The sequence below is a fragment of the Massilia pinisoli genome (genome assembly GCF_024753285.1).
GTDB classification, from domain to species: Bacteria; Pseudomonadota; Gammaproteobacteria; order Burkholderiales; family Burkholderiaceae_D; genus Telluria; species Telluria pinisoli.
The window spans coordinates 1-57,671 of sequence record NZ_JANUGW010000017.1 but is presented as its reverse complement, the minus strand read 5'-3'; the positions used below and the strand labels follow the sequence as shown (position 1 = coordinate 57,671).

At 68.0% G+C, this 57,671-nt stretch carries 50 protein-coding genes (1 of these 50 running past the window's edge); 29 read left to right on the top strand and 21 right to left on the bottom strand.

Annotated features, from left to right (window positions below):
* The 4 genes in view from NX784_RS20520 to NX784_RS20505 are tightly spaced (at most 50 nt apart) and all read left to right on the top strand, a layout consistent with a single transcriptional unit that may run on beyond the window.
* Positions 1 to 485 carry the 3' portion of a PHA/PHB synthase family protein gene (locus NX784_RS20520; RefSeq protein WP_370662955.1) on the top strand. Its footprint begins 1,309 nt before the window's first position, so only the last 485 of its 1,794 coding nucleotides appear in the window; its start codon lies off the left edge, out of view; it ends in the stop codon at positions 483 to 485.
* A gap of 50 nt (positions 486 to 535) precedes the next feature.
* Entirely contained in the window at positions 536 to 1,297 is a 762-nt protein-coding gene (fabI, locus tag NX784_RS20515; protein WP_258818606.1) for an enoyl-ACP reductase FabI, read from the top strand.
* 3 nt (positions 1,298 to 1,300) lie between these two features.
* Positions 1,301 to 2,707: a bifunctional enoyl-CoA hydratase/phosphate acetyltransferase gene (locus NX784_RS20510; RefSeq protein WP_258818549.1), complete on the top strand. Its 1,407-nt coding sequence runs from the start codon at positions 1,301 to 1,303 to the stop codon at positions 2,705 to 2,707.
* Positions 2,704 to 3,885, top strand: a complete 1,182-nt coding sequence (locus NX784_RS20505) for an acetate/propionate family kinase (protein WP_258818548.1) — start codon at positions 2,704 to 2,706, stop codon at positions 3,883 to 3,885. The genes NX784_RS20510 and NX784_RS20505 overlap by 4 nt, the downstream gene beginning before the upstream one ends.
* Here NX784_RS20505 and NX784_RS20500 read toward each other — a convergent pair.
* The gene (locus NX784_RS20500; protein WP_258818547.1) at positions 3,873 to 4,544 is read right to left on the bottom strand and encodes a Crp/Fnr family transcriptional regulator; all 672 of its coding nucleotides are present in this window, start codon (positions 4,542 to 4,544) and stop codon (positions 3,873 to 3,875) included. The two genes, NX784_RS20505 and NX784_RS20500, sit on opposite strands and share 13 nt — an antisense overlap.
* Before the next feature lie 160 nt (positions 4,545 to 4,704).
* Here NX784_RS20500 and NX784_RS20495 point away from each other — a divergent pair, with 160 nt between their 5' ends.
* From NX784_RS20495 to NX784_RS20445, 11 genes are all read left to right on the top strand, one after another.
* A complete protein-coding gene (locus NX784_RS20495) occupies positions 4,705 to 5,109 on the top strand; it encodes a ribonucleotide reductase subunit alpha (protein ID WP_258818546.1) in 405 nt (134 codons plus the stop codon).
* Between the two features lie 65 nt (positions 5,110 to 5,174).
* Positions 5,175 to 6,203 (top strand): ubiquinone anaerobic biosynthesis protein UbiU, encoded by a 1,029-nt coding sequence (gene ubiU, locus NX784_RS20490; RefSeq protein WP_258818545.1) that lies wholly within the window; start codon positions 5,175 to 5,177, stop codon positions 6,201 to 6,203.
* Positions 6,204 to 6,223: 20 nt separating this feature from the next.
* On the top strand, positions 6,224 to 7,114 hold the full coding sequence (gene ubiV, locus NX784_RS20485) for a ubiquinone anaerobic biosynthesis protein UbiV (protein ID WP_258818544.1): 891 nt from the start codon (positions 6,224 to 6,226) through the stop codon (positions 7,112 to 7,114).
* 13 nt (positions 7,115 to 7,127) lie between these two features.
* On the top strand, positions 7,128 to 7,571 hold the full coding sequence (gene ubiT, locus NX784_RS20480; RefSeq protein ID WP_258818543.1) for a ubiquinone anaerobic biosynthesis accessory factor UbiT: 444 nt from the start codon (positions 7,128 to 7,130) through the stop codon (positions 7,569 to 7,571).
* 13 nt (positions 7,572 to 7,584) lie between these two features.
* Positions 7,585 to 7,983: a putative zinc-binding protein gene (locus tag NX784_RS20475; protein ID WP_258818542.1), complete on the top strand. Its 399-nt coding sequence runs from the start codon at positions 7,585 to 7,587 to the stop codon at positions 7,981 to 7,983.
* A 27-nt stretch (positions 7,984 to 8,010) separates the two neighbouring features.
* Positions 8,011 to 10,476 (top strand): adenosylcobalamin-dependent ribonucleoside-diphosphate reductase, encoded by a 2,466-nt coding sequence (locus NX784_RS20470; protein ID WP_258818541.1) that lies wholly within the window; start codon positions 8,011 to 8,013, stop codon positions 10,474 to 10,476.
* 93 nt (positions 10,477 to 10,569) lie between these two features.
* Positions 10,570 to 10,824: a heavy-metal-associated domain-containing protein gene (locus tag NX784_RS20465; RefSeq protein ID WP_258818540.1), complete on the top strand. Its 255-nt coding sequence runs from the start codon at positions 10,570 to 10,572 to the stop codon at positions 10,822 to 10,824.
* Positions 10,817 to 11,035 (top strand): hypothetical protein, encoded by a 219-nt coding sequence (locus tag NX784_RS20460; RefSeq protein WP_258818539.1) that lies wholly within the window; start codon positions 10,817 to 10,819, stop codon positions 11,033 to 11,035. The genes NX784_RS20465 and NX784_RS20460 overlap by 8 nt, the downstream gene beginning before the upstream one ends.
* 94 nt (positions 11,036 to 11,129) lie before the next feature.
* Positions 11,130 to 12,104, top strand: coding sequence for a GTP 3',8-cyclase MoaA (gene moaA, locus NX784_RS20455; protein ID WP_258818538.1), 975 nt, complete (start codon positions 11,130 to 11,132; stop codon positions 12,102 to 12,104).
* Between the two features lie 150 nt (positions 12,105 to 12,254).
* Complete coding sequence (locus tag NX784_RS20450) at positions 12,255 to 14,216, top strand: type IV pili methyl-accepting chemotaxis transducer N-terminal domain-containing protein (protein WP_258818537.1); 1,962 nt, start codon at positions 12,255 to 12,257, stop codon at positions 14,214 to 14,216.
* 18 nt (positions 14,217 to 14,234) lie between these two features.
* Entirely contained in the window at positions 14,235 to 14,921 is a 687-nt protein-coding gene (locus NX784_RS20445; RefSeq protein WP_258818536.1) for a response regulator, read from the top strand.
* A gap of 158 nt (positions 14,922 to 15,079) precedes the next feature.
* On the opposite strand, the gene NX784_RS20440 is transcribed toward NX784_RS20445, so the two are convergent.
* Positions 15,080 to 17,404 carry a response regulator gene (locus tag NX784_RS20440; RefSeq protein WP_258818535.1) on the bottom strand — a complete coding sequence of 775 codons (2,325 nt, stop codon included), beginning with the start codon at positions 17,402 to 17,404 and terminating at the stop codon, positions 15,080 to 15,082.
* Between the two features lie 194 nt (positions 17,405 to 17,598).
* Between NX784_RS20440 and NX784_RS20435 the strand changes: the two genes are divergently transcribed.
* From NX784_RS20435 to NX784_RS20405, 7 genes are all read left to right on the top strand, one after another.
* Positions 17,599 to 18,858, top strand: a complete 1,260-nt coding sequence (locus tag NX784_RS20435) for an MFS transporter (RefSeq protein ID WP_258818534.1) — start codon at positions 17,599 to 17,601, stop codon at positions 18,856 to 18,858.
* A gap of 29 nt (positions 18,859 to 18,887) precedes the next feature.
* A complete protein-coding gene (locus NX784_RS20430) occupies positions 18,888 to 20,252 on the top strand; it encodes a NarK family nitrate/nitrite MFS transporter (protein WP_258818533.1) in 1,365 nt (454 codons plus the stop codon).
* Between the two features lie 147 nt (positions 20,253 to 20,399).
* Entirely contained in the window at positions 20,400 to 24,206 is a 3,807-nt protein-coding gene (locus tag NX784_RS20425; protein WP_307736064.1) for a nitrate reductase subunit alpha, read from the top strand.
* Between the two features lie 20 nt (positions 24,207 to 24,226).
* On the top strand, positions 24,227 to 25,783 hold the full coding sequence (gene narH, locus NX784_RS20420; protein ID WP_258818532.1) for a nitrate reductase subunit beta: 1,557 nt from the start codon (positions 24,227 to 24,229) through the stop codon (positions 25,781 to 25,783).
* Position 25,784: 1 nt separating this feature from the next.
* Positions 25,785 to 26,456: a nitrate reductase molybdenum cofactor assembly chaperone gene (gene narJ / locus NX784_RS20415; RefSeq protein ID WP_258818531.1), complete on the top strand. Its 672-nt coding sequence runs from the start codon at positions 25,785 to 25,787 to the stop codon at positions 26,454 to 26,456.
* Positions 26,453 to 27,136, top strand: a complete 684-nt coding sequence (narI, locus tag NX784_RS20410; protein WP_258818530.1) for a respiratory nitrate reductase subunit gamma — start codon at positions 26,453 to 26,455, stop codon at positions 27,134 to 27,136. The genes narJ and narI overlap by 4 nt, the downstream gene beginning before the upstream one ends.
* A gap of 9 nt (positions 27,137 to 27,145) precedes the next feature.
* On the top strand, positions 27,146 to 27,892 hold the full coding sequence (locus NX784_RS20405; RefSeq protein ID WP_258818529.1) for a peptidylprolyl isomerase: 747 nt from the start codon (positions 27,146 to 27,148) through the stop codon (positions 27,890 to 27,892).
* A gap of 5 nt (positions 27,893 to 27,897) precedes the next feature.
* On the opposite strand, the gene NX784_RS20400 is transcribed toward NX784_RS20405, so the two are convergent.
* From NX784_RS20400 to NX784_RS20385, 4 genes are all read right to left on the bottom strand, one after another.
* Positions 27,898 to 28,590: a cytochrome b/b6 domain-containing protein gene (locus tag NX784_RS20400; RefSeq protein ID WP_258818528.1), complete on the bottom strand. Its 693-nt coding sequence runs from the start codon at positions 28,588 to 28,590 to the stop codon at positions 27,898 to 27,900.
* Between the two features lie 12 nt (positions 28,591 to 28,602).
* On the bottom strand, positions 28,603 to 29,376 hold the full coding sequence (locus NX784_RS20395) for a helix-turn-helix domain-containing protein (protein WP_258818527.1): 774 nt from the start codon (positions 29,374 to 29,376) through the stop codon (positions 28,603 to 28,605).
* A gap of 122 nt (positions 29,377 to 29,498) precedes the next feature.
* Positions 29,499 to 30,143: a response regulator gene (locus NX784_RS20390; RefSeq protein ID WP_258818526.1), complete on the bottom strand. Its 645-nt coding sequence runs from the start codon at positions 30,141 to 30,143 to the stop codon at positions 29,499 to 29,501.
* The gene (locus NX784_RS20385; protein ID WP_258818525.1) at positions 30,133 to 31,647 is read right to left on the bottom strand and encodes a PAS domain-containing sensor histidine kinase; all 1,515 of its coding nucleotides are present in this window, start codon (positions 31,645 to 31,647) and stop codon (positions 30,133 to 30,135) included. Before NX784_RS20385 ends, NX784_RS20390 begins: the two co-directional genes overlap by 11 nt.
* Positions 31,648 to 31,856: 209 nt before the next feature.
* On the opposite strand from NX784_RS20385, the gene NX784_RS20380 reads away from it, so the two are divergent.
* Both NX784_RS20380 and NX784_RS20375 read left to right on the top strand, forming a co-directional pair.
* Entirely contained in the window at positions 31,857 to 32,693 is an 837-nt protein-coding gene (locus NX784_RS20380) for a universal stress protein (protein ID WP_258818524.1), read from the top strand.
* 28 nt (positions 32,694 to 32,721) lie between these two features.
* Positions 32,722 to 35,223 carry a cation-translocating P-type ATPase gene (locus tag NX784_RS20375; RefSeq protein WP_258818523.1) on the top strand — a complete coding sequence of 834 codons (2,502 nt, stop codon included), beginning with the start codon at positions 32,722 to 32,724 and terminating at the stop codon, positions 35,221 to 35,223.
* Here NX784_RS20375 and NX784_RS20370 read toward each other — a convergent pair.
* The gene (locus NX784_RS20370) at positions 35,218 to 35,805 is read right to left on the bottom strand and encodes an NAD(P)H-dependent oxidoreductase (RefSeq protein WP_258818522.1); all 588 of its coding nucleotides are present in this window, start codon (positions 35,803 to 35,805) and stop codon (positions 35,218 to 35,220) included. The genes NX784_RS20375 and NX784_RS20370 overlap by 6 nt on opposite strands.
* A 246-nt stretch (positions 35,806 to 36,051) precedes the next feature.
* On the opposite strand from NX784_RS20370, the gene NX784_RS20365 reads away from it, so the two are divergent.
* Positions 36,052 to 36,489, top strand: a complete 438-nt coding sequence (locus NX784_RS20365; RefSeq protein ID WP_258818521.1) for a hypothetical protein — start codon at positions 36,052 to 36,054, stop codon at positions 36,487 to 36,489.
* A 15-nt stretch (positions 36,490 to 36,504) separates the two neighbouring features.
* Here NX784_RS20365 and NX784_RS20360 read toward each other — a convergent pair whose 3' ends face one another.
* Both NX784_RS20360 and NX784_RS20355 read right to left on the bottom strand, forming a co-directional pair.
* A complete protein-coding gene (locus NX784_RS20360) occupies positions 36,505 to 37,269 on the bottom strand; it encodes an anti-sigma factor family protein (protein ID WP_258818520.1) in 765 nt (254 codons plus the stop codon).
* A complete protein-coding gene (locus NX784_RS20355; RefSeq protein ID WP_258818519.1) occupies positions 37,266 to 37,769 on the bottom strand; it encodes a sigma-70 family RNA polymerase sigma factor in 504 nt (167 codons plus the stop codon). Before NX784_RS20355 ends, NX784_RS20360 begins: the two co-directional genes overlap by 4 nt.
* Positions 37,770 to 37,957: 188 nt before the next feature.
* On the opposite strand from NX784_RS20355, the gene NX784_RS20350 reads away from it, so the two are divergent.
* Positions 37,958 to 38,851, top strand: coding sequence for a metallophosphoesterase family protein (locus NX784_RS20350; protein ID WP_258818518.1), 894 nt, complete (start codon positions 37,958 to 37,960; stop codon positions 38,849 to 38,851).
* Positions 38,848 to 39,207, top strand: coding sequence for a cupredoxin domain-containing protein (locus tag NX784_RS20345; RefSeq protein WP_370662954.1), 360 nt, complete (start codon positions 38,848 to 38,850; stop codon positions 39,205 to 39,207). The genes NX784_RS20350 and NX784_RS20345 overlap by 4 nt, the downstream gene beginning before the upstream one ends.
* Positions 39,208 to 39,361: 154 nt before the next feature.
* On the opposite strand, the gene NX784_RS20340 is transcribed toward NX784_RS20345, so the two are convergent.
* Positions 39,362 to 40,762 (bottom strand): aminotransferase-like domain-containing protein, encoded by a 1,401-nt coding sequence (locus NX784_RS20340; protein WP_258818517.1) that lies wholly within the window; start codon positions 40,760 to 40,762, stop codon positions 39,362 to 39,364.
* A gap of 134 nt (positions 40,763 to 40,896) precedes the next feature.
* Between NX784_RS20340 and NX784_RS20335 the strand changes: the two genes are divergently transcribed.
* A complete protein-coding gene (locus NX784_RS20335) occupies positions 40,897 to 41,133 on the top strand; it encodes a hypothetical protein (protein ID WP_258818516.1) in 237 nt (78 codons plus the stop codon).
* Positions 41,134 to 41,200: 67 nt separating this feature from the next.
* Here NX784_RS20335 and NX784_RS20330 read toward each other — a convergent pair whose 3' ends face one another.
* From NX784_RS20330 to NX784_RS20280, 11 genes are all read right to left on the bottom strand, one after another.
* Entirely contained in the window at positions 41,201 to 42,520 is a 1,320-nt protein-coding gene (locus NX784_RS20330) for a sugar porter family MFS transporter (protein ID WP_258818515.1), read from the bottom strand.
* A complete protein-coding gene (locus NX784_RS20325; protein WP_258818514.1) occupies positions 42,517 to 44,151 on the bottom strand; it encodes a glycoside hydrolase family 32 protein in 1,635 nt (544 codons plus the stop codon). Before NX784_RS20325 ends, NX784_RS20330 begins: the two co-directional genes overlap by 4 nt.
* A gap of 83 nt (positions 44,152 to 44,234) precedes the next feature.
* Positions 44,235 to 47,078, bottom strand: coding sequence for a TonB-dependent receptor (locus tag NX784_RS20320; protein WP_258818513.1), 2,844 nt, complete (start codon positions 47,076 to 47,078; stop codon positions 44,235 to 44,237).
* Positions 47,079 to 47,184: 106 nt separating this feature from the next.
* The gene (locus NX784_RS20315; RefSeq protein WP_258818512.1) at positions 47,185 to 48,144 is read right to left on the bottom strand and encodes a carbohydrate kinase family protein; all 960 of its coding nucleotides are present in this window, start codon (positions 48,142 to 48,144) and stop codon (positions 47,185 to 47,187) included.
* Complete coding sequence (locus NX784_RS20310) at positions 48,141 to 49,232, bottom strand: ABC transporter ATP-binding protein (RefSeq protein ID WP_258818511.1); 1,092 nt, start codon at positions 49,230 to 49,232, stop codon at positions 48,141 to 48,143. The genes NX784_RS20315 and NX784_RS20310 overlap by 4 nt, the downstream gene beginning before the upstream one ends.
* Positions 49,233 to 49,246: 14 nt before the next feature.
* Positions 49,247 to 51,598, bottom strand: a complete 2,352-nt coding sequence (locus NX784_RS20305; protein WP_258818510.1) for a GH32 C-terminal domain-containing protein — start codon at positions 51,596 to 51,598, stop codon at positions 49,247 to 49,249.
* A 62-nt stretch (positions 51,599 to 51,660) separates the two neighbouring features.
* On the bottom strand, positions 51,661 to 52,638 hold the full coding sequence (locus tag NX784_RS20300; protein ID WP_258818509.1) for a glycoside hydrolase family 68 protein: 978 nt from the start codon (positions 52,636 to 52,638) through the stop codon (positions 51,661 to 51,663).
* 14 nt (positions 52,639 to 52,652) lie between these two features.
* A complete protein-coding gene (locus NX784_RS20295) occupies positions 52,653 to 53,525 on the bottom strand; it encodes a carbohydrate ABC transporter permease (RefSeq protein WP_258818508.1) in 873 nt (290 codons plus the stop codon).
* Positions 53,522 to 54,592, bottom strand: a complete 1,071-nt coding sequence (locus tag NX784_RS20290) for a carbohydrate ABC transporter permease (RefSeq protein WP_258818507.1) — start codon at positions 54,590 to 54,592, stop codon at positions 53,522 to 53,524. The genes NX784_RS20295 and NX784_RS20290 overlap by 4 nt, the downstream gene beginning before the upstream one ends.
* Positions 54,589 to 55,857 (bottom strand): extracellular solute-binding protein, encoded by a 1,269-nt coding sequence (locus NX784_RS20285; RefSeq protein ID WP_258818506.1) that lies wholly within the window; start codon positions 55,855 to 55,857, stop codon positions 54,589 to 54,591. Before NX784_RS20285 ends, NX784_RS20290 begins: the two co-directional genes overlap by 4 nt.
* The gene (locus tag NX784_RS20280) at positions 55,857 to 56,873 is read right to left on the bottom strand and encodes a LacI family DNA-binding transcriptional regulator (protein WP_258818505.1); all 1,017 of its coding nucleotides are present in this window, start codon (positions 56,871 to 56,873) and stop codon (positions 55,857 to 55,859) included. Before NX784_RS20280 ends, NX784_RS20285 begins: the two co-directional genes overlap by 1 nt.
* A 418-nt stretch (positions 56,874 to 57,291) precedes the next feature.
* Between NX784_RS20280 and NX784_RS20275 the strand changes: the two genes are divergently transcribed.
* Positions 57,292 to 57,671, top strand: a 380-nt coding sequence (locus NX784_RS20275; protein WP_258818504.1) for a hypothetical protein, incomplete at its 3' end; no start/stop codon positions are given.

The following is a 57,671-nucleotide window of genomic DNA, read 5'->3' as shown; positions in this document are numbered from 1 at the left end:
TGCCCTACCGCATGCACAGCGAATACCTGCGCCGCCTGTTCCTGAAGAACGACCTGTTCGAAGGCCGCTACCGCGTCGACGACCGCCCCGTCGTGCTGGCCGACATCCGCGCGCCCATGTTCGTCGTCGCCACCGAGGCCGACCACGTGGCGCCGTGGAAGTCCGTCTACAAGATCAATCTCGTGGCCGGCGCCGACGTCACGTTCGTGCTCACGAGCGGCGGCCACAATGCCGGCATCGTCAGCGAACCGGGCCACCGCGGCCGCCGCTTCCGCATGGCGCGCCGCACGAACGGCGACCCCTACCTGGCGCCGGACGACTGGGTCGCCGCGACGCCCACGCGCGACGGCTCGTGGTGGCACGCATGGGCCGACTGGCTCGCGGCCGCGAGCAACGGCCGCACGGCGCCGCCAGCGCTGGGCGCACCGGACCAGGGTTACGCGCCGCTGGACGCGGCGCCCGGCCGCTACGTGCTCGAACGCTGACAACGCTGACCTTGCCGCATTCACCGGAGATTTTCATGCAGAACGCACTCATCGACCTGCGCGGCAAGCGCGGTCTCATCCTCGGCATCGCCAACGAACGGAGCATCGCCTACGGTTGCGCGCGCGTCATGGCCGCCTGCGGCGCCGAACTCGCCGTGACTTACCTGAACGCCGACGCCGGACCCCATGTGCGTCCCCTGGCGGAAGCCTTGCGCTGTCCGCTCGTCCTGCCCTGCGACGTGCGCGAGCCGGGCCAGCTGGAAGCCGTGTTCGACACGGTGGGCAGGACGTGGGGCGGCATCGACTTCGTCCTCCACGCGATCGCCTACGCGCCGACGGCCGACCTGCACGGCCGCGTCACCGATTGTTCCGCCGCGGGTTTCGCCCTCGCGATGGACGTGTCGTGCCACTCGTTCATCCGCTGCGCGAAGCTCGCCGAGCCCCTGATGCTGCACGGCGGCAGCCTGCTCACGTTCACGTTCTACGGCGGCGAGAAGGTCGTCCCGCACTACAACCTGATGGGCCCAGTGAAGGCCGCGCTGGAAGCGTCCGTGCGCGTGCTGGCCGCGGAACTGGGCAGCCGCCGCATCCGCGTGAACGCCGTGTCGCCGGGCCCCCTGGGCACGCGCGCCGCGTCGGGCCTCGACCACTTCGACGAGCTGCTGGGCGATGCGTGGACGCGCGCGCCGGAACACATGCTGGCCCGGATCGACGACGTGGGCAACATGGCGGCCTTCCTCGCCAGCGACGCGGCGCGTCTCGTGACGGGCAACATCGAATTCGTCGACGCCGGCTACCACGTGATGGGCTGACCGATGGATACGATCGAAAACCGCACGTTCGACGAACTGAAGGTCGGCGACAGCGCCAGCCTCGCGCGCACGCTCACACGCGCCGACATCGAGCTGTTCGCCGTCATGTCGGGCGACGTGAACCCCGCCCACCTGGACGACGAATACGCGCGCAGCGACATGTTCCACAAGGTGATCGCACATGGCATGTGGAGCGGTGCATTGATCTCCACGGTGCTCGGCACCCAGCTGCCCGGCCCCGGCACGATCTACCTCGGCCAGTCGTTGCGTTTCCTGAAACCGGTAGGGCTCGGCGACACCGTCACCGTCACGCTCACGGTCGCGCGCCTTGACCCGGAAAAACGCCGCGTCGCACTGGACTGCGTCGTCACGAACCAGGACGGCCAGCAGGTCGCGGCCGGCACGGCCGACGTCATCGCGCCGGCCGAGAAGGTCGCACGGCCGCGCGTCGCGCTGCCCGAAGTGCGCCTGCGCGAACGCGGTGGCCGCTACCGCGCGCTGCTGCAGGCCGCGACGGACGTCCCGCGCGTACGCACGGCCGTCGTGCACCCCGTCGACACGGTATCGCTGCTTGGCTTCGTCGAAGCGGCGCGCGAAGGCTTGATCGAGCCCGTGCTCGTCGGACCGGAAGCGAAGATCCGCCAGGCGGCCGCGCATGCGAACGTGGACCTGACGCCGTACCGCATCGTGCCGACGGAGCACAGCCACGCGGCGGCCGACGCGGCGGTGGCGCTGGCACGCTCGGGCGACGTGGGGGCGATCATGAAGGGCGCACTGCACACGGACGAATTGATGCACGCCGTCGTCGCGAAGGACACGGGCTTGCGCACGGGCCGCCGCATCAGCCACGTGTTCGCGATGGACGTCCCCACCTACCCCCGTCCGCTGTTCATCACGGACGCCGCGATCAACGTCTACCCGACACTGGAGGACAAGCGCGACATCGTGCAGAACGCGGTCGACCTCGCGCACGCCCTCGGCATGGCGGCACCCCGCGTGGCGATCCTGTCCGCACTCGAAACTGTGTCCACGAAAATCGCGTCGACGATCGAGGCGGCCGCGCTGTGCAAGATGGCGGAGCGCGGCCAGATCGAGGGCGCCATCGTCGACGGGCCGATGGCGTTCGACCTGGCAGTATCGGCGGAGGCGGCGCAGACGAAAGGGTTCGTGTCGCCCGTCGCCGGGCAGGCCGACATCCTCGTCGTGCCGGACCTCGAGGCGGGCAATATGCTGGCGAAACAGCTCGAATACCTGGCCGAAGCACAGGTCGCGGGCATCGTGCTCGGCGCGCGTGTGCCGATCATCCTCACGAGCCGTGCGGACGGACCGCTGGCCCGGCTCGCGTCGTGCGCGTTGGCGGCCCTGCTCGTACGCAAGAGCGGCGCACCGGCCGTGATCGGATCGCCATGAGCCGCGGCTTCGCCTGTTTCAATGCCGGCTCGTCCAGCATCAAGTTCGCCGTCTACGAAGAACGCGGCGCGGACCTCGTGGCGACGGGGCGCGGGGAGATCGACGGCGGCGACGCCTGCACGCGCCTGCTCGCGTGGGCGCCGGACGGCACGCCCGTCCAGGACACGGCGCTGCCCGCACACGCGGACCACGGCGCCCAGCTCGGCGCGGCCGTCGAGTGGATCGAGAGCCACCTCGCGCCGGCGCGCCTTGCGGCGATCGGCCACCGCGTCGTCCACGGCGGCAATGCCCACGCGGGCCCGGCCCTCGTCACCCCCGCGCTGCTCGAAGTACTCGCGGCGCTGGCCCCACTGGCGCCGCTGCACCAGCCGCACAACCTGGACGCGATCGCCGCGATGGCGCACCTGCATCCGGGCCTGCCGCAAGTCGCCTGCTTCGACACGGCGTTCCATCTCGCCAACCCGCGCGTCGCCCGGCTGTATGCGCTGCCACGCGCGCTCGCCGACGAAGGCCTGCTGCGCTACGGCTTCCACGGGCTGTCGTACCGCCACATCGCCGACGTGCTGCCCGCGCTGGAGCCGCGCGCGCGCGGCCGCGTCGTCGTCGCCCACCTCGGCAGCGGCGCCAGCATGTGTGCAATGATCGAGGGCCGCAGCGTCGCCACGTCGATGGGATTTTCCGCCCTCGACGGCCTGCCGATGGCCACGCGCTGCGGCAGCATCGACCCCGGCCTCGTGCTGCACCTGCTGCGATCGAAGCACCTCGACGCGAACGGGCTGGAACACATGCTGTACCGCGACAGCGGCCTGCTGGGCCTGTCCGGCGTCAGCGGCGACATGCGCGCGCTGCTGGCCAGCGACGATGCTGCCGCGCGCGAGGCGGTCGACGTGTTCGTGTACCGCATCGCGCGCGAACTGGGCTCGCTGGCCGCGGCGGCCGGGGGGCTGGACGTGCTCGTGTTCACGGGCGGCATCGGCGAGCATGCGGCCGAGATCCGCGCGTGCGTCTGCGCGCAGGCCGCGTGGCTCGGCGTGCGCATCGATCCGGACGAGAACCTGGCAGGCGGCCCGCGCCTGCATGCGGCCGACAGCGCCGTCGCCGTGTGGGCGCTACCCGCGGACGAGGAAAGCGTGATCGCCCGCGAGACCCGGGCCGTCGTGGACGGCTACCCTTCGTAGGCGCGCAGCCCGGCCGCGTCGACGATCTCGATCTCGCGCCCGGCCACGCGCACGAGCTCACGCCGCGCCAGGTCGTGCAGCACGCGCGAAAAATACTCGGGCGTGATGTTCAGGCGCGACGCGACGAGGCGCTTGCTGACGGACAGCCGCACCGTCGCGCCGGACGTGGGCGCATCCTTCAGCAGGTAGTCGACGACGCGCTGGCCGCCCGTGTGCAACGTGTACGACTCCACGTCCGCCACGAGGCCGTGCAGGCGCCGGCTCATCCCGGCCAGCATGCGGCGGGCAAACGCGGGGCTGCGTTCCAACTCGGCGAAGATGGCATCCTTGCCGACGTGGAGCAGCAGACAATCGTCCAGCGCCGTCGCCGTCACGAAATACGGCTTGTCCATGAACATGACGGCCTCGCCGAACGTCTTGCCCGGCCCCAGGATCTCGATGACTTTCTCCTGGCCCTGTGCCGAGACAAACGCCAGTTTCACCTGCCCGTACAGGATCGTGTGGAAACCGAGACACGGGTCGCCGCGCCGGACGATGTGGCGGCCGCGCTCCACGTGGCGCTCCACCGCGGCCGCGCCGACGGCGCGCAATTCGTCGTCGCCGAGGTCGGAAAACAGCGGCAGGCGGCGCAGGAAGGTGCAAGGGTCGATGGCGGGCACGGGGCGCTCCGGTGGCGGATGGGGGAATACCCTTATTGTCGCAAGGGTCGTCCGCGCAGGCGATACGCCGGAATGACTAGGCCGCGTACGCCGTCGTGCCGACTGCCGCGCGCGCGTGCCTTGCCTACAATCGGCACATTCCCCTCGTCACGGACCGACCATGCAACTCGCCGATTTTTCCGATTTCCTCGCCGCCGCACGCACCCAGCCCGAGGCGCAGCGTCTTCTTTTCGTGTTCGCCGTCGCGGAACTGCCGCAGGCGCACAGCCCGGGCCAGGCCCGGCGCTTCGAGGAAGGACGCGGCGGCGCGCTGGCGCCCGTCATGTGCGTCGACAAGGGGCTCGACGAACTCGATGGCTTCGCCGCGCTCGCCGAGGAGTCGCGCGCGACGGGCCAGCCATGGGACATGGTCTTCGTCGCCGCGCTGGCGGGAGAGCAAGGCGCCGCGCCGCAGCCGGCCGGCATCGAGCGTGGCCTGAAGATGATGATCGACGCCGTACACCGTGGCGCCATCGAACGCTTCCTCGCGTTCGATACGCAAGGCGACGCCGTGCGATTTGCTTGAACGGGTTTAAGGCGGCGCGGTCGCTCGCTCTCTAAGCTGGCTGGGTTACCGTTCGCATCCCAGCCATGACCTCCACCTCCGCTCCCGCCTCCCCTCTTCTCGAACTCGTCTGTCCCGCCGGCAGCCTGCCGGCCCTCAAGGCCGCCGTCGACAACGGCGCCGACTGCGTCTACCTCGGCTTTCGCGACGCCACCAATGCCCGCAACTTCGCGGGCCTCAATTTCGGCGAAGACGCCATCCTCGAAGGCATACGCTATGCCCATGCGCGCGGGCGCAAGGTCTTCCTTGCGTTGAACACCTATCCGCAACCCTGTGCGGACGACCTGTGGCGGCGTGCCCTCGACCGCGCGGCCACGCACGGCATCGACGCGGTCATCCTCGCCGACCCTGGCCTGATGGAGTACGCGGCACGTGTGCATCCCGCGCTGCGCCTGCACCTCTCCGTGCAGGGCTCCGCCACGAACGTGGACGCCATCGCGTTCTACCACCGCCACTTCGGCATCGCCCGCGCCGTGCTGCCGCGCGTGCTGTCGCTGGCGCAGGTCGAGCAGGTGATCGCGAACACGCCCGTGGAGATCGAAGTGTTCGGCTTCGGCAGCCTGTGCGTGATGGCGGAAGGACGCTGCCAGCTGTCGTCGTACGCCACGGGCGAGTCGCCGAACACGCACGGCGTGTGCTCGCCAGCGAAGGCCGTGCGCTGGCAGCGCACGCCGCGCGCGCTGGAGGCGCGCCTGTACGACGTGCTGATCGACCGCTACGAAGACGGCGAGCAGGCCGGCTATCCCACCTTGTGCAAGGGCCGCTTCGTCGTCGACGGCGAAACCTATTACGCCATCGAGGAACCGGCGAGCCTGAACACGCTCGAAATCCTGCCGAAGCTCCTCGCGGCGGGCGCCCGCGCCGTCAAGATCGAAGGCCGCCAACGCAGCCCCGCCTACGTGGCGCAAGTCACGGGCGTGTGGCGCGCCGCCATCGACAGTTGCCTCGCCGAGCGCCAGCGCTACGTCGTCAAGCGCGACTGGATGGCCCTGCTCGACAACGTGGCCGAGGGCAGCCAGCACACGCTCGGCGCCTACCACCGCCCCTGGAAATGACCCCGCACCGAAAGACCACCATGAAGATTGCCCTCGGGCCCCTGCAATACTACTGGCCGCGCGACACGGTGTTCGCGTTCTACGACGCGATGGCCGCCACACCCGTCGACATCGTCTATCTCGGCGAAACCGTCTGCTCGCGCCGCCACGAGCTGCGCCAGTCCGACTGGCTCGCGCTGGCGGACCGCCTGGCCGCCGCCGGCAAGGAGGTCGTGCTGTCGACCCAGGTGCTGATCGAGTCCGGTCCCGACCTGTCCGTGCTGCGCCGCATCGCCGGCAACGGCCGCTACCTCGTGGAGGCGAACGACATGGGGGCCGTGCACTGCGTCGACGGCCGCCCGTTCGTCGCGGGCCCGCACCTGAACGTGTACAACCCCGCGACGCTCGCCCTGCTCGCGCGCGCGGGCGCCACGCGCTGGGTGATGCCGCTGGAGATGTCCGCGACCGGCCTCGCGGCGATGCACGCGGCGCTGCCGACCGGCCTCGTGGAGACGGAAGTGTTCGCGTACGGCCGCCTGCCGCTCGCGTTTTCCGCGCGCTGCTTCACGGCACGCCAGCGCAACCTGCCGAAGGACGACTGCCGCTTCAGCTGTCTCGAGCATCCGGACGGCCTGCTGCTCGAGACCCAGGACAAGCGCCCGTTCCTCGTCCTGAACGGCATCCAGACGCAATCGGCGAAGGTCTACAACCTCGTCGACGAACTGCCTGCGATGCGCGACATGGGCGTGGCCGTCGCGCGCCTCAGCCCCCAGTCGGCCCACATGGCGGACATCGTCGGCATCGTGCGCGACGTGCTGGCGGGTACGCTGCCGGGACCTGCGGCGCGGCGCCGCCTGGAAGCGCTGCAGCCCGCGGAAGCCTGCAACGGCTTCTGGCACGGCCGCCCGGGACTCGACGATGCCGCCGCGTGAAGGGAGCGCCGCGATGAAAGACATTCCTCCGTTCCGCGTGCCGGCACCGCTGCGCCACGTCCTGTCCCTGCTGCCGGGCCGGCCCGGCGCCCGGCTGTTCGCCGCCGGCCTCAACACCGTGCTCGCGCCACACGTCGATGCGGACGCGCGCCAGGCGCTCGAAGGCCGGCGCCTGCGCCTGTCCGTGCTCGACGCGGGTCTCACGTTCGACGCCGTGTGGCGCGGCCGTGCGTTCGCCGCGGCCCACGGTCCGGGCGAACCGGAGCTCGTGATCGCGGCCACCTTGTACGACCTGGGGCGCCTCGCGACGCGCAAGGAAGATCCGGACACGCTGTTCTTCAGCCGCCGGCTCGTCATGGAGGGCGATACGGAGCTGGGCCTGCTCATCAAGAATACGCTTGACGCCATCGACGGCCCGCTGTTCGACCGGCTGCGTCCGCGCCGCCGCACCTGCTGAAAGGAGGCCCGCGATGGGCAAGGACCGATCCGTATTCCCCCTCGTGTATTCCTGCTCCGGCTGTTCCAGCGCGGCGCAGATGGCCAACCACATCGCGCTCGAACTGGACCGGCGCGGCGTCGCCGGGATGTCGTGCATCGCCGGCGTCGGCGGCGACGTGCCGTCGCTCGTCAAGCTGGCCAAGTCCGGCCGGCCCGTCGTCGCCGTGGACGGCTGCCCGCTCGCGTGCGCGCGCAACTGCCTCGCGCGACATGGCGTCGTACCCGACCGGCACTGGCAGCTCGGCGAGCACGGCGTGCGCAAGCGCTACCACATGCAGTTCGACCCTGACCAGGCCGAGGCGCTCACGCAGCAGGTGGCCGAGCAGGTGGCCGCACTCGCGCCGGAGCACACCGACCTTCAACCAGTTTAGTAAAGCCTGACCACCACCGAGACAACGATGAACGCAAACGACACCCTGTTTTCCACGCCGATGCCGCCGCAGGAGGTATCCGTCGACGTACTGTCCGAAAAATACGCGAAGGGCGACGAGACGACGGTCGCGCACGTGCGCGCCCGCGTGGCCCGCGCGCTGGCCGCCCACGAAACCGAGGCGCTGCGCCTCGAGATGGAGCAGCGCTTCCTGTGGGCGCAGGACCACGGCTTCGTGCCGGCCGGCCGCATCAACTCCGCGGCCGGCCGAGGAATGAAGGCGACGTTGATGAACTGTTTCGTGCAGCCCGTCGGCGATGCCATCAGCGGCCGCGTCGACGGTGTGCCCGGCATCTACGGTGCCGTCGCGGAAAGTGCCGAGACCATGCGCCGCGGCGGCGGCGTCGGCTACGACTTCAGTGCCATCCGTCCCGCCGGAAGCCTCGTGAAAGGCACGCAGTCGCGTGCGTCCGGCCCCGTGTCGTACATGGCCGTGTTCGACGCGTCGTGCCGCACCGTCGAATCGGCCGGCGCCCGCCGCGGCGCCCAGATGGGCGTACTGCGGATCGACCACCCCGACATCGAAGCCTTCGTCGCCGCCAAGGACAACGGCGCCTTCAGCAATTTCAACCTGTCCGTCGGCGTCACGGACGCGTTCATGCGCGCCGTGCTGGACGACGGACCGTTCGACCTCGTGCACGCGGCCGAGCCGGGGCCGGGCGCGCACACGGACAGCGCGTGGCCCCGCCCGGACGGCACCTGGGTCTACCGCACGGTGCGCGCACGCGACTTGTGGGACAAGGTGATCCGCTCCACCTACGACCACGCGGAACCGGGCGTGCTGTTCCTCGACCGTATCAACGGCGAGAACAACCTGCACTACGCCGAAACGCTGGCTGCCACGAACCCGTGCGGCGAACAGCCGCTGCCGCCGTACGGCTGCTGCGACCTCGGGTCGCTCGACCTGACGCGCTTCGTGCGCCGCCCGTTCACGGCGGAGGCCAGCTTCGACTTCGACACGATGCGCGAAGTGGCCGCGGTCGGCGTGCGCATGCTCGACCTGGCGCTCGACGCCACCGAGTGGCCGCTCCCGCAGCAGGCCGAGGAAGGCCGCAACAAGCGCCGCGTCGGCATGGGGTTCCTGGGCCTGGGCAGTGCCCTCGTCATGCTGGGCCTGCGCTACGACGCCGACGAAGGGCGCGCGTTCGCGGCCGACGTGGCGCGCGAGCTGCGTGATGCCGCGTACGGCGCGTCGGTCGAGCTGGCGCGCGAAAAAGGCGCATTCCCCCTGTTCGACGCGGAGCGCTACCTGGACGGCGCATTCGCGCGCCGCCTGCCGGACGCACTGCGCGAACGCATTGCGACGTACGGCATCCGCAATTCGCACCTGCTGTCGATCGCGCCCACAGGCACGATCGCGCTGGCGTTCGCGGACAATGCGTCGAACGGCATCGAGCCCGCGTTCTCGTGGACGTACCAGCGCAAGAAGCGCATGCCCGACGACAGCACCCGTACGTACGAAGTGGCGGACCACGCGTGGCGCCTGTACCGCCACCTGGGCCACGACGTGGGCGCGGATGCCCTGCCCCGGCACTTCGTCACGGCGCTGGAGATGGCCGCGCACGACCACCTGCGCATGATGGCGGCCGTCCAGCCTTACGTGGACGGGGCGATCTCGAAGACGGTGAACGTGCCCGCCGACTATCCGTACGAGGATTTCAAGGACCTGTACACGGACGCCTGGCTGGCGGGCCTCAAGGGCCTCGCGACGTACCGCCCGAACGACGTCACGGGCAGCGTGCTGAGCGTGGCCCCGGCGCCGACGGCCGAGGAAGCGGACGAGGATGACGACGACGACCCGCTGCGCAAGCGCTTCGAGAGCCGTCCGCCAGGCGAGCTGGAATCGGTCACGTCGAAAGTCGAGTACACGACGCAGGAAGGCAAGAAGACCGTGTACCTGACGATCAGCTTCATGCGCGTCGAGGGACGCCTGCGCGGCCGCACCGTCGCGATCGAGCGGCCGTTCGAGTTCTTCATGCCCGCGAACCAGCGCAGCGAAGGCCAGCAATGGATCACGTCGACGATGCGCCTGCTGTCGCTCGCGGCGCGCGCCGGCGGCTCCGTCGCGAAGGCGCTGGCGGACATGCGCGCCGTCGTGTGGGAGAAAGGCCCCGTGCGCTGCGGCCACCTGACGCGTGCCGATGGCGTACAGGTCCCGGTCTACCACGATTCCGAAGTCGCGGCGATCGCGTACATGCTGCAGCAGATGCTGATCAAGCGCGGCTTCCTGGAAGCGTACGGCAACCAGGTCCCCGTCGAGCGCCTGGACCGGCTGCTCGCCCTGCGCGGGACCGCGCAAGCGCTGCCGGACGCGCCCGCGCCGGCGCCGGCGGGAACGGCCGCCAAGTGCCCGGAATGCGGGGCGCGCGCGTTGCACAAGGTCGACGGCTGCACCCGCTGCACGGCGTGCCATTACCTGGGCGGCTGCGCGTGACGTCGTAAAACCTGAAACCGGTTCAAGGACAGGCCGCCCCGCGCGGCCTAATCTGGAGGTGTACCAACCAACGACAGATCGCAAAGGAGCATCATGCAACACGAATTCGAGTTTTCCGCCCCCCTGGCCTTCGCCGACGTCGAACGCCTCACCAGCGCCCTTTGCAGCGTGCCCGGCGTGCGGGGCGTCGACCTCACGCCCGGCGGCCGCCAGATGCACGTGGAGTTCGACGAGGGCGCCACGTCGACACAGGCCATCACCGCCGCCATGGCGGGTGCGGGTTACGCCGAGGCCCGCGCCGAGCGCGAGGAACGTTCCGGCTGCTGCGGCGGGTGCTGCGGTGGCTGACGTCATGGGCGCCGACCGCTGCGTGCGGCGCCACGCGCGGCTCGCCGCGGTCATGACGGCGCCAATGGCCCTGATGCCCGCCGTACTGGCCTGGCAGGAATGGGCGGCGGGCGACCGGCTCGCCACCTGGGCCGGTGCCGGCGTCGCCGCGCTCGCGATGGCCGGCGCCGTCGCCGGCATCGATGCGCTGATGCGCCGGCACGGCGCCTAGTCCGAAAGAACTACCCGGCGTCCTCCGTCATGCCGACTGTCAGGGCGCCTCCCGCCCCCTACAATCGGAACCAACCACTTCACGGAGAACCGTCATGTTGCGCGACCGCTACGGCCGAACGATCGAATACCTGCGCCTGTCCGTGACCGATCGCTGCGACCTGCGCTGCACGTATTGCATGCCGACGGGCTTCAAGGGCTTCGAGGAGCCGGCCGACTGGCTCACGTTCGACGAGATCGAGCGCCTGCTGCGCGCGTTCGCCCGCCTGGGCACGCGCCGCATCCGCCTCACGGGCGGCGAACCGCTGCTGCGGCGCCACGTCACCGACCTCGCCGGCCGCATCGCCGCCATCGACGGCGTCACGGACCTGTCGCTGTCGACCAATGCCACGCAGCTACGGCGCCATGCGGCCGCGCTGCGCGGGGCCGGTGTCTCCCGCATCAACGTCAGCCTCGACACGCTGGACCGCGCCTGCATGCAGGCCATCACGGGACGCGACAGCCACACACAAGTCATGGACGGCATCATGGCCGCCAGGGACGCGGGGTTCGATCCCATCAAGATCAATATGGTGGCGATGCGCGGCGTGAACGACGGCGAGATCGACCGCATGGCCGAGTTCTGCATCGAGCACGGCTTCGTGCTGCGCCTGATCGAGGTGATGCCCATGGGTGCCACGGGCCGCAACTCGGCCTACCTGGACCTGCAGCCCGTGCAGGCACGCCTGCGCGACCGGTTCGACCTCGTCCCGCAGGCGCTGGAACTGGGCGGCGGGCCCGCGCGCTATCTCGCCACGCGCGACGGCAAGAGCAGCATCGGCTTCATCACGCCGCTGTCGCAGCATTTCTGCGCCACCTGCAACCGCGTGCGCCTGTCCGTCGACGGCACCTTGTACCTGTGCCTGGGGCAGGAAGAGAAATTCGAATTCCGGCCGCTGCTGCGCGGCGGCGCCAGCGACGCGGAGCTGGAAGCGGCGATCCGCCAGGCCATCGAACTCAAGCCGCACAAGCACGATTTCATGGCGCAGCCGGAAAAGATCGTCCGCTTCATGTCGCAGACGGGAGGCTGACGTGCACGACATCGAGCAATTCATCCGCGGTTTCGCGCAGTTCCAGCAGCGGCTCATGGACGAGCCAATCGCGCGCGCGACCCAGCGTCCGCCCGCACCGCCGCGCAACCGCCCGGTCCCGCCTCCCGCCAAGCCAGCCGGCAGCCGCTCATGACCCACGACAGCGCCAGCCCCGACTACCCGCCGATCCCCGGCCACCTGCGCCTGTCGACCCGGATCGCGGGCGCGCTCGTCGGCTTCCTGCTGCTGGCGCTGACCGCCATCGGCACCACGTTGTGGCTGTCGTGGCAGCTGGAGGGGTCGGCCGCCGCCATCAACGAGACGGGCAGCGTGCGCAAGCAGGAATATCGGCTCGCGATGCTGCTCGGCCGCGACGTGGGCGCGCCCGGCGGCACGTATGCCCGCGACGCGCGTGCCCAGATCGCGTCGATCGACGCCACGCTGGCGCTGATCGCGCGCGGCGACCCGCAGCGCCCTCTCGGCCTGCCGCCGACGGCCGCCATCCGCACGGGCTTCGACCTGGCCACCCTGCGCTGGCAGCGCGAGCTGCGCCCGCTTGCGCTGCAGGTGCTGCAGGCCCGCGGCGACGACCGGCTGCCGCCGCTGCGCCGATTCCTCGCCAGTGTCGACGACTACGTGGGCCAGATCGACACGATCGTCGGCCTGATCGAGCGCGACAACGAGGTGCGCACGTTCTGGCTGCGCGCGTCGCAGCTCGCGCTGATGGCGCTCGCGATGGGCGGCACGGTGGCGCTCGTGTACCTGATGTTCAGCCTCATCGTCGACCCCGTCGAGCGGCTGCACGCGGGGATGCGCAGCATGGCCGACACGGATTTCGGCGTCCGGCTGGACGTGGCAAGCCGCGACGAGTTCGGCCAACTGGCGACCGGGTTCAATCACATGGCCGATCGGCTCGAGCAAGTCTACGGCAGCCTGGAAGACAAGGTGCGCGACAAGACGGCCGCGCTGGAAGACCAGAACCGCGAACTGGCGCTGCTGTACGACGGCGCCGCCTTCCTGCAGGTACGCCAGACGCTCGAACCGATGTGCGAGGGTTTCATCGAGCGCATCATGCGCTACTTCGGCGCCGACGGCGCCTCGGTGCGCCTGATCGAGCCCACGAACGACAAGGTGCACCTCGTCGTCCACGTGGGGCTGTCCGAGGAGATGGTCCGCGCGGAGCGCTGCATGCCCGTCGGCGACTGCCTGTGCGGCGAGGCTGCGCAAGGCCGCCACCCCGTCGTCCGCCTGCTGCGCGCGGTGCCTGACGCGGCGGCGTCGCGCTGCGCGCAGGAGGGCTTCGCCACCGTGTCCGTATTCCAGATCTTCGCGCAAGACCAGCACCTCGGCGTGTTCAGCCTGCATTTCCGGACCGAAAAAAGTTTTAACGAACGGGAAACGGCACTGCTTGAAACGCTGGGCCGGCTGCTGGGCACCGGGATCGAGAACATGCGGCTGGCGGCACGCGAGCGCGAGATGGCCATCTCGGAAGAGCGGAACATGGTGGCGCGCGGGCTGCACGACAGCATCGCGCAAGGCCTGAACTTCCTGAACCTGCAGGTGCAGATGCTGGAAAAATCGCTGCACGACGGCGACAGGCAGGAGGCGGCCGAGATCGTGCCGATGCTGCGCGCGGGCGTGCAGGAAAGCTACGAGGACGTGCGCGAACTGCTGCAGAATTTCCGCAGCCGGCTCGAAGAGGATGATCTCAACAGCGCGCTGCGCAAGGCCGTGCGCAAGTTCCGCGCCCAGACGGGTGTCGACGCGACCTTTGCCGCGGACGGCAGCGGCGGCCCGCCGTTCGCGCGCGAAGACCAGTTGCAGATCCTGTTCATCGTGCAGGAAGCGCTGTCGAACATCCGTAAGCATGCGCAGGCCGGCAAGGTGCTCGTCCGCGTCCGCGACGGCCAAGACTTTTCCCTATCGATCAGCGATAATGGCGTCGGGTTCGATTCCGATGCCGTGCCCGCCGCGGGCGACAGCCACGTGGGGCTGCACATCATGCGCGAACGTGCCCGGCACATCAACGCCGACCTGGCCATCGATTCCGGGCGCGGCACCGGCACCACCGTCCGCCTGCACGTCCCGAGCGCGCAGCGGCGGGCTGCCTGACATCGATTGGAGCATGGCATGGAAGACACCCGCGAGCCGATCAGCGTGCTGCTGGTCGACGATCACACGTTGTTCCGCAGCGGCGTACGCTCGCTGCTGCAGCGCAATCCGCGTTTCGCCGTCGTCGGCGAGGCGTCGGACGGCATCGACGGCGTGAAACGGGCGATGCAACTGAAGCCGGACGTGATCCTGCTCGACCTGCACATGCCGGGCATGACGGGCGTGGAAACGCTCGAACTGATCCTGCAGGGCTGGCCCGAAGCGGCCGTCATCATGCTCACCGTGTCCGAGGAAGGCGACGACCTGGCGAACGCGCTGCATGCGGGCGCGCGCGGCTACCTGATCAAGAACATCGACGCCGACTACCTGCAGCGCGCCATCGAGCGGGCGGCCGCCGGCGAATCCGTGCTGGCCGAGTCGATGGCCGCCAAGCTCGTGGCGCAATTGCAGAAGCAGCGCGAGCCGAAGGCGCCGGCGCCGCCGTCCGACCTCGACAAGCTGACGCCGCGCGAGCGCGAGATTCTCGCCTGCCTCGCGCGCGGCGAAAGCAACAAGCTGATCGCGCGCGTGCTCGACCTCGCGGAGAGCACGGTCAAGATCCACGTGCAGAACATCCTCAAGAAGCTCGGGTTGTCCAGCCGCGTGCAGGCGGCCGTGTTCGCGGTCGAGCAGGGGTTGGGCAGCAACCCCGATCGGCAAACCTGAACGGCCGCCTCGCGTAGGGTGGACGGCTGCGCCGTCCACGCGGCGATTGTTGACGGTTGCGGTATCGCGAACGAAAGCGAAGCCCGTGCGTTCCTTCGTTCAGGGGTTCGACGGATCCAGCGACACGTATCACCGCGTGGACGGCCGAGCCGTCCACCCTACCGCAATGCGTCTAACGCATCCTTGGCTTCATCGTAGGCAGCCGTCAGCGCGGCCAACTCCTGCTGCGCATCCTCGAAGTTCTCCGCCTTCCCCATCAACTCGAGATTCGTGCACGGCACCCGCATCCGGTTCGCCCCGACGAAGTCGATGCTCGACAACAGGTAGTGCGCGGTGGCCGCCAGCAGCTGGCCGTCCCGCTCGCGCACGGCGTGCGCGAGCTTGTGCAGCAGCTGCGGCACCTCGCCCACGAACGCGTCGACCACGTCCTCCAGCAGTGCCGCGCCGTCGTCGATCGCCCGCAACTGGCCGATGCGGCCCTCGTCCAGCACGGCATCGCCGCGCCGGCGCGCCGCCACGTGCGCGTGCGCTTGCGCGAGGGCCCGTTCCAGCACGTCCATCTCGATCGGCTTCGGCACGTAGTCGTTCATGCCGGCATCCAGGCAGCGTTCGCGGTCGCCCGGCATCGCGTTGGCCGTCATCGCGATGATGTACGGGGCGTTCGCGCCGCGGAAGCGCGCGCGCAGGCGGCGCGTCGCTTCCAGGCCGTCCATGTCCGGCATCTGCATGTCCATCAGGATCACCGGATAGTCCTGGCGTTCGAGCGCCGCGACGGCTTCCAGACCGTTGCCGACGACGTCCGCGCGGTACCCCAGATGGCGCAGCAACTGGCGAATGACCTTCTGGTTGATCGTATTGTCCTCGGCGACGAGGATCGCGGCGTCCGCATCGGCCGGCGCGGCGCGGGGTGCCGGACGCGCGGGCCGGGCCGCGGCCTGGCGCTCGCCCAATACCTGCTGCAGCGCTTCCAGCAGCGCCGCCGGCTTGATCGGCTTGCTCAGCCAAGCGGAGAATTCGCGCACCGCCTCGCCGTCCGCCCCGTGCGGGCGCTGGCCGACGGACGTCAGCAGCACAAGCGGCAACGTGGCCCGGTCGCGGTGCTTGCGCACCTCGGCAGCCAGGCGGGCGCCGTCCATGTCGGGCATCTGCATGTCGAGCACGGCGACGTCGAACGGATGCCCGTCGCGCACGAGGTCCAGCGCCTCGATGGCGGACGCCGCGGCCAGCGGCTGCATGCCCCACGACAGCGCCTGCTTCATCAGGATGCGGCGGTTGGTGGCGTTGTCGTCGACGATCAGGATGCGCCGTCCGCGCACGGTGGCCGCGCGGTCGCGCAGCACATGCTCGGCCAGCTGGTCGTCGAACGCGTCGGCGACGATGGCCGCGCTGAACGTGGAGCCCCGTCCCGGCTCGCTGTCGACCGTCAGGCCGCCGCCCATCATCTCCGCGAGCCGCCGGCTGATCGTCAGGCCCAGGCCCGTGCCGCCGTATTTACGCGTCGTCGACGGGTCGACCTGCGTGAACGACTGGAAGATGTCGCCGAGGCGGTGCGGCGGGATGCCGATGCCCGTGTCGCGCACGGCGAACACGAGCCGGTGGCCGCCTTCCGCGCGCGGCGTGCCCGACACCGTGACGACCACTTCGCCGTGGGGCGTGAACTTGATGGCGTTCGACAGCAGGTTCACGAGGATCTGGCGCAGCCGCGTCGCGTCGGCGAGGATCGTCGCGGGCACGCCCGGTTCGATCATGTACGCGAGGTCGAGCTTCTTCTCGCTCGCGCTGGGCGCCAGCAGGTCCAGGGCTTCCTCGACGCAGCGGCGCACCTCGAACGCGTGGCGCTCCAGGTCGAGCCGCCCCACTTCCAGCTTCGAATAGTCGAGCAGGTCGTTGATGATCGATAGCAGCGCCTCGCTGCTGGAGCGGATCGTCTCCGTGTAGTCGCGCTGTTCGTCGTCGATGTCCGTGTGCAGCAGGAGGCTCGTCATGCCGATGACGGCGTTCAGCGGCGTGCGGATCTCGTGGCTCATATTCGCAAGGAACATGCTCTTGGCCTGCATGGCCGCCTCCGCGCGGTCGCGCGCCAGTTCCAGCTCGCGTTCATAGGCCTTGCGCTCGGAGATGTCCTGCAGGATCGCCGTGAGGATCACGCGGCCGCCGGCCGCGGATTTCGAGATCGTCGCCTCGGCGGGAAATTCGCTGCCGTCCTTGCGCACCGCGTGGATCGTACCCCGTTCGCCCATCCGCCGCGCCGTGCGCGCCCCATGCTGGAATCCGGCGACGCGTTCCGCGTGGCCGGGGCGGAAGCGTTCCGGCATCAGCATCGCGAGGTCGTGCCCGATCACTTCCGCCGCCGTCCAGCCGAACACACGCTCCGCCCCCTTGTTGAACAGGATGATGCGCTGCGCCTCGTCCGTGCAGATGACGGCGTTTTCCGCGATGTCGACGATGTTGCTGAGTTGTTCCGGGCTGAGGGTGTGCGTCATGGGTCGGGTCCGAACTGCTGATCGATAGCCGCCATCGTACACGGTTGTGCCAGTGCGGTGGGGCGTTCCTACGCCTTTGTGACTAGCCGGGCTACGCCGCTTGCCCATCCGTCCATACCCCTCCGGCCAATGGTCGGGCGCGCCCGCGGCACGTACGCTTCAGGCATCGATAGTGCGATTTCAAGGAGAACAATATGAGCACCGATAGACGCCCCATCGCGGTCCTCGCCAGCAGCACGTTCGCATTCACGATCTGCTTCGCGATCTGGATGATGTTCGCCGTGCTGGGCATCCCCATCAAGGCGAAGCTGGGCCTGAACGAAACGGAATTCGGCCTGCTCGTCGCCACCCCGGTGCTGAGCGGCGCCCTCGTGCGCGTCCCGCTGGGCATCTGGACCGACCGCTACGGCGGCCGCATCGTGTTCTTCACGCTGATGCTGGCCTGCGCACTGCCCATCTGGCTGATCAGCTATGCCACGCGGTACTGGCACTTCCTCGTGCTCGGGCTGTTCGTCGGCCTCGCCGGAGGCTCCTTTTCCGTCGGGACGCCGTACGTCGCGCGCTGGTTCGGCAAGGACCGCCGCGGCCTCGCGATGGGCATCTTCGGCGCCGGCAATTCCGGCTCCGCGCTGACCAAATTCGCGGCGCCCGCCATCATCGCGGCCCTCGGCTGGCAGGGGCTGCCGAAAGTGTATGCCGTCGCCATGGTCGCCACCGCCCTGCTGTTCTGGTTCGGCACCTATTCCGACCCGGCGCACAAATCGGCATCGGGCGAAAGCTTCGCGGCGCAGATGCGCGTGCTGAAGGATCCGCGCGTGTGGCGCTACTGCCAGTACTACTCCGTCGTGTTCGGCGGCTACGTGGCGCTGGCGCTGTGGATGACCAAGTACTACGTGGGCGAATACGGTTTCGGCCTGAAGGAAGCCGCGCTGCTGGCCGCGTGCTTCTCGCTGCCCGGCGGCGTGCTGCGCGCGCTGGGCGGCTGGATCTCGGACAAATTCGGCGCCCACAAGGTCACGTGGTCCGTGATGTGGGTGTGCTGGGTGTGCTTCTTCATCCTGTCGTATCCCCAGACGACGATGTCCATCGCGACCGTCAAGGGCCCCATGGACCTGCACATCGGCCTCGGCCCCGTCGTCTTCACGTTACTGCTGTTCGTCGTCGGCGTCGCCATGGCGATCGGCAAGGCATCCGTATTCCGCTTCATCGCCGACGACTACAGCGACAACATCGGCGCCGTCTCAGGTGTCGTCGGGCTGGCCGGCGGCCTCGGGGGCTTCATCCTGCCGATCATGTTCGGTGCCATCGTCGACCTGACCGGAATCCGTTCCAGCTCCTTCATGCTGCTGTACGGGACCGTGTGCGTCTCGCTCGTCTGGATGCACTTCTCGTTCAAGCCGCAAACCACATCGCCTGTCGCCGCACCGGTCACGCCATTGCGCAAGGCTGCCTGATCCAACTTTAATAATCACAGGAGAATATCGTGAGCCGTTATCTCATCTCGACCTGGGAACCCGAGGTTCCCGCTTTCTGGCACAGTCGCGGCAAGCCCACCGCCAGCCGCAACCTCTGGATATCGATCCCCGCGCTGATGCTGGCGTTCTCGATCTGGATGGTGTGGAGCGTCGTCGTCGTCAACCTGCCGTCGATCGGCTTCAAGTACAGCACGAACCAGCTGTTCTGGCTCGCCGCCGTGCCGGGCCTGTCCGGCGCGACCCTGCGCATCTTCTATTCGTTCATGGTGCCGATCTTCGGCGGCCGCAAATGGACGGCCATCTCCACCGCATCGCTGCTGATCCCCGCAGTGGGCATCGGGCTCGCCGTGCAGGACCCGAACACGAGCTATCCCACGATGCTCGTGCTGTCGCTGCTGTGCGGCTTCGGCGGCGGCAACTTCGCCTCGTCGATGGCCAACATCAGCTTCTTCTATCCAAAGGCGATGAAAGGCTACGCGCTCGGCATGAACGCGGGCCTGGGCAATCTCGGCGTCTCCGCCGTGCAGTTCGTCGTCCCGCTCGTGATCACGTTCGCCCTGTTCGGCGGCGAGCCGCAAGCGTGGGCCAAGGCCGGCCATACCAAGCAGATGTGGCTGCAGAACGCGGGCTTCGTGTGGGTCCCGTTCATCGTCGTGAGCACCCTGGCCGCCTGGTTCGGCATGAACGACCTGGCATCGGCGAAGGCGTCGTTCGCCGAGCAGGCCGTGATCTTCAAGCGCAAGCACAACTGGCTCATGTGCTGGCTGTACGTGGGCACGTTCGGCTCGTTCATCGGCTACTCGGCCGCATTCCCCCTGCTGACCAGCACCCTGTTCCCGCAAGTGAACCCGCTGCAGTACGCGTTCGTCGGTCCCCTCGTCAGCGCCCTCGCGCGCGTGGGCGGCGGTTATGTATCCGACAAGCTGGGCGGCGCCCGCGTCACCGTGTGGACGTTCGTCGCGATGATCGCGGCCGTGCTGGGCGTGCTGCACTTCCTCCATGCAGGCAGCTTTGCCGGCTTCTTCGGCATGTTCCTGATCCTGTTCGCCTGCACCGGCGTGGGCAACGCGTCGACGTTCCGCATGATCCCCGTGATCTTCCTGACCTTGCACCAGCGCGCCGCGAAAGGCCAGTCGGAAGGCGCGCAAGCGCAGGCGGTCGCCAGCGCGAACAAGGAAGCGGCCGCCGTGCTGGGCTTCACGTCGGCGATCGCGGCCTATGGCGCCTTCTTCATCCCGAAGAGCTACGGTACCTCGATCGCCCTGACCGGGAGCGCCGACGCCGCCCTGTGGTGCTTCATCGGCTTCTACGTCACCTGCATCGCCGTCACGTGGTGGTTCTATGCCCGCAAGGGCGCTGAGATCACCTGCTGACTAGTCACAAAGGAGTAGCCCGGCTACTCCGTAATCGGGGCCGGCACCGCCTTCCAGCGAATGTTCAATACCCGGGCCGGCCCCTAGACTGAACACAGCTGCACACCGAACATCAAGAGCGCGCTGCGGCGCGCCGTTGGAGAAACCATGAGTCACTTTTTGGACCGCCTGAAATTTTTCGGCAAAACGGGCGAGACGTTTTCGAACGGCCACGGTGCCGTCGTCAACGAAGACCGCACCTGGGAAAAGGCCTACCGCCAGCGCTGGCAGCACGACAAGATCGTGCGCTCGACGCACGGCGTGAACTGCACGGGGTCGTGCAGCTGGAAGGTCTACGTCAAGAACGGCCTGATCACCTGGGAAACCCAGCAGACCGACTACCCGCGCACCCGTCCCGACCTGCCGAACCATGAACCCCGCGGCTGCCCGCGCGGTGCCAGCTACTCGTGGTACGTCTACTCGGCGCAGCGCGTCAAGCATCCGATGGTACGCGGCCGCCTGATGCAGCTGTGGCGCGAAGCGCGCGCCACGCGCGACCCCGTCGCCGCGTGGGACTACATCACGAACGATCCGCAGAAAGCGGCCAGCTACAAGTCCGTGCGCGGCCAGGGCGGCTTCGTGCGCGCCAAGTGGGACGAGGTCAACGAGATCATCGCGGCCGCCAACGCCTACACGATCGGCAAATACGGCCCGGACCGCATCATCGGTTTCTCGCCGATCCCCGCCATGTCGATGGTCAGCTATGCGGCCGGCACGCGCTACCTGAGCCTCATCGGCGGCGTCGCCATGAGCTTCTACGACTGGTACTGTGACCTGCCGCCTTCGAGCCCGCAGGTTTGGGGGGAGCAGACGGACGTGCCGGAATCGGCCGACTGGTACAACTCGACCTACCTGATGGTCTGGGGCTCGAACGTGCCGATGACCCGCACCCCGGACGCCCACTTCTACACGGAAGTCCGCTACAAGGGCACGAAGACCGTGGCCGTGTCGTCCGACTTCGGCGAAATGGCCAAGTTCGGTGACATCTGGCTCGCCCCGAAGCAGGGCACGGACGCGGCGTTGGCCATGGCCATGGGCCACGTGATCCTGAAGGAATTCCACGCCACCGGCAAATCGGCGTACTTCCGCGACTACGCCAAGCAGTACACCGACTTCCCGATGCTGGTCATGCTGAAGGAACGCGACGGCACGCTGGTCCCCGACTACTTCCTGCGCGCCTCGCACCTCGCGAACAACCTCGACGAGACGAACAACCCGGAATGGAAGACGCTCGTCATCGACGAAGCGACCGGCAAGATCGTCGCACCGAGCGGTTCGATCGGCTTCCGCTGGGGCGAGTCCGGCAAATGGAACCTGGAACAGAAGGAAGGTGCCACCCGCAATCCGATCGATCCGCAACTGTCGCTGCTGGATCACCACGACCGCATCGTCCCCGTCGGCTTCCCCTACTTCGGCGGCAAGGATGCGGACGATCTCCTGCTGCGCAACGTCCCGGTGAAATCCATCACGCTGGCCGACGGCACCACCGCGCTCGTCACCACCGTGTACGACCTGTCGATGGCGAACTACGGCGTCGACCGCGGCATCTGCCCGAACGCGGCGAAGAGCTATGACGACGACGTCCCGTACACGCCCGCCTGGCAAGTGAAGCACACGGGTGTGAAGGCGGCCGACGTCGTCACCGTCGCGCGCGAATTCGCCGACAACGCGGACCGCACGCGCGGCAAGTCGATGGTGATCGTCGGCGCGGCACTGAACCACTGGTACCACATGGACATGACGTACCGCGGCATCATCAACATCCTCATGATGTGCGGTTGCGTGGGCCAGAGCGGCGGCGGGTGGGCGCATTACGTGGGCCAGGAAAAGCTGCGCCCGCAGACCGGCTGGACCCCGCTCGCGTTCGCGCTGGACTGGAACCGCCCGATGCGCCAGATGAACGGCACGTCGTTCTTCTATGCCCACACGAGCCAGTGGCGCCACGAAAAACTGCACACGTCCGAGATCCTGTGCCCGACCGCCGACGGCAAGCTGGAAGAGATGGCACTGATCGACTTCAACGCCAAGGCCGAGCGCATGGGCTGGCTGCCGTCCGCGCCGCAACTGGAAACGAACCCGCTGGACGTCGTGCGTGCGGCCGAAGCGGCCGACCAGGATCCGGCGCAGTACGCGGTCGAGCAGATCAAGGCCGGCAAGCTGAATTTCTCGTGCGACGATCCGGACAATCCCGCGAACTTCCCGCGCAATATGTTCGTGTGGCGTTCCAACATCCTGGGCAGTTCCGGCAAGGGCCACGAATACTTCCTGAAATACCTGCTGGGCACCCAGAACGCGCTGATGAGCGACGAAGACGCCTGCGTCAAGCCCCGCGACGTCAAGGTGCGCCCTGCCGCCGAGGGCAAGCTGGACCTGCTCGTCGTGCTGGACTTCCGCATGTCGACGACCTGCCTGTACGGCGACATCGTGCTCCCGACGGCGACCTGGTACGAGAAGGACGACCTGAACACGTCCGACATGCACCCGTTCATCCACCCGCTGTCGGAAGCCGTGCAGCCGCTGTGGGAAGCCAAGTCGGACTGGGAAATCTACAAGGGCATCGCGGCCAAGCTGTCCGAGATCGGCGGCGCCCACCTGGGCACCCGCAAGGACCTGATCCTCACGCCGCTGCTGCACGACACCCCGGGCGAACTCGGTCAGCCGTTCGATCCGAAGGACTGGCGCCTCGGCGAATGCGAGCCGATCCCGGGCAAGACGATGCCCTCGATGATGGTTGTGGAACGCAACTACCGCGACATCCACAAGAAGTTCACGTCCATCGGCCCGCTGCTGGAAAAAGTGGGCAACGGCGGCAAGGGCATCGACTGGAAGACGGCGCATGAAGTGGACGTGCTGCGCGGCCTGAACCGCACCGTGCTGGAAGAAGGCGTGTCGCAGGGCCAGCCCCGGCTGGACACGGCGATCGATGCGGCCGAAATGATCCTCACCCTGGCGCCGGAAACGAACGGCCACGTGGCGGTGAAGGCATGGGAAGCCCTGTCGAAGATCACGGGCCGCGACCACACGCACCTCGCGATCCCGCGCGAGCACGACAGCATCCGCTTCCGCGACGTGCAGGCGCAGCCGAGAAAAATCATCTCGTCGCCCACGTGGTCGGGCCTGGAAAGCGAGGAAGTCAGCTACAACGCGGGCTACACCAACGTGCATGAAATGATCCCCTGGCGCACGCTGACGGGCCGCCAACAGTTTTACCAGGACCACGTCTGGATGCGCGACTTCGGCGAGGGACTGTGCGTGTACAAAGCCGCGATCAACACCAAGACGACGGAAGCGATCATGAATCGCCGGCCGAACGGGAACAAGGAACTGGCGCTGAACTGGATCACCCCGCACCAGAAATGGGGCATCCACTCCACGTACTCCGACAACCTGCGCATGCTGACCTTGTCGCGCGGCGGCCCGCACGTGTGGCTGTCCGAGACCGACGCGAAGGCCGCGGGTATCGAGGACAACGACTGGATCGAGGTGTTCAACGTGAACGGCACCCTGACGGCCCGCGCCGTCGTGAGCCAGCGCGTCCCGGAAGGCATGACGCTCATGTACCACGCCCAGGAAAAGATCGTCAACGTGCCGGGTGCGGAAATGTCGAAGAAGCGCGGCGGCATCCACAACTCGGTGACGCGCACGGTGACCAAGCCGACCCACATGATCGGCGGCTACGCCCAGCTGTCGTACGGCTTCAACTACTACGGCACGGTGGGCTCGAACCGCGACGAATTCGTCGTCGTGCGCAAGATGCGCGACGTGAACTGGATGGAAGGCGCCCGCGACGAATCGCGTCCGAACGGCGACCAGCTGCCGGCGCGCCCTGCCCCGGCGAAGCCCGCAGGTGCGCCGAAACGCGAAACGGAAGAACGCGAACCCGCGCTGGCACGCGTCACCCCGAAGGGTGCTTGAGAGAATAACGAGGTCACAAAATGAAAATCAGAGCACAGATCGGCATGGTGCTGAACCTGGACAAATGCATCGGCTGCCATACCTGCTCGGTGACGTGCAAGAACGTGTGGACGAGCCGCGATGGCGTGGAATACGCGTGGTTCAACAACGTCGAGACGAAGCCCGGCATCGGCTATCCGAAGGAATGGGAAAACCAGGACAAGTGGAACGGCGGCTGGAAACGCAAGGCGGACGGCAAGATCGAACCGCGCCAGGGCAGCCGTTTGAAGATCCTGGCGAACATCTTCGCCAACCCGAACCTGCCGCAGATCGACGAGTACTACGAGCCGTTCACGTACGACTACGAGCGCCTGCAGAACGCGCCGCTGTCCGAGACGCCGCCGACGGCCCGCCCGATCTCCGTCCTGACCGGCAAGAAGATGGACAAGATCGAATGGGGCCCGAACTGGGAAGACGACCTGGGTGGCGAATTCGCCAAGCGCAGCAAGGACAAACTGTTCGACAACGTGCAGAAGGAGATGTACTCGACGTTCGAGAACACCTTCATGATGTACCTGCCGCGCCTGTGCGAGCACTGCCTGAACCCGACGTGCGTCGCATCGTGCCCGTCCGGTTCCGTGTACAAGCGCGAGGACGACGGCATCGTGCTGATCGACCAGGACAAGTGCCGTGGCTGGCGCATGTGCATCTCCGGCTGCCCGTACAAGAAGATCTACTACAACTGGTCGTCCGGCAAAGCCGAGAAGTGCACGTTCTGCTATCCGCGCATCGAGGCGGGCCAGCCGACCGTGTGCTCGGAAACCTGCGTGGGCCGCATCCGCTACCTGGGCGTGCTGCTGTACGACGCCGACAAGATCGAAGCCGCCGCATCCGTCGCCGACGAACAGGATCTGTACGAGGCGCAGCTCGGCCTGTTCCTCGATCCGCACGACCCGGCGGTGATCGCGGAAGCCCGCCGCCAGGGCATCCCGGACGCCTGGCTGGAATCCGCGAAGCGCTCGCCCGTCTACAAGATGGCCGTCGAATGGAAGATCGCGTTCCCGCTGCACCCGGAATACCGGACCTTGCCGATGGTGTGGTACATCCCGCCGCTGTCGCCGATCCAGGCCGCGGCGGAATCCGGCAAGATGGGGATGAACGGCATCCTGCCGGACACGCAGAGCCTGCGCATCCCCGTGCGCTACCTGGCGAACCTGCTCACGGCCGGCAAGGAAGCGCCCGTCTTGCACGCGCTGGACCGCATGCTCGCGATGCGCGCGTACATGCGGGCCAAGTCGGTCGACAAGACCGAGAACCTGGACGTGCTGAAGCAGGTGGGCCTCACGAAGGCCGTCGTGGAAGACATGTACCACATCATGGCCATCGCGAATTACGAAGACCGCTTCGTGATCCCCAGCAGCCATAAGGAGATGGCCGAGGACAGCTTCAACGAGAAGGGTTCGTGCGGCTTCTCGTTCGGGAACGGCTGCTCGGACGGCACGAGCGACGCTTCGCTGTTCGGCAAGAAGAAGCAGGGTTCGACGATCTTCGTCTCGATGCCGAAATCGCGCAAGAAGCAAGAAACGGAAGGAGCTTGAGATGATCCATTACCGCATCCTGTCCACGCTGCTGCTGTATCCGGAGGGCGACCTCATCGCCGCCCTGCCGGAACTGGAAGCGGGCCTGATTCCGCAGATGCGCGTCCGCGTGGCGCCATTGCTGATCCACCTGGCCGAGAACGACCTGATCACCTTGCAGCAGGAATACGTGCAGACGTTCGACCGCACGCCGTCGCACTCGCTGCACCTGTTCGAGCACATCCACGGCGAATCGCGCGACCGCGGCCAGGCCATGGTCGACCTGATGGAAGAGTACAAGAAGCACGGCTTGCAGATGCAGGGCGACGAGCTGCCGGACTTCGTGCCGCTGTTCCTCGAATTCCTGTCGCAGCTGGACGATGAAACGGAAGCGGGCCGCCTGCTGGGCGACGCCGTCCACGTGCTCGCCCACATCGGCCACAAGCTGGCGGCGAACGGCAGCCCGTATGCCTGCGTGTTCGCCGTGCTGGAAGCGTTGTCGCCGGTGGCGGCCGAGGAACTGTCCGAGCCGCCGATCAAGGACATGGACGAGGCGCTGGAAACGTTCGGCCCCGGTGCGGATGGCGTCGAACCGCTGCTGAAGTCGCAGGCAGGTGGACCGCAACCGGTCAATTTTTACCCGCGCGGCACGCGTCCTGCCGTCGCTGCGGCACACTTGGAGGAGGCATCGTGAACTATATAAATCAATTCCTGTTCGGGATTTACCCGTACATCGCGCTCGCGATCTTCCTGCTCGGGAGCCTGATCCGCTTCGACCGCGAGCAATACACGTGGCGTTCGGAGTCGACGCAAGTGCTGCACACGGGCCAGCTGCGCCTGGGCAGCATCCTGTTCCACGTCGGGATCATCGGCCTGCTCGGCGGCCACGCCGTCGGCCTGCTGACGCCCGTGTGGGTGTGGGACACGCTCGGTGTCACGCACGGCGCCAAGCAGATGTTCGCGATGGCCGCCGGCGGCGTGATGGGCGCCTTGTGCCTCGTCGGCATCCTGCTGCTGCTCGCGCGCCGCCTCGGCAACACCCGCCTGCGCACGGCGACGACGTTCAAGGACAAGATCGTGCTGCTGTGGATCCTGGGCACCCTGCTGCTCGGCCTCTCGTCCATCTTCGTGTCGGCGGGCCACCTGGACGGCCATGTGATGGTCCTGCTGATGACGTGGGCCCAGCACATCGTGACGTTCCGCGGCGACGCCGCCAGCTTCATCCTCGACGCGCCGCTCGTGTTCAAGCTGCATCTGTTCATGGGGATGTCGCTGTTCGTCATCTTCCCGTTCACCCGCCTCGTCCACATCTGGAGCGGTTTCGGGGCCGTCACCTACCTGGGCCGCGCTTTCCAGCTGGTCCGCCCGCGCTAAGGAGCCACCATGGGACTCGCCGTCAACGGCGTCGACATCGACGACCGCCAGATCGAACAGGAACTGCAGCACCACCAGGGTGCCGCCAACCCGCTGAAGCAGGCCGTGCACGAAGTCGTGCTCCGCACGGTGCTGCTGCAGGAGGCGGACCGCCTCGGCATCGCGGGTAGCGACGATGACGCGCGCATCGAGGCGCTGCTGACGCAGGAAGTCAGCGTGCCGCAGGCCGACGAGGCGGCCTGCCTCACGTACTACCGCAACCATCCGGACAAGTTCACGCGCGGCGCGATGGTCGAGGCGCGCCACATCCTGTTCCAGGTGACGCCGACCGTGCCGCTGGACCTCGTGCGCGAGACAGCCGAAGGCATCCTCGCGGCGCTGCGGGCGGCGCCGGAACGCTTCGGCGACCTGGCCGCGCAGTATTCGAACTGCCCGTCAAGCGCCGTGGGCGGGAGCCTCGGGCAGCTGAACCGGGGCGACTGCGTGCCGGAATTCGACGACGTGCTGTTCCGCCTCGGCGCGAACGAGTTCGCGCCGCGCCCCATCGAGACGCGCTTCGGCCTGCACATCGTGCAGGTGCTGCGCCGCCTCGACGGGTCGCTGCTGCCGTTCGAGGTGGTGAAATCGCAGATCGCGGCATGGCTCGCCACGGCCGCGCTGCAGCGGGGCGTCCATCAATACCTGCAGATCCTCGTTGGCCGCGCCCGCATCGAGGGCGTCGTGCTCGACGGGGCCGCGTCACCCCTCGTGCAGTAAGCCCGTCAGGGCCGGCGCGCAGAATCCGTGTGCGACATCGACACGGTGTGCGCGCCGGGCAGATCGGCGCCGGGCGCCGTCCACAACTGGAAGCACCAGAACGCCGCGACGGCGAGCAGCAAGGCCGCCGCGACGTCCCGGCGCGACCCGGGCACGGCGTCCGCGGGTTGCCCGTCCTTGTAGCCGTTGATCATGGCACCGACGAGATTCTCGCGATGCAGCCGGCTGGAGACGACGACGGCGACGACGTGCAGTCCCACCAACGCCAGCATCACGTTGGCAATCCCTTCATGCAGTTCTTCCAGCGCGTCGCCGCCCAACTCGCGATACGTCGCCCAACCCGTGATGACCGTCAGCACGGTCAGCACCAGCAGCGCAACGACGGCCAGCGCGCCGGCCGGGTTGTGGCCCGTGTGGTGCTCCGGCTGGCCGCGCACGACGCTGCGCAGATAACGCAGCGCGGCGCCGGGACCGCGCACGAAGTCCGTGAAGCGGGCGTGCCGCGTGCCGATGAAACCCCACACGATGCGGAACGCGACGAGCCCCGCCATCGTGTAGCCGAGCGTGACGTGGACGAGCCGCCAATGATCTTCCTCGGCGGTGAGATAGGCGCCCGCGAAACTCAGCACCATCAGCCAGTGGAACACCCGGGTCGGCGCATCCCACACGAGGACGCGCTGGTTCGATGAAGTCGTCATGGCGTGGACGCCTTACCTGCCCGCGGCGCCTTGCACGCCAGTGGCCAAAGTCTCGAGCCGGGCCATGTCGAGGATTTCCAGTTCGCGGCGATCGAGCCGGATCAGCCGCTGTTCGCGAAAGCGGGCCAGCAGGCGGCTCACCGTCTCGAGCGTGAGGCCCAGGTAGCGCGCCATGTCGTCGCGCGACATGCGCAGCTGGAAGCGGCGCGGCGAAAAGCCCCGCATCGCGTAGCGCCCCGACAAATTCAACAACAGGCTCGCGAGGCGTTCGTCGGCGCGCAGGATACCAAGCACGCGGATCGCCGACTGGTCGCGCAGAATCTCCTGGCTCATCGTGCGGTGGAAATGCTCCATCACTTGCGGCAGCTCGACCATCAGGGCCTGCAGGCGCGCGTAGGGGATCTCGCACACTTCGCTGTCTTCCAGCGCAGTCGCCGTGCTCGCGTGCTCGCCGTTGCCGATCGCATCGATACCGAGCATGTCGCCGGCCATCTGGAACCCGGTGACATAACGCTCGCCCCGGTAGTCGCTGCGACTCGTCATGAAATGGCCGAAGCGCACGGCGAACAGGTTGCCGAACGGCTGGCCCGCGCGGAACAGCACGTCGCCGCGCACCAGGCGCCGCCGGCACCCGATCGCACTTTCGACCCGCGCAAGATCGCGTTCACTCAACCCCAACGGCAGGCACAAGGTCCGGTAGGCACAGCGGCCGCATTTGCCGCCCTCGTCGGCCTGGCCGCCGCCCGATTTGCCCGCCGGAGCGATCCGGAATACCTGTGCGTCCATCTTTTTTCCTCGCATGTCGTTATCAAGCACGCAAGGAGTATCGGACGGGATCGGGCACCCGGCCAGCGCGTATTCCGTCAAGCGGGGGTCGGTGCGCCTTGACGGCGCATGTAGGGGTTCCCCTACTGGATGATACGGTGCTCGAGCGCGTAGCGCGTCAGCTCCGCATTGCTCGACATGCCCATCTTGTCGAGGATGCGGGCGCGGTACGTCGTCACCGTGTTCGGACTCAGATGCAGCTTCTCGCCGATCTGCACCAGGGGCTCGCCCAGCGCGATCAGCTTGAACACTTCGAGTTCGCGGTTGGACAAGGCCTCGTGCCCCGCCGCCGCCGCGTCGCCGCTCACGAGCGACGCCAGCTTTTCGACCAGCGACGGGCTCACGTACTTGCGGCCGCCGGCCGCGCGGCGCACGGCGTCGACCAGCACCGCGGTCGGCGCGTCCTTGGTGAGGTAGCCCGCGGCGCCCTGCTTCAGCGCGCGCACGGCATAGATCTCTTCCGCATAAGTACTCAGGATCAGCACGGCCATGCCGGGATAATCGTTGTGGAGGTGGCGCAGCAGGTCCAGGCCGTTCATGCCCGGCATCGTGATGTCGAGCAGCGCGACGTCGAACGCTTCCTGGCGCAGCAGCACGAGTGCCTGCTGGGCGTCGGCGGCCTCGCCCGCCACGTCGATGTCGGCGGCCGTGCCCAGCATCAGGCGCACGCCGTTGCGCGCGATCGCGTGGTCGTCGACGAGGAGCACGCGGATGCGGTCAGACGACATCGTGCTCTCCCACCGGGACGCTGAGCGTGACGACGGTGCCGCCGCCGGGGCGTGGGGCCAAGGTCAGGTCGCCGCCGAGGCTGCGTGACCGTTCCTGCATGCCGAGGATGCCCCAGGACGGGCCGTCCGCATTGCCGCCGTCCGCGCCGTAGCCGCAACCGTCGTCCTCGATCGTGATGCGCAGGCGCCCCGCGTCGATCCCGGCGCGCAGCGCGACCGTCTTGGCGCGCGCATGGCGCTGGACGTTCGTCATCGCCTCCTGCACGATCCGGAACAGCATGATGCTGCGGTCCGCGTCGATGACGAGGGCCGCCGCCGCGGGCGCGATCTCGCACGTGCACGCGAGGCCGGAGCGCTGCGCGACCTGGCCCGCATACCATTCGAGGCTCGCCCAGATGCCCAGCTGATCCAGCACGCTGGGACGCAGGTCGACGATCACGCGCCGCACCGTGTCGATGGCTTCCTGCGCGAGCACGGCGGTCTCCCCGAGCAACGGATCGGGCGCCTGGCCCGCCTGCGCGCAGCGCTCCGCGACGACGGAGATATACGCCTTGATGCCCGTGAGGAGGCCGCCCAATTCGTCGTGGATCTCGCGCGCGATCCGCTGGCGCTCGCCCTCGCGGATCCGTTCCTGGTGCGCGGCCAGCTCGCGCAGCGGCGCCTTCAGGTCGTGCGACACGACGTAGGCAAAATTGCCCAGTTCCTCGTTGGCGGCGCGCAGTTCCTGCAACAGCAGCGCGGCCTGGCGCTCCGCTTCCTTGCGCGCCGTGATGTCGCGCACGAGTCCCGTGAACATGCGCGACTGCCCGATGTGCATCTCGGTGACGGCCAGTTCGAGCGGGAAGACGGTGCCGTCGCGGCGCAGGCCGAACACTTCGCGTCCCTTGCCGATGATGCGCCGCTCGCCCGTGCGCAGATAGTTGCGCAGGTAGCCGTCGTGGCGCTCGCGGTCCGGCGACGGCATCAAGGTGGCGACGTTGCGTCCGACCAGTTCCGCTTCAGTCCAGCCGAACATGCGCTCGGCGGCCGGGTTCACGCGCTCGATGAGGCCCCGTTCGTCGATCGTGAGGATGCCGTCCGCCGCCGTCTCGAACACGGCGCGCATGCGCGCTTCGCTGTCGCGCAGCGCCTGTTCGGCGCCGAGCCGCGCGCGCAGGTCGTGCACCGTCGCCAAGGTCAGCCGCACGCCGTCCGCCTCCAGCTGCGCCAGGCTGACCTCGACGGGCACGTCGTTGCCGTCCCGGTCGATCGCCGTGAAACGGCCCTCGCCCATCGCGCGCGCGGCGCCGCTCATGGCGCGCCGCACGGCATGGCGCGCACGCGCGGCCGGCGGCACGAGGATCTCGACCGGCTCCCCGACGAGCTCGTCCAGCGGCCAGCCGAACAACGCGGCCAGCGGGGCGTTCGCACGCACGATGACGCCGGCGGCATCGCACACGAGCATCGGATCGCGCGCGGCCGCCAGCAGCCAGTCGAGCCGCATATGAATCGGTTCGGCATCCATGGGCACCGGTGTCAATACTTGAACTTGGTCATCATAGCGGCCAATCTGCGCGATATCAAAGCCAACGGGCCGCTATTCGCGAGAAACGCCAATAACTCAGGTATTTTTGATCTGCATCAACTGCACTGCGGACGCCGGCGCCGGACAGGCATACATTGGCGTCGAAGGCATTATCCGCCAACGATCAACGTTCCTGAAAGGACCTCACCATGTACAAGACCATCGTCGTCCACGTCGACGGCAGCCCCCTCCAGCACGCCCGGCTGCGCGCTGCGGCCCGGCTCGCCGAGGACCATGGCGCGCACGTCGTCGGCAGCGCCACGACGGGCATGTCGTGGCGTGCATTCGCCGTGCTGGCCGGTAATATGGGGGCACCGGCGATGCCCACCAGCGACTTTCAGGCCTTCCGGGACGCCGCCAGCGCCTGCCTCGACGCGTTCGCCGTCGAGGCGGGTCGCCTGGGGCTGCCTTCCGTCGAGCTGCGCCTCGTCGAAGACGACCCGCGCTACGCGCTGCTGCTACAGTCGCGCTATGCCGACCTGACGGTGCTCAGCCAGGACACGGCGGCCGGCACCGACGTGCGCGTGCGCGGGCTGCCGGAACAGGTCGCGCTGCACGGCGCGCGGCCCGTGCTCGTCGTGCCGGAAGCCTATTCCGGTGCGCCCATCCCCGGCACCGCCGTGATCGGCTGGGACGGCAGCATGCAGGCCATCCGCGCGATCCAAGGCGCGATGCCCCTGCTGCAGCGCGCGGAGAGCGTCAAGCTGGTGCTGGTCAATCCGGACACGCTGTCCGAACTGCACGGCGAGGAGCCGGGCGCGGACATGGCGCTGTACCTGGCCCGCCACGACGTGCAGGTCGACGTCGTCGTGGAGCACACGCGCGCGACCCAGGGCGACGCGCTGCTGTCGGTCGCGCGCTCGACGGGTGCCGGCCTGCTGGTGACCGGCGCCTACGGCCACAGCCGCTACCGCGAGTGGGTGCTGGGCGGCGTGACCCGCGAACTGCTGGAGCGCGCGCCGATCCCGTTGCTGCTCGCGCACTGACGGCCTCGCGCACGGCCGCGCCCGCCCCATGAGCGAACCGGACGCCGTCGCCGCCCACGCCGGCCTGGCGTCCAGCGAGGCCGCGCGCCGGCTCGCGGCGGACGGCCCGAACACGCTGCCGGATGCCCGGCCGCACGGCTGGCGCACGATCCTCGCTGGCGTCGCGCGCGAGCCGATGTTCGTGCTGCTGCTGGGCGCCGCGCTGCTGTACCTGGCGCTGGGCGAGGCGCGCGAAAGCATCTTCCTGGCGGCGATGGTCGTGCTCACGCTGGGCCTGACGCTGTACCAGGAAGGCCGCACGGAGCGCGCGCTGCAGGCGCTGCGCGACCTCGGCGCGCCCGCCGCCACCGTCATCCGCGATGGCGCGCGCATGCGCGTGCCCGCCACCGACCTCGTCGCCGGCGAGCTGCTCGTGCTGGCCGAAGGCGACCGCGTGCCCGCCGACGCGTTCCTCGTCGAGGCCGGCGCCATGCTCGTCGACGAATCGCTGCTCACCGGGGAGTCCGTCCCGGTCGGGAAGCGCTACGGCGAGGATGCCGGCGACCGCCCCGCGCCGGGCGGCAACGACGTGTCCTGGGTGTTCGCCGGTACGCTCGTCGTCCAGGGCGACGGCATGGCCCGCATCCACGCCACCGGCGCGCGGACGGAGCTGGGCCGGATCGGCACCGCGCTCGCGCGCATCCGCCCGCCCGAAGGCGCGTTGCAGCGCCAGACCCGCGTGCTCGCGCGCCGGATGGCCGTCCTCGGCTTTGCCGTGAGCGGTGCACTCGTCGCGCTGCTGGTCCTGCGCGGCGGCGGCTGGCTGCAGGCGTTGCTGGCCGGGCTCGCGCTGTCGATGTCGGTGCTGCCGGAAGAATTCCCCGTCATCCTCACCGTGTTCCCCGCCATCGGCGCGTGGCGCCTCGCGCGCAGCCGCGTGCTGACGCGGCGCCTGGCCGCGATCGAGATCCTCGGCTCGACGTCCGTGCTGTGCGTCGACAAGACGGGCACCCTGACGGAAAACCGGATGGCGCTGCAGGCGTTGTGGCGCGACGGCGTCCGCCACGACCTGGCCCGGCAGCCCCTGCTCCCCGATGACTTGCGCGAGCTGCTCGACGTCGCTGTCCTGGCGAGCAAGCCGCATTCGCCCGATCCGATGGAGCAGGCGCAGCGCCACGCCGCGTCTGCCCAACCGGCGCGTCCCGTGCGCGCGGGCGCTCCGCTGCACGAGTACGGATTGATCCCGGGCCGGCCCGCCCTGATCCGCATCTGGAGCCGCGCCGACGGCCCGATGGCGGCGGCAAAAGGCGCGCCCGAAACCATCATCGGCCTGTGCCGCGATGCGGCGGACGGGCGCGCACTGCGGGCCGCCGCGGCGATGGCGCAGGAAGGCTTGCGCGTGCTCGGCGTGGCCGTCGCGGACCACGTTGCGCCGCCGTGGCCGGACGATCCGGCGCAGCTGTCGTTCCGCCTGCTGGGCCTCGTCGGCCTGGCCGACCCTCTGCGCGCGGACATTCCCGACGCCGTCGCCGCCTGCCGCGCCGCCGGCGTGCGTGTGCTGATGATCACGGGCGACCATCCGGAGACGGCGCGCGCCATCGCCCGCCAGGCCGGCCTCGCCGACGGTGCCGTGCTGACCGGCGTCGACATCGCCGGCCTGGATCCGGCCGCGCTGACGGACCGCCTCGCGCGCACGAGCGTATGCGCGCGTACGGTGCCCACGCAGAAGCTCGACATCGTGCGCGCCCTGCAGTGCAGCGGGCAGGTCGTCGCGATGACGGGCGACGGGGTCAACGACGCGCCCGCGCTGCGCGCTGCGGACGTCGGGGTCGCGATGGGCGCGCGCGGCACGGATGTCGCGCGCGAGGCGGCCGAGCTGACCTTGCTGGACGACCGGTTCGGCGCGCTCGTGCCCGCGCTGGCCGCAGGACGGCGCATCTTCAGCAATATGCGCAAGGCGATGGCCTACGTGACGTCGATCCACGTGCCGATCGCCGTGCTCGCGCTGTTGCCGCCGCTGCTGGGCTGGCCCATCCTGCTGGATCCGGTGCATATCGTCTTCCTGCAACTACTGATCGACCCTGCCTGCTCGATCGCATTCGAGAGCGAACAGGCCGACCCGGACCTGATGCGCAAGCCGCCGCGCCCCCGCGACGCCCCGCTGTTCGGCCGGCGCGCCATCGCGGCGGCGCTGCTGCGCGGGCTGTGGGCCGCGCTGCTGCTGGCCGGATGCTACGGCTGGGCGCTGGCCTCGCTGCCGGAAGACGAGGCACGCGCGACCGCATTTTGCGCCCTCATCCTGTGCAACCTCGGCCTGCTGCTGGCCAGCCGCGAACGGGGCGGGCCGCTCGCCGCGCTGCGCGTGCCCAATCCGCTGCTCGCGGCGGTCGGCATCGGCGGCGTGCTGCTGCTGGCGCTGTCGTTGACCGTACCGGGCCTGGCTGCGCTGCTGCGCATGGCGGCGCCGCCGCCCGCGTGGCTGGCCGTGGCAGGGCTGACCGCGGTCGTGATGCTGGCCGGTGTGCAGGCGGTGCAGCGCCGCGTCTCATGAGCCCTTCGCGCCGAGCCGCCGCATGTCCGTGCACCAGCGCTCCACCTGCGCCGGCGTCAGCGTCGCCGCGCCGCCCACGAGTGTCGTGCGCACGGGTGCGATGCCGGAGAAGCCGAGGATGTTGCGGCGCATGAGGCGCACGCTGTGTGCGCCGTAGAACCAGCGGTAGAACGGCGCCGGCATCCCCATCGTGACGACGAGGCGCGCGCTCCGGCCGCGCAGCAGGCCCGCACGCAACGGGTCGCGGGCGGCCGGATCGATCGCGAAACCGGGACGGGCCACCTGCTCGAGAAAGCCCTTGAGCATCGCGGGCATGTCGCCCAGCCACAGCGGGTAGAAGAACACGAGGTGCTGCGCCTGCCGGATCCGGTCCTGGGCCGCAGCCACCTCGGGGCTGGCGGGCGCGTGTTGCCACTCGTCGGGGCTGGTCAACAGGGGCAGGTGCAGGCGCGCCGGCTCGAGCGTCGCGACCGTGTGCCCGGCCGCGCGCGCCCCGTCCGCGTAAGCTTGGGCCAGCGCGTGGCACAGGTGCGGGCGCCCGCAGTCGGGGTGGCCCTGGATGACGAGGATGGGGACGTGCATGATGTGGCTCCCGGTGCGGTTCGCGATACCTCATGCTAGTCGTCGCGCAGGCCTGCCTGAGCCGACAATCCAGGAAAATTTTGACCGAGATCAGAATTGCCGATAATCGTCGTGCTAACGGTCGCTGGCTCCGCCATGCGAAGCCGCGCCATGTCGGCTTGCTTTTGGCGTTTTTGATCGCCATCAAGGATTTATGCGCCGCGTACGCCGACACTGGTTTGCAACGACCACGTCCCCGAGGCCACCATGACGTCATCCGCAAGCCAACGCCACGTCCAGCCGGCCGCGGCGATGCCGGGCCGCATACGCCGGACACTCGCCAGCCGGATCAGGCACCTCGCGGACAGCGCGGACGCCGATTTCGCCCGCGCGTTCCCCGCGCTCGTGACCGCCGTCGACGCCGCCTTCCGGCGCGAAGAATCCGTCCTCGCGCGCTTCGGCTACCGGCGCCTGCCGGAATGCCGCGCCGAGAACGCCGTCATCCTGTGGGCGTTGCGTCAGGTCGCGCCGATGGTCGAGCAAGGCTGCGTCGAGGCGGGCCGGCAAGCGGTGGCGGCACTGGACGGCATCCTCCTGATGCAGCGCCTGGGGAATGCGCTGGCCGCCGTGCGCGTGCGCTGGCGGCAGATACGGTCCGGCCGGCGCCGTCCCCTGCCGCGGCAAGGTGTTTCCAACGGCGCGTGATGCATCAAGGCGGGCTTACCGTCGCGCGGCCTGCGCACGCAGGGCCTCGACGAACTGCGCCAGATCGCCCTCGGCAACGTCCGATACCGCCGCATAATTCATCGTGCCGTCGCTCCACCGCACCAGGTGATAGCCCTGCGCTTGCGTCGCCGCGGCTGCCGCCACCCTGTCGGCGCCGGGCCAGACGTACAAATTGATCGGGTGGCGATTGCGGCGGTAGACGAGGACCGCGACATTGCGCCCGTCGAGGTAATCGAGCCTGCCGCCGATCAGCGGAAAGCCCTGCTGCGCCAGATCGATCACGGGCGGCGCGTAATCCAGCTTGCCGAGGAACCACGGTTTCACGGTGTGCTGGTCGGTCGACGCGACGTCCGCCAGATGGTCCACCTGCAGCGAGCGCACGTGGCTCGCCACCAGCTCCCCGGTCAGGGCCGGGCCGGCCGACGGAGCGCGATACAGGCTGACACCCCAGCCCAGCGCCAGCGACGCGGCCAGCGCCGTCATCGCGCGCGGCCACCAGACTTGCCACGCGGCCCGGCGGGCATGGGGCGGCGCGTTCTTCGGCAAGGATGCCAGGATGCGCGTGCGCAGCGCGGCGGGCGTATCGACGTACGCGTCCCCCGCGCGCACCCGGGCGCCGACGGCGCGCTGCGCGGCGATCTCGCGGCGGCACGCGTCGCACGTGCGCAGGTGGCGCTCCACCGCGAGCGCGTCGACGATGCCGAGCTCCCGGTCGACATAAGCGGGCAACAGTTGCTGAATCTCGTCGTGGTCCATCATTCCCCCTCCGCACCCAGGCGCTGCGCCAGCAGCTTGCGGCCGCGTCCCAGTCGCGACATCACGGTGCCGATCGGAATATCGACGATCGCCGCGATCTCCTTGTACGACAATTCCTCCAGCTCGCGCAGCACGACGACCTCGCGGAATTCCAGCGGCAGCGCCGCGAGCGCCTCGTGCACGATGCGGTCGCAATCCTTGTGCATCAACAGCGCTTCCGGACTCTCGTGCACGCGGTCCGGCTGCGCGTCGCCGACGCCGTCGACGCTGTGCAGCGCCTCGTCGAACGCCGTCTTCGGCCGCGCGGCGTCCGCGCGGCAGCCCGTGTAAAACGTGTTGCGGACGATGCACAGCAGCCATACCCGCCCGTCGCCGCCGCGAAAGCCTGCAAAAAACCGGAAGGCCCGCAGCATGGCCTCCTGCACGAGGTCCTGCGCATCCGGACGGTTGCGCGTCAACCAGCATGCAAGGTTGAACGCCGAGTTCAGGTGGGGCAGAATCACGTCTCGAAATTGCTCTTCTGGTGTTGGTACGGCCATACCCATCCTTCCGGTTTCCATTCCGTAGAGACTGCGGCAGCTCCGATTTTATTCCCGACCGGGGAAGTTTAGTCGCAACCAGGGAATAAACGGCGGGTCGCCGCGGTATACACGCCAACGATCGCGTGATCGTGACATAGGGAGGCGGGATCATGAACCAGACTATCGACAGACGCACTTTCCTCGGCCTTGCCGGACTGGCGGGCGTGGCCTACGCATCGGGCCTCGCGGGCTGCGCGAGCGTACCGGGAACGAACCCGGACTTTTATTTCGTCCAACTGTCCGACGCCCACTGGGGCTTCGAGGGGCCGCCCAACCCGGACGCGCGGGGCACCCTGCCCAAAGCGGTAGCGGCCGTGAATGCGCTCGAGCCACCGCCCGATTTCATCGTTTTCACGGGCGACCTCACGCACACGACGGACGACCCGGCCGAGCGCCGCCGGCGGATGGGCGAATTCAAGACCATCGTGGACGGCCTGCGCGTGCGGGACGTCCACTTCATGCCGGGAGAACACGATGCCTCGCTCGACCACGGCGCGGCGTTCCAGGAATTCTTCGGCAGCACGCACTACACCTTCGACCACAAGGGCGTGCATTTCATCGTGCTGGACAACGTCTCCGATCCCGCCGGGAAGATCGGCGACGCACAGCTGGCCTGGCTCGCCGCGGACCTCGGCAAGACGGACCCTGCGCGTCCGATCGTCGTGTTCACCCACCGTCCGCTGTTCGACCTGTATCCGCAATGGGATTGGGCGACCCGCGATGGCGCGGCGGCAGTCGACCTCTTGATGGCGCATCCGCACGTGACGGTCTTCTACGGCCACATTCACCAGGAAAACCACCACATGACGGGCCATATCGCGCACCACGCGGCGCGCTCGCTGATCTTTCCCCTGCCCGCACCGGGATCGCAGCCGAAGCGCACGCCCGTCCCGTGGGACGACGCGCATCCGTACCGGGGCCTCGGCTACCGCGAGGTCGAGGCGCGGCATCGCGGCGAAGACTATGCGCTGCAGGAACTGCCCGTCACGCGAGGTGCATCATGATGCCCGACGTACGCAGGCGCCTGCTCCTCCTCGCCGCGGCGGCCGGCGCCTGCGGCATGCTGGCGCCGGCGCTGGCGACGCCGCCCCGCGTCATCCAGGTACGCGCCCGGCGCTTCGTGTTTGAACCCGCCACCATCCGCGTCGCGCGCGGCGAAGCCGTCGTCTTCGAATTCACGTCGCTGGACGTCCCCATGGGTTTCAACCTGCCGGACTTCGGCGTACGCAGCGACATCCTGCCCGGCGCGACGTCGCGGCTGCCGCTCACGCCCGACAAGAGCGGCCAGTTCACGTTCAGTTGCGACATCTTCTGCGGGTCGGGACATGAAACGATGAGCGGTGTGCTGGTCGTGGGCTGAACCTGGACGCGGCCGGGCGCGGGCGCGAATCGGATGGATTCATGGCGATCCTTGCGATGGCTTTCGCGCCGAATTTCACGATGCTCGCGTTCTCGGCCTTCGTCGACGCGCTGCGCCTCGCGCTTTCGAATAAAGTGCCGTGTTTCCTGGACAGTCAAACCACAGCCGCGCTGAACGACTCGGGCCGTCCCGCAAGCAGCTGAGACAGCCGTTGAAGCCCTGCCCGCAAGCGTTCACGGTCCTTGATGCTGCCCAAGGAGATCCGGATCGCATTCACGGAGCCGTCACCGGTCGCGAAGACCTCCGCCGGCGTGACCGCGATGCCCTCGCCATCGGCCGCGCGCGCAAGTTGCGAAGACGTCCAATACGCCGGCAACTCGAGCCATACATGCAGGCCGTCGCCTGCGCCGCTGTACCGCCCCGCCATGATATCGCGAGCCATCCGGTGGCGCAGGCATGCCTCCTTGCGTACGCCCTCCAGCAGTCGGTCGGCGGAACCGTCGAGGATCCACTGCGTGGCCAGCGCCGCCGTCAGCGGAGCGACCATCAGTGCGAATGACCTGAGCGCGACCAGGAAACGTTCGCGTTCATGCGGGTCGCGCACGAGCACGAACGCGACACGCAGGCCTGGTGTCAGGCATTTCGACAAGGTCGAGATGTAGATCACCCGTTCCGGGGCAAACGTGGCGATGGGCGGCGGCGGCGCATCCGCGAGGAGCCAGTAGGGATCGTCCTCGACGATGCGCACATCGCAACGCTGCGCGATGCCGGCGAGCTCCCTGCGCCGTCGTTCCGGCATGGTGGCGGCCGTCGGGTTCTGCAACGTCGGATTGAGATAGACCAGCCCCGGCTTGTGCCGCCGGCACGCTTCCTCGAGCATGTCCGGCACCATCCCGTGCTTGTCCGCTTCCACCGCAATGAGGTGCCGGCCGAACTGGGTCGCGGCGGCACGCAGGCCGGGATACGTCGTCGGCTCCGCCAGGATGACATCGCCCGGCTGCGTCAGCGCGAGAATCGATGCGGCGATCGCCGCTTGCGCACCCGGACAGACAACGACATGTCGCGGGTCCAGTTGCCCATACATCGGCGCGAGCCATTGGGCGCCGGCCTTGCGGTCGGCGTCGCTGCCCCCGCCCAGGTGATAAGTCATCAGCAAGTCATTGTCTGCCCTCATCAGGACTTGCGACAAACCTTGTCGTAACATGTCGTCGAAATCCACGCCGTCCGGCGGTGGCGGCGTGTTCATGCTCAGGTCGAGGACCGACGTGAACTCGACTTTCGGCGCCGCGACATATGTCCCGCGGGCGCCGCGGCCTTCCAGCAGGTTGCGGCGCCTGGCTTCGTCGTAGGCGCGCGTGATGGTCGTCAGGTCGACGTCCAGCTGCGCCGCCAATTGGCGCTGCGGCGGCAGACGATCCCCCGGCTTCAACGATCCTTCCACCACCGCCGCCTGCAACGCATCCGCAATCTGCAGGAAGCGTGGTCCGCCGTGCGCGGCCAGTCGGGGCAACCACAGCGGCGAACGTTCATCTTGTATGGTTTTCAACTGGGACATTTTGTCTCGATGTATGGAGATTGCTTCTGGGTAGAATGCCTCAGAACGTGCAGCAACACCATCCTCGCATGGCAGCCGGCTGGTGGGCCCCACGATCGTCAATGTCGAGTCATCACCTGGAAATACACACAAACATGGACTGGTTTCCCATCGTCTTCGGTACGTTCAAGGGTCTCGTGTTAATCACGGGTATGTTCTTCGCCGTCAAATGGCATTACGACCAAGGGAAGAAGGGTAAGGTACGAGAGATGCGCGCCGTGCTGCGCGCGGCCGGTATGGTGACCGCAGTGTTCATGCTTGCGCTCGTCGGCCTGGTGTTCGTCACGTTCGCGCTGGGCAGAACGCTCGGCATGGACTTGTCGTTCTCGTGATTCGCCGGGCATCCGGCCCGCAGCGGGGCCGAATGCCTCCTCGGCATCGCGTGCGCGGCAGGGCGGGTTACCCCGCCGTCCCCGCCGCTTCCACGCCGATGTCGATGTCCTCAAGGCGCGTGCCTTTCGTCTCGACGAAGTAGCGCGACACGACGAACAGCTGCGCGAGCATCGCCAGCGCGAACAGGACGAACGGCAGTCCCGTCGAATGCGCCGCCATCGTCGGGAACACGCCGGCGACGATGGCATCCATCAGCCAATGCGTCGACGCGCCCAGGCTCTGGCCGCGCGCCCTCACCTCGGTCGGAAAGATCTCGGCGATGTACACCCAGATCACGGCGCCCTGCGAGAACGCGAACGCCGCGATGAACAGGATCAGGGCCCACAGAAGCATGTCCTTGTGCGTGCCGCTCCACTGGATCCAGGCCGTCGCCGCCAACGCGACCACCATCCCGACCGATCCCACCATCAGCAGCGTCTTGCGTCCCACGCGGTCGATGACGGTCAGTGCCAGCAGCGTGAACGCGAGGTTGGTGGCGCCGATCATCACCGATTGCAGGTCCGCCGACATCTTGCCGAAACCGGCGGCGGCGAAGATGTCGTTCGCGTAGTAGAGGATCGCGTTGATGCCCGACAGCTGGTTGAACGCCGCAATCGCGAACGCAAGCAGCATCGGCTTGCGGTAGCGGCGCCATGACAGCGTCGAACCGGCGGCAATGTGGCCGCGCGCATAGCTGGCCAGTTCGCCGGCGACGTCGGCGGCGCCGATCTCGCGCAGCACCTGCTCCGCCTCGCCCGCCCTGCCCTTGGCCGCCAGCCAGCGCGGGCTGTTGGGAATGACGAACAACAGGCCGAACAACAGCAGCGAAGGCAGCCCCGCCACGCCGAACTTCCAGCGCCACTCGTCGGGGCCCAGTGCCGCCAGGCCGACGAGGTAATTGCTCAGGTACGCGACGAGGATGCCCAGCACGATGTTGAACTGGAACGCGCCGACCAGCATGCCGCGCCGGTGGGCGGGCGCGATCTCCGCCAGGTAGATCGGCGCCAGCACCGACGACGCACCGATGGCGATCCCGCCCAGCACCCTGGCGGCGATCAGCACCGCGAGGCTGGGCGCGAACAGGCAGCCCAGCGCCGACACCACGTACAGCGCGGCGATGGCGCGCAGGCAGTTGCGCGCGCCGAAGCGGTCTCCCGGCCGCCCCGCGAACAGGGCGCCCAGCAAGGTGCCCCACAGCGCGCTCGACACCGTCATGCCCAGGCCTCCGGGATCGAGCTGGAATGCCTGCGTGAGGCCTTGCGTCGTGCCGGCGATGACCGCCGTGTCGAACCCGAACAACAACCCCGCCAGGCCACCGACCAGCGTTCCTTTGACAAGCGTATTCATTGCACATCCTTCCAGATCGAATTCAAGGACCAGACGTCGAGGTCACGCACGGCGGCGTCGCCGTCCACGCCGAACAGGCTGACCGCGGCCGGCCCCGCTGGGGGAAACACCTGATCGGTCAGCACCGTTTCGCCCTCGCCGGCGAACACCGTCACCGAGCCGCGGTCGACGAGGACACGCAGCGGCAGCTCCCCATCGCGCAGGACGGCGGGCGCCGCATGCCGCGCCGCGAACTGCGGATGAAAACGTGCTTCGCCCGCATGCGTGCGGTCCACGTACACGGCGCGCTGCGCGGCGTCGTAGCCGATTTCGGTGTATGCGGACGTTCCGGCCGTCCCCAGGCGGATGCCGGAGCGGGCCGCGGTGCCCGGCTGCAGGCGCATCCGCACTTCCAGCGGCGCGTTCGCGGCGCCGTTCAGCGAAACGGGCTGAACGCCCGGCGCGATGGCGCGCGCCGGTACGCTGTACAGCAGGCCGCTGCGCAGTGCCTGCACTTGCGCGAGCGGCTGCTGCACGAGCTTGACCTGGCCGTCCAAGGTGCGCAGGCCGAGTTCGCGCGGCAGCGACTGGGCGCTGCGCCAGGGGGCCGTCGGTACCGTGCCCGCGTAATCCCAGTTGTTCATCCAGCCCACGAGCAGGCGGCGATTGCCCGGCGCATCGTTGTACGTCACGCCGGCGTAGAAGTCGGCGCCGTAGTCGAGCCAGCGGGCGTCGTCGGACGCGACGTTCCGGTCGCGGGTGAAGGTCTTGCCGTCGAAGTCGCCGACGAAGTACTGCATGCCCGATCCGCCCGCCGGTCCGCCGGGATTGATGCTGACGATGAGGACCCACCGGCGGCGCGCAGGGTCGCCGTCGACCGGGAGCTCGACGAGGTCGGGACACTCCCACACGCCGCCGGCCGCCCCGGCCGGGCCGAATTCGCCCGTCCACTCCCAGTGGATCAGGTCGCGCGAGCTGTAGAACAAGGCCTTGTGCCGCTGCGCCGCCACGGTCGCCAATACCCACTTGTGTTCCGGCTCGTACCAGAACACCTTCGGGTCGCGGAAGTCGCGGTACTCGGCCGCGTAGGGTCCCGGCGGTTCCGGAATCACCGGATTGCCGGCGTACTGCGTCCACGTGCGGCCGCGATCGAGGCTGTACGCGAGCGACTGCGCCTGCGTCCCCGCGCGAATGGGCTTGCCGTTCAGCGTGCGCGCCTGCGGGAACACGGCCGTGTACATGGCGACCATGGCCGGATTGCCCGGTTTGCCGAAGCCGCTCGTATTCGCATGGTCGACCACGGCACTGCCGGAAAAGAACATCTGGGTGATCTCGCCCCCGGCGTCCTTTTCGACGGGCAGCGCGAGGGGCAGCTCGGTCCAGTGCAGCAGATCGGCACTGACCGCGTGGCCCCAGGACATGTCGCCCCACGTGTCCTTGTTCGGATTGTATTGGTAGAACAGGTGGTATTCGCCGTCGTGGTACACGAGGCCGTTCGGGTCGTTCATCCAGTTGCGCTGCGGAGAAAACGACAGCTGCGGACGAAAGGGTTCGTCGCGGACCGGCGCGGGGTCGTGCGGCCCGCTGGCACAACCGGCGCACAGCAGCGCCGCGCCGATGGTCAAAAGAGAGAGTCGGAATGTCAAAGCCACAGGGATTTCCTTGTTGTTGTCGAACACGGGCAGGCGCAAGCCGGCCGAGCCGGCTGGCTGCCCATGGTTCAGGAGTCGGCGACTCAGAAACGATACGTAACGCTGGCGCGGATCGTGCGGCCGAACAGCGGTCGTGCGATGCCGCGGTTGCGCGTGCCGTCCGGCGACAGCAGGTCGGAGAACAGCGGATCGCCTTCCGTGAACGACAGCTGGTTCGTCAGGTTGGCCACGTGCAGCTGCGCCATCCAGCGCGACGAGATCTGGTACTGAGCACCCGCGTTGATGATGTGGTACGCGGGCAGCAAGGTCACATTGGTGTCGGTGGCCTCCGAGAAGCGGTCGCCCACGTACTGGTACTGCCCGTACACGGTCAGCGGAATGCCGGTCGCCGCCAGCAGGTCGTACGACGGCTGGAAGTTGGCCATCACCTTCGCCAGGCGCCGCGGACGGCGGCCGTCTTCGCTGATCTGCACGTAGTGGTAGCCCGTGATCACGCCCTGCGGATCCTTGTCCTCCTGCGTGATCTGGTAGCGCGCACCCTCGACCTTCGGATCCTGCGCCACGACGTTGCCCTTCAACTCCAGCCCTTCGATCATGCGCGGACGGAAGGACAGTTCGATCTCGGTGCCGACGTTGCGCACGCCGCGCTTGTACAACTGGACCACGTCCGGGCACGAATTGATCTGCGTGACGCCGCCGAGTGCCAGGCAAGAGGACGACTGGAAGTCCTTGTAGATGTTCACGGCGCTGCGCGGCGAGAACTTGTTATAGAACAGTGCGACGGATGCGCCGAATTCCCGCGTCAGGTAGCGCAGGCCCGTCTCGTACTGGCGGATGTGCTCGACGGCGCTGAGCTCGACGGGCTTGCCGTTCGCGACCACGGCACCCGCGGTGCTCAGGTCGTTCAGGTCGCCGAGGCTCGGCAGGCGGAACGAATACGACGCCAGCGCGTACACGGCGAGCGGCCGGCTGATGCTGTAGTTACCGCCGAGCGACCAGCCGATCCCGTGGTACGTCTTGTTCAGCAGATTCGGCTGTCCGGGGAACTGGATCTCGTTGTCCGCCACCGTGTCCTGCGTCGAACCGACCACCACGTTCGACGGGGTCAGGTCGACCGACGTGTTGCGGTCGCGACGATCGACGTTCGCCCGCACGTCCTGCCAGCGCACGCCGGCATCAATTTTGAGCTTGCCCTGCAGCGTCTCCCAGTGGTCCAGCAGATAGGCTGCGTGGCCGTCCGCCTTGATGTGGCTGACGAACCCGAACCAGCCGGGCAGGATCGCACCGCCCGTCGTCAGCGAAGGACCCACCTGGTTACCGGCGGCGTCAACCGCCGTCAGGTCGACCAGGCGTGCGTTGGGAGCACTTTCGGAAACGAGCAGACCGGCCTGGAAGTTCGGATCGTACGTGTAATGGCTGCGGTACACGCCGAACGTGAGATCGTGCGTGCCGACCAGGTTGAACGTCTTCTGTCCCTTCAGGTCGAGCACTGTGCTGGCCGCGTCGGTATCGGCGACGAACGGCGTCAGGAAGTTCAGAAGCGCGCCCGGCGCCACGCGCGAACCGTCGTTCACGTAGGTGCCGACCACACCGACGGCCTTCGCGTATTTCGCCACGAAGTCTTCGCGGCTGATGTTGGCGAATTGCGCGCAGGCGTTGGTCGACGGCACGTTGAAATAGCCGATCAGCTTGGCGTTGTTCAAGTTGCAGCTCAAGGCCGCGCCGTGCGCCGGCGAGATCACGTCATTCTGCAGGCGCGCGGTCAGGAACGAAGTCGCCGTTGCCGTATCGTTGCCGGTGAAGACGGAATTGAAACCGCTGCTGCCGCCCGTGTGGCGCAGGCCGGCAGAGACCTTCAGGCCCGAATCGAAGTCATGGCCCAGCTTCAAGGTGAACATCTTGAAGTCCGGATGGATGCCATCGGCCTGGTCGATCGTGCGGGTACCGTATTCGCCGATCATGTTGAAGCGGCGGTTGTAGGGCGAGGCCGTCGTTCCGTGCGCGAAGTCGATGCCCAGCGGCTGGATGGTGTCCTGGCTAAGCACCGTCGGATTGGCCGGCGTGCCGGACTGGGTAAAACGCGGCACCGAGATCGGCAGGTTCTGATAGAACGCCGTGCGGTCGTTGATCACGAGAGCATCCACGCGCGCCGTCGTCTTGCGGTCGTCGCTCGTGTAGACGAGGTTGCCGCGGATCTGGCCACCGCGATCCGCCGTGTAGCCCGTGTCGCGGATACCGTGGCTCCTGCGGTAGTAGCCGCCGACGGCGCCCGCAAGGTTTTTGGTCAGCGGACCCGAGACGAACGCGTCCTGGCGGATGAAACCGTAATCCGCGTATTCCAGCTTGTAGCCGCCTTCGAGACGGTCGCCGCCCGTGCGCGTGATGTGGTTGATGGTCGCACCGAGGCCGTTCGAGTACAGGATGCCGCCAGGGCCGCCCTTCACGGCCTCCACGCTGTCCGTCATCAGGTCGTCGCGGACGAACACGTCGTTGTTCAAGAACGGCGCTTCCGGCTCTTCGTACGCGGGCAGGCCGTCGATCAGCTGCGGCGCGAAGCGGAAGCCGCCGACCACGGGCAGCCCACGCACCGTGATGTTGTTGCTGGCCTCGCCGGCCGTGCTGCCCTCCGCATAGATGCCCGGCAGGTTGCCCAGCAGGTCGGCGGTACTCATCGGCGCCAGGCGCTGGATATCGTCGGCGCTCAGCGTGTTGATCGAGAACGTCGCGTTCTTCTTCGTCGTCGTCCGGGTCACGCCCGTCACGATGACGACGTTGTTCGGCTCGTCGGCCTTGGGCGCGGTCTGCGTGGCGGCCGGCGGCTGGTCCGGCGCGGCGCCGGCCTGCTGCTGGGCGAACGCGAGGGCGGGTGCCAGCGCGATGACGAGGGCGGCCGAGCGGCCGATATAGGGGGTGAGCGAGTAGCGCATTTGTAATCTCCTGTTTGATATTGACTTCTTTGACTTCGTTTTTCCAGCTGCCGGTCTCGTGAACCGGATGTCCATCGTTGTCATTTCTTGTGAAAAAATAGATGGATCAAGGTTGCGGCATGTCCAGCGCCTCGGCGTCGGCCAGCTCGCTCGTGTACGGCAAGTCCGCGCCACGGCGCGAACACGTGATGGCGGCGGCGCGCGCGGCGAACCGCAACGCCTCCACCAGTTCGTCCTGCGCGAGGCCTTCCACGGCGCGCCGTGTGAGCTTGCCGGCGCGCTGCAGCCAGGCCAGCAGGCCGGCCTGGAACGTGTCGCCCGCACCCACCGTGTCCACGACGGCGACGGGGACGGCGGGCACTTCCACCGCCAGCTGCGACCGCGTGACCGCGACGACGCCCCGCTCGCCCCAGGTCACGACGACGAGCGCCACGCCCGCCTCCAGCGACTCGGCGATGAACGTGTCGACGCGCATGCCCGGATACAGCGCGTGGATGTCTTCCTCGCTGACCTTCAGCACGTCGGCTCGACGTTGCATCCAGCGCACGGACTCGCGCCACGCGTCGACGTCGGGCGCGATCGTCAGGCGCACGTTCGGGTCATAGACGATCAGGCTGCGGCCACGCTGCCGTTCGACCAGCGCACGCAGGCTGGACGCGACCGGCTCGACGACCATGCAGTACGAGCCCACGTGGATGGCCTGCGCGTCCGCGGGCACGCGCGCGAGGTCCGCCAGGTTCACCGCGCGCTCCGCCGTGCCGCTGCCATAGAACGTGTAGACGGGCACGCCGCGGTCGTCGACGCCGACCAGCACGAGCGCGGTCGGTGCGTCGGGGCGCGGCGCCGCGGCCAGGTCAACGCCCTCGGCCGCGAGGGCCGCGTGCAGCCGGCGCCCGAACATGTCGCGCGACAGGCCGCCGAAGAACGACGCCTTCCCGCCCAGCCGTGCCAGCCCGGTCGCCAGGTTGAACGGCGAACCGCCCTGGCACGCGGACAGGTCGACGGATGCCGCCCGCTCGCCCGCCGCGAACACATCGAACAACGCTTCACCACACACGACGATCATGCTTCCTCCATCACACTGTTGATTGATTTGTTTTCCATCCGCGCACCGTCGGTTCCGAACACGTGAATCGCATCGGCCACCGGGGCGACGGCCCAGGCGCTGCCCGGTGCCGGCGGCGCGTCCTTGGTCGAGACGACGAGCGCCCGCGCCAATCCGGGCACGTCGAGGTGCACATGCGATTCCGCGCCGAGCCGCTCGACGAGGGCGACGATGCCGCGAATCGGGCCGCCGCCATCCGGCGCAAGGTGCTCGGGACGCAGGCCGACGGTCACTTTGCCGGCCGCACCCACGCCATCCCACGCCAGCGCCACGTCGCCCAGCGCCAGCCGGCCCTGCGCATCGAGCGTGCCCTCGACGAGGTTCATCTTCGGCATGCCGATGAAACCGGCCACGAACACGTTGGAGGGCCGCTCGTACAACGTCATCGGCGTACCGATCTGCTGCACGCCCGTCGGTCCCAGCACGACGATTCGGTCGGCCAGGGTCATCGCCTCGACCTGGTCGTGGGTCACGTACACCATCGTCGCGGCCAGTTGCTTGTGCAGGCGCGCGATCTCGACGCGCATGTCGGCCCGCAGCGCGGCGTCCAGGTTCGACAGGGGTTCGTCGAACAGGAAGGCGCGCGGCTTGCGCACGATGGCGCGGCCGATCGCCACGCGCTGGCGCTGCCCGCCCGACAACTGCGGCGGCTTGCGGTCGAGCAGGTGGTCGAGCTGGAGCATCCGCGCAACCGTGCGCACGGATGCGTCGATGTCCTTCTTCGGCACGCGCGCCAGGCGCAAGCCGAAGGCGATGTTCTCGAACACGCTCATGTGCGCATACAGCGCGTAGCTCTGGAACACCATCGCCAGCCCCCGTTGCGCGGGCGGCGTCTCGTTGACTCGCGCGCCGTCGATGCGGATCTCGCCGGCGCTGATCTCTTCCAGTCCCGCGATCATGCGCAGCACCGTCGATTTGCCGCAGCCCGACGGCCCGACCAGTACGACGAACTCGCCGTCCGCGATCGAGAACGAGATGTTCTCCAGGATCCGGTTAGCGCTCTTGCCCGCGTAGGTCTTGCCCACACCGGCCAACGTGATCGATGCCATCGCTCGTCCTCCCGTCACCGCTGCGCCGGCACGACCGGCTTGCCGTCCAGCGCGCCCATGCGCCATACGCGCAGCCGCACGACGCGGTCGCCGGATGCCGCGATCAACCCCAGGCCCGTCGCATCCGGCCGCGACGGATACATGCGGCTCGTGATGCTCTTGCGTTCGTTGAGATAGGCCTCGACCATCGAGCGGTCCAGGAAGACGCGCAGGCGCAGGTGCTCGCCGCGCAGGTCGAACGGGCCGCCCTGCACGCCGTGCGAACGCGCACCGGCGTCGAGCGTCGTGTGCGTACGGTCGACCTCGAAGCGCTGGCGCGCGGCGTCGACGACGAGGTCCGTGTGCTCGGCGTCGTCCGGCGTCTTGCGCACGACCAGTCCGCGCCGCGCCCCATCGCCGGGCGCCGGTGCGAGTTCCAGCTCCACTTCCAGCAGGTCGCCTTCGATCCGGGCCAGCCGGGCCGCGGCGGCGGCGGGCGTCGCGTCGGCCATGTCCAGCAACAGGTCCTGGCGCAGGGTCTTGACCTCGTCGATGGGGGCCAGCCGCAAGTCGTCGTCCGGGCCGATCGCGAGCGTCACCGGCAGGCCGGCATTGTGGGCCCAGCCGCTGGCCCATTCATCCTGCGCGCTGCGTTCGCCCTGCGTGATCGAGAAGACGATGGTGCGCCCGGTGCGCGGATCGACGAAGCCGCTGGGGCCGGAAAAATGGTGATCGCCCAGGTCGAACACGCGCGGGGCGTCGCTGTCCGGGATGAAGCGTGCCGTGGCCTTGTCGAACACGCCGATCCAGTAATACACCTGCGCCTTCACGTCCGTGAGGAACACATGGCGCGGACGACCGTCGGTGCCCTTCCCGATCGGCAGCAGCACGGGCAGTTCGAACGTGCTCTCGAAGCCGGGATGGCGCGTCGCGTCGAGCGTGAACAGCGGGCCGCGGTAACGCCAGTGGACGAGATCGGACGACTCGTGGACGAACGCCACGCCGCTGCCGCCCGGCACCCGCGACCCGACGAGCTCGAACCAGCGGTCGCCGGCGTCGTCGCGGAATACGAACGGGTCACGGAAGTCGCGCGCGTGGCCGGGGCCGGGCGGCGGCTCGGTCACCGGCAGCGGATACTTCGTCCAGCGCCGCAAGTCGGGGTCGGCGGGATCGAACGGGCGCGCGAGTCCGACGCGTTCGGGGACGGGCGCCTTGTCGTTCCCGGCCGTGAAGAACAGCACCGGCGTACCGTCCTTCGCATGCGTGGCACTGCCGGACCAGATGCCGTCCGGTGCCAGCGTGTCGTCTTCCGGCGCCAGCGCGATGGGCAGCTCGCGCCAGTGCACCATGTCCGGGCTGACCCAATGTCCCCAATGGATCTGGTGCCAGATGGGGCCGAACGGGTTCTTCTGGAAGAACAGGTGGTAGCGGCCGTCCTGGTAGAACGGCGCATGCGGTTCGTTCATCCAGCCGGAATCCGGCAGCGCGTGGTATTGCGGACGATGACGGTCGCCGGCAAACGTGGACCGAGAGATCGTCACGTCGGCCTGCGTCAGCATCGGCGCCTTGCCGCGATGGGCCGCCAGGTCGGCGCGCACGTGGCGCGCAATGTCCTCGCCCGTCGCGGCGCCGGCTTCGATGCGGACCTCGTCCATCAGGCCGAGGAAGGTATTCAGCTGGAACACGCCGGCCTCGATGCGCGGCTGCGAATGGCGGCCGATCGTCAGCGTCCGCGGCGGCAACGAGAACACGCCCGCCGCCGGACCGGTGCCGCTCGCCACCTGTTCGCCGTCTAGGTACAACCGGACCTCGCGCCCGCGCGGCTCGTACGTCGCCGCCACGTGCGACCACGCGTCCTTCGGCAGCTTGCGGTCGCTGACGCGCAGGTCGAACACGGAGTCGCGGAACCCCAGCTTGATACCCCAGGTGCCGAAGCGGTACATGCCGAATGCGAAGCCGGTATTCGTCGCCTCGTCGAACTGGCTCAGGAAGGCGGAGTATTGGCCACCGTCGCCCCATTCGAACGCGTGCGGCGCCACCCATGCACTCATCGTCCAGCCGGCGCCGGCCTGCGCGCCGGTCAGGCCAGGGGCCGTGATGTCGGTCGAATACCCGTCGAACAGCAGGCAGCCGCCGCGGATGCAGGCGCCGGCCGGGCGCCAGAGCGGGTCGGAATCCGGTTTGAAACGCGCGTGGTTGAAGACGAAGTGGACGGGATCATGGCGGCCCGAGACCGCCTCCTTCGCCTGGCTGCCGCGCTGCTCGTCGAGCGTCCAGGCGGCGATGTCGGTGCCGGCCGCGGCGTGGCCCGCCACGAGCAGCGCCAGCATCCACGCCGGGGTCACACTGCGCCGGCAGCGCCGGCTTGTCTGGTTGAAGCGAATCACGGTGTCTCCTTGTCGTTGTCGTCGGTCCGGTCGTCGCGCCGGCTTGCGGATGTCCATCGTTGTCATCCAGGGGTCGAAAATTCGTCGAGACGGTATCGACCCTGTTCGAACCGCAGCGGGATCGGGTCGCTGATCTGGCCGACGAAGCGGCCGTCCGGTCCCGTGTCGAGGAAGGCCATCAGGCAGTCCCGTCCCGTCAGCGGGTCGCGCAGGATCTTGCCCGCGTAGCGCTTGCACGGCACCGCGCCATCGAGGAATCCTGCGGCGGGCCGCCAGGGCCCCAGCGGGCGGTCGGCCACGAGGTAGTGCGTGCCGGAGACGCCGCCGTCCTGGCCGGCGCGCTGCGCCTCGGACCAGTGCTCGCGCACATTGCAGAACGTGCAGAACCACTGGCCGTCGCGCTCGAACACCTGCGGCACTTCGAGCTGGCCGTAATGGCCGCCGTCGTACACGGGCGCAGTCGCCTCCCAGTGCACGAGGTCGGACGAGACGGCGTGGCCGATCACGCCCCGCTCGTACCTGGGGCCGTCGTTGCGGCGGGCCGTGAAGAACATGTGATACACGCCGTCGATCCTGTCGGGCAGGACCCACGGATCGCGCAGAGCACGATCGTGCCAGCGCCCTGCGGCGTGCTCCTCGTAGAACCGTTCGTCGAGGTCCAGCGCGAGGCCGTCGCCGACACGGGTCCATGCACCGTGAATGCTGTCCGACGTGGCGTGGCCGATGCGCTGGCGCAGGCCGTTCTCGGCGCGGCAGGTGCCTGTGTAGAACAAGTGGTAGCGGCCTTCGGCACGGATCACGGAACCGGTCCATGTCGTGAAATCGTCCCACGCGCCCGGCGCACCCGGACCGAACACGGTACCCCGGTAGTCCCACTGTCTCAGGTCACGCGACACGGCGTGGCCAATGGAGACGTTCCAGTGGCGCAGGTCCGGATCGCCGATGGCGCGGTCGGCCTGCAGCATGAACAGGTGCTGCTCATCGCCTTCCGCGAAGTGCCAGAAGTCCCAGATGTATTTGTCGTCGAGTTTGAGTGTCATGATGATGAGTCGATTCAGCCCTTGATGCCGGCACCCGCCACCGAGGCGACGAACTGGCGTTGGAACGCGAGGAAGACGGCCAGCACGGGCAGCGTGACCACGGACGCGTAAGCCATGATCTGGCCCCAGGAATTGGAACGTCCGAAGAACTGCTGGATGCCCGGCTGCACGGGGCGCGCCGCTGCGCCCTGCACGACCATGATCGGCCACAGGTACTGGTTCCATGCGGCGATGAACAGCACGATCGCGGCCGTCGCGATCACCGGGCGGCTGTTGGGCAGGATGATCCGGAAGAACAGGGTCCACGGTCCGGCGCCATCCATCTTCGCTGCCTCGTCCAGTTCGCGCGGGATGTCACGGAAAAACTGGTAGAACAGGAAGACGCAGAAGGCATTGGCAAGGAACGGGATGATCTGCACCTGCAGGCTGTTGAACCAGCCGATATGCCACGTCAGCGCGCCCTGCTCGAGGCCCGGCCACGGCAGCCGCGCCACGAGCGACAGCAGCGGAATCGCGATGACTTCGAACGGGATGATCATCAGCGCGACGATCACGGCCAGCACCGCCCTGCGGCCGCGCCAGCGCATGCGGCTCAAGGAAAACGCGAGCATGCTGTTGACCAGCACGCCGCCCACGACGACGCACGCCGCGATGATGGTCGAGTTGAGCAGGAACAGCGGCAAATTGCTGCGCTCGAAGATGGCCGTGTAATTGGCCATCGACCAGCCGGCGTCGGGAATGAACGCGGACCAGCTCGTGAGGTTGGCGAAGATGGCATCGTCGCGCTTGAACGACGAGGCGAACATGAACAGCAGCGGCGCCGCGAACACGATGCCGAGCAGGCACATGACGGCGAACAGCAGCAGTGTGCGGATCGATGGCTTCATTCGTTCCCGCCTTTCGCGACGAGGACATGCTGCAGCACGGAGACCAGCAGCACGATGCCGAAGAAGACCATGGCGATCGTCGACCCATAGCCGATGTCCTGCTGGCGGAAACCCGTGCGCACCGCGTGGTAGACGACGGTCGTCGTCGAGTCGAGCGGCCCGCCCTGCGTCATCACGTCGACCTGGGTGAACAGGCCGAACGCCAGCAGCAAGGTGGACACGATCACGAACACGATCGTGTTGCGCAGCCCCGGCAAGGTCACGTGCACGAAGCGTTGCCACGCGTTCGCGCCCATCAGGGTCGCCGCCTCGTACAGCTCCGGCGAGATCGACTGCAGGCCGGCGAGGAACACGAGCATCTGGAATCCCGCGCCCTGCCAGGCCGACATGATGGCGATGGCGGGCAGCGCATGACGGCTGTCGCCCAGCCAGTCCGGCCCGACGTTCGGATCGCCCGTGACGGCGCGCAGCAGCTCGTTGATCATGCCGCGGTCCGTATTCAGCATGAACGACCACACGATGGACGCCACGACCATCGACGTGACGACGGGCGCGAAATACACGGTGCGGAAAAAGATGCGTCCCGCGATGCGCTGGTTGACCAGCAGCGCGAGGCCGAGCGCGCCGCCGCACTGCAGCGGCAATACCAGCAGCGCGAACAGGAAGGTATTGATGAGGGAACGGTAGAACAACGGATCCGTCGCCGCCAGCACGACCCTGAGCTCTCCGAGCTGGAACTGCCACGCCGGCCGATAATCGGCGAGGCCCGGGCGCGCGCGGCGCGTCTGGCGCCACGTGGGAAAGCGCACGCCCTCCTCGTCGCGCAGCGTCGCGCCGGCCGGATCGCGCAGGGGCTCGACGTCGACGACTTTCAACGCCAGCAGGCGCGCATAGTTCTCGAGCCCGACGTACCGCGTCGGCTCCGGCGACACGAGCCGGTGATTGGTGAACGTGACGGCGGCCGCGAGTAGCAGCGGCAGCAGGATGAAGACGCCGAATAGCAGCAACGCCGGACCGGCGAAGCTGGCGATCGCCAACGGATGGTCGCGGCCGAGTATCGTCTTCATTTGCTGGCCACCGCTTTGTGCCGGCTGAAGCCATAGCCGTCGTTGCGGGCGATATCGTGTTCGATCGTCTCGACCGCCTCGTCCATCGCCTCGGCCGCATCCTTGCCGGCCCGCAGATCCCCCATGGCTTTTTCGAATGCCGCCGAGATGGCCGGATAGGCCGGTGTCGCGGGCCGCGGCGTCGCGTAGCGTGCCGCGAAGTCGAAATAGACACGCCAGTCGCCACCCGGCCGGTAGTGCTTCGTGAGCGCAGCGGCGCTCGCCGTGACCGGCACCAGGCCGGTCAGGCGCGAGAACTCGGCCATCTCTTTGGCCGACAACACGTGCGCGAGAAACGCGGCGGCGCCCGCGGGATAAGGGCAACTGCTCGAGATGGCCCATTGCCAGGATGCCGCACCGACCCTGGGCCCATGACCGAAATCGGGCGGCGGCATGACGACGAGATCGTCGCCGAAACGCTCGCTGTATTCGCGCGCCATCCACGACCCCGTGTACTGGATCAGCGAGCGCCCCTGCTCGAAGCTCTTCTCGTCGGCGGGGTTCCGTTCAGCGAGCCGGTCCTTGAACAGGCGGCCGTAGTAGCGGGCGACACCGACGGCCGCATCGCTGTTGAGCACACCGTCGACGCGCAGGTAGTTGCCGCGGTCGATGAGGTCCGCCCCGGCACTCTCGAGCCATGGCGAAAACGCATAACTGAACCACTCGCCGGTCGCCTTGCCGTTCAAGTCGAGCGGATAGCGGTAGTGGCCGGAACGCTTGACCTTCGCCAGGATGTCGTAGAGTTCGCGCGCCGAGTAAGGCTGGTCGATGGTCGCGACGCGCACGCCTTCGGCCTTCAGTGCCGAACGGCGCGCGAACAGCGCCAGCACGACGTCGAACTGGCCCACGCTGTACAGGCGTCCCTGGTACGTGCCGCGCCCGCCGGGCAGCAAAGGGTCGACGACCGACGCCGGCAACAGGCGATCCAGAGGCCGGATATTGCCGGCCCAGGCGAAGTTCGGCACGGCCGGCTGGTCGATCGTCATCACGCACGGCAGGTGGCCTACGAGGGACGCCGCCGTGATCGATTCCGTGTACGTTCCTTGCGGGATCGTCTCGACGACGACCTTCCATCGATCCTGGGCGCGGTTGAACCGGTCGACCATGTTCCGGCTCGCGACCATTTCGGCGTCGCCGGTATCGTGGCGCCACATCGTGATCTCGACGGGCGCCGCCAGCGCCCGCGACGCCAGCATGGCGAGGACCGGAAGCAGCGCCCGTTTCATCACTTGCCCGCCTTCCGCGGCGCCGTCACGGTGCCGCGCAGCACGGCGCGGCACGGCACGCGCAGGACGGTCGCATCCTGGTCCGCACCGAGCGCCCTGCGCGCGGCGATCGCGCCGATCTCGCGGTACGGCAAGGTGACGGTCGTCAGGCCGGGATCCGATGCTTCCGACAGCAGGCGGAAATCGTCGAAGCCGACGACGGAGATGTCTTCCGGCACGCGAATGCCGCGCCGCTGCAAGGTGAAGATGACGCGGATCGCCATCTTGTCGTTACCGCACAGGATGGCGGTGGGACGGTCGTCCGTCGCGAACAGACACTCCAGGCGGTCCTTCAAATGCGTGAACTCGTCTTCGTCGGGCGTGGTGCCGTGCAGCAGCCAGGCTTCGTTCGGCTGTACCCCGTATTCCCGCATCGCGCGACGGAAGCCCTGCATGCGCAGCGTCGTCGCCACCATGCCGTCGGTGAGTTGCAGGAACGCGATCTTGCGGTGGCCGGCCTGCAGCACGGCCTCCACCGCGGCGTAGCCACCGCCCTCGTCGTCCGGCACGACTTGCGCGAACCGGGGCGCTTCCTCGAAGCAGTTGGCCAGCACGGCCGGCGTCTGGCCCAGCGTCTCGTTCACGGTCACGACGCGGTGGAACGTGGTCGCGAAGATGATGGCTTCGACACGGCGCGTCCGCATGTCCGCCACGAGGCGGCTCGCGACCTGCGGCTGTCCGCCCGTCTCGCCGATGATGAGCATCTTGCCCTGTTCCTCGCAGACCGACTGGATGCCCTTGATGATCTCGGACGAATCCGGCGTGGTGGTCAGCCTGTCCGCGATGACGGCCACGAGATCGGTCGGCCGGCCGCGCAGCATGCGAGCCGCTGCCGACGGCGCGAAGTCGAGCGCCTGCATGGCTTGCTCGATGCGCTTGCGCGTCTTTTCCGACACGCTGCTCGCGTCGTTCAGCACGCGCGACACGGTCTTGATCGATACGCCGGCTTTTTCGGCGACATCGTGAATGGTCGACACCTCGTCTCCTTGGCCTGGGCCTTCCGGTCGGTTCAATCCGGTCCGGCGTGAGGTGCCGTCGCAGATTGTCCAACGTTGTCATTGATCGAGATGCTATCGGCTTTTTGCGCGGAGGTCAACAACCAGGACCGTCGCATCGGCTGATCTGTGAAGCGGCACGAGTTTGGCAGCCGCCCGCCAGCCGCAACACCTGTCAGGGGTGCATGGCATGAGCACTTTACGTTGAAAGTGAACGGTGAGCGGAAATCCATTTCCGCTGAGCCCCGATCACCGTTGCCGGGATTAACGAGCTCACCGCAATTTCGGAGGCATTTGACTGGAGGGGACACAGGACTTCATGCAACTACTCTAAAAAGAGGATGTAGGAAAGATGTTAGTTCGGTAAACTTCATCCGGCCACTCTCTAAAGGAGAACGTCATGCTTATTGCTGAGCATAACAAAACAGTGCGTTCACGATTTAGCATACAAAATTTACTATCGCGCCAAGCTCCACAAGTCGAAATAAAACAGATCGAGATGGCCTTTTTAGCGTCGACGAAAAATCTTGCTGCCGGGCTCCTCGCAGTTTTAGTCATTTTCTCCGGAATTCTGAACATTCCGTCACCGAAGGAAAATAAAGAAATTCTTCCCTACGCAATAAGTTGGGCGTTCACCTTGACATTTTTTTTGATGCGCGGAATTTATCTTACAAAAGCCTTTATGCATAGAACGTTATCCGATGAAGAAAAACTTCATTTTGGACGCCGTTTGGCAGCCAACGGGGCAATTGCCGGATTTTTATGGGGTGGTTCGTCCTT

Bases quoted from the DNA above. Each gene is read 5' to 3' on its own strand.
- NX784_RS20510 (WP_258818549.1), top strand. From the start codon at position 1,301: ATGGATACGATCGAAAACCGCACGTTCGACGAACTGAAGGTCGGCGAC.
- NX784_RS20505 (WP_258818548.1), top strand. From the start codon at position 2,704: ATGAGCCGCGGCTTCGCCTGTTTCAATGCCGGCTCGTCCAGCATCAAG.
- NX784_RS20495 (WP_258818546.1), top strand. From the start codon at position 4,705: ATGCAACTCGCCGATTTTTCCGATTTCCTCGCCGCCGCACGCACCCAG.
- ubiU (WP_258818545.1), top strand. From the start codon at position 5,175: ATGACCTCCACCTCCGCTCCCGCCTCCCCTCTTCTCGAACTCGTCTGT.
- ubiV (WP_258818544.1), top strand. From the start codon at position 6,224: ATGAAGATTGCCCTCGGGCCCCTGCAATACTACTGGCCGCGCGACACG.
- ubiT (WP_258818543.1), top strand. From the start codon at position 7,128: ATGAAAGACATTCCTCCGTTCCGCGTGCCGGCACCGCTGCGCCACGTC.
- NX784_RS20475 (WP_258818542.1), top strand. From the start codon at position 7,585: ATGGGCAAGGACCGATCCGTATTCCCCCTCGTGTATTCCTGCTCCGGC.
- NX784_RS20470 (WP_258818541.1), top strand. From the start codon at position 8,011: ATGAACGCAAACGACACCCTGTTTTCCACGCCGATGCCGCCGCAGGAG.
- NX784_RS20465 (WP_258818540.1), top strand. From the start codon at position 10,570: ATGCAACACGAATTCGAGTTTTCCGCCCCCCTGGCCTTCGCCGACGTC.
- moaA (WP_258818538.1), top strand. From the start codon at position 11,130: ATGTTGCGCGACCGCTACGGCCGAACGATCGAATACCTGCGCCTGTCC.
- NX784_RS20450 (WP_258818537.1), top strand. From the start codon at position 12,255: ATGACCCACGACAGCGCCAGCCCCGACTACCCGCCGATCCCCGGCCAC.
- NX784_RS20445 (WP_258818536.1), top strand. From the start codon at position 14,235: ATGGAAGACACCCGCGAGCCGATCAGCGTGCTGCTGGTCGACGATCAC.
- NX784_RS20440 (WP_258818535.1), bottom strand. From the start codon at position 17,404: ATGACGCACACCCTCAGCCCGGAACAACTCAGCAACATCGTCGACATC.
- NX784_RS20435 (WP_258818534.1), top strand. From the start codon at position 17,599: ATGAGCACCGATAGACGCCCCATCGCGGTCCTCGCCAGCAGCACGTTC.
- NX784_RS20425 (WP_307736064.1), top strand. From the start codon at position 20,400: ATGAGTCACTTTTTGGACCGCCTGAAATTTTTCGGCAAAACGGGCGAG.
- narH (WP_258818532.1), top strand. From the start codon at position 24,227: ATGAAAATCAGAGCACAGATCGGCATGGTGCTGAACCTGGACAAATGC.
- narJ (WP_258818531.1), top strand. From the start codon at position 25,785: ATGATCCATTACCGCATCCTGTCCACGCTGCTGCTGTATCCGGAGGGC.
- NX784_RS20405 (WP_258818529.1), top strand. From the start codon at position 27,146: ATGGGACTCGCCGTCAACGGCGTCGACATCGACGACCGCCAGATCGAA.
- NX784_RS20400 (WP_258818528.1), bottom strand. From the start codon at position 28,590: ATGACGACTTCATCGAACCAGCGCGTCCTCGTGTGGGATGCGCCGACC.
- NX784_RS20395 (WP_258818527.1), bottom strand. From the start codon at position 29,376: ATGGACGCACAGGTATTCCGGATCGCTCCGGCGGGCAAATCGGGCGGC.
- NX784_RS20390 (WP_258818526.1), bottom strand. From the start codon at position 30,143: ATGTCGTCTGACCGCATCCGCGTGCTCCTCGTCGACGACCACGCGATC.
- NX784_RS20385 (WP_258818525.1), bottom strand. From the start codon at position 31,647: ATGGATGCCGAACCGATTCATATGCGGCTCGACTGGCTGCTGGCGGCC.
- NX784_RS20380 (WP_258818524.1), top strand. From the start codon at position 31,857: ATGTACAAGACCATCGTCGTCCACGTCGACGGCAGCCCCCTCCAGCAC.
- NX784_RS20375 (WP_258818523.1), top strand. From the start codon at position 32,722: ATGAGCGAACCGGACGCCGTCGCCGCCCACGCCGGCCTGGCGTCCAGC.
- NX784_RS20370 (WP_258818522.1), bottom strand. From the start codon at position 35,805: ATGCACGTCCCCATCCTCGTCATCCAGGGCCACCCCGACTGCGGGCGC.
- NX784_RS20365 (WP_258818521.1), top strand. From the start codon at position 36,052: ATGACGTCATCCGCAAGCCAACGCCACGTCCAGCCGGCCGCGGCGATG.
- NX784_RS20360 (WP_258818520.1), bottom strand. From the start codon at position 37,269: ATGATGGACCACGACGAGATTCAGCAACTGTTGCCCGCTTATGTCGAC.
- NX784_RS20350 (WP_258818518.1), top strand. From the start codon at position 37,958: ATGAACCAGACTATCGACAGACGCACTTTCCTCGGCCTTGCCGGACTG.
- NX784_RS20345 (WP_370662954.1), top strand. From the start codon at position 38,848: ATGATGCCCGACGTACGCAGGCGCCTGCTCCTCCTCGCCGCGGCGGCC.
- NX784_RS20340 (WP_258818517.1), bottom strand. From the start codon at position 40,762: ATGTCCCAGTTGAAAACCATACAAGATGAACGTTCGCCGCTGTGGTTG.
- NX784_RS20335 (WP_258818516.1), top strand. From the start codon at position 40,897: ATGGACTGGTTTCCCATCGTCTTCGGTACGTTCAAGGGTCTCGTGTTA.
- NX784_RS20330 (WP_258818515.1), bottom strand. From the start codon at position 42,520: ATGAATACGCTTGTCAAAGGAACGCTGGTCGGTGGCCTGGCGGGGTTG.
- NX784_RS20320 (WP_258818513.1), bottom strand. From the start codon at position 47,078: ATGCGCTACTCGCTCACCCCCTATATCGGCCGCTCGGCCGCCCTCGTC.
- NX784_RS20315 (WP_258818512.1), bottom strand. From the start codon at position 48,144: ATGATCGTCGTGTGTGGTGAAGCGTTGTTCGATGTGTTCGCGGCGGGC.
- NX784_RS20310 (WP_258818511.1), bottom strand. From the start codon at position 49,232: ATGGCATCGATCACGTTGGCCGGTGTGGGCAAGACCTACGCGGGCAAG.
- NX784_RS20300 (WP_258818509.1), bottom strand. From the start codon at position 52,638: ATGACACTCAAACTCGACGACAAATACATCTGGGACTTCTGGCACTTC.
- NX784_RS20295 (WP_258818508.1), bottom strand. From the start codon at position 53,525: ATGAAGCCATCGATCCGCACACTGCTGCTGTTCGCCGTCATGTGCCTG.
- NX784_RS20290 (WP_258818507.1), bottom strand. From the start codon at position 54,592: ATGAAGACGATACTCGGCCGCGACCATCCGTTGGCGATCGCCAGCTTC.
- NX784_RS20285 (WP_258818506.1), bottom strand. From the start codon at position 55,857: ATGAAACGGGCGCTGCTTCCGGTCCTCGCCATGCTGGCGTCGCGGGCG.